Origin of the sequence: Parvibacter caecicola (assembly GCF_003725335.1) — a bacterium.
Lineage (GTDB): Bacteria > Actinomycetota > Coriobacteriia > Coriobacteriales > Eggerthellaceae > Parvibacter > Parvibacter caecicola.
In genome coordinates, this window is record NZ_QIBY01000001.1 from 115,344 (window position 1) to 173,014 (window position 57,671).

At 62.6% G+C, this 57,671-nt stretch carries 50 protein-coding genes, 2 tRNA genes and 1 pseudogene (2 of these 53 cut by a window edge); 8 read left to right on the forward strand and 45 right to left on the reverse strand.

Annotation, left to right across the window (positions count from 1 at the left end; all coding sequences use genetic code 11):
* Positions 1-826, reverse strand: partial view of a YdhW C-terminal domain-containing protein gene (locus DMP11_RS00515; RefSeq protein ID WP_123184816.1) — the 5' portion only. Its footprint begins 854 nt before the window's first position; the window shows 826 of its 1,680 coding nt (coding positions 1-826); the start codon lies at positions 824-826; its stop codon lies beyond the left edge, outside the window.
* A 224-nt stretch (positions 827-1,050) separates the two neighbouring features.
* On the opposite strand from DMP11_RS00515, the gene DMP11_RS00520 reads away from it, so the two are divergent.
* The 5 genes from DMP11_RS00520 (at position 1,051) to DMP11_RS00540 (ending at position 8,460) form a co-directional block, all read left to right on the forward strand.
* Positions 1,051-2,721, forward strand: a complete 1,671-nt coding sequence (locus DMP11_RS00520) for a helix-turn-helix transcriptional regulator (RefSeq protein WP_123184540.1) — start codon at positions 1,051-1,053, stop codon at positions 2,719-2,721.
* A 285-nt stretch (positions 2,722-3,006) separates the two neighbouring features.
* On the forward strand, positions 3,007-5,145 hold the full coding sequence (locus DMP11_RS00525; protein ID WP_123184541.1) for an aldehyde ferredoxin oxidoreductase: 2,139 nt from the start codon (positions 3,007-3,009) through the stop codon (positions 5,143-5,145).
* A 167-nt stretch (positions 5,146-5,312) separates the two neighbouring features.
* Positions 5,313-6,821 (forward strand): Y-family DNA polymerase, encoded by a 1,509-nt coding sequence (locus tag DMP11_RS00530; protein ID WP_371826719.1) that lies wholly within the window; start codon positions 5,313-5,315, stop codon positions 6,819-6,821.
* Positions 6,818-7,009 (forward strand): hypothetical protein, encoded by a 192-nt coding sequence (locus tag DMP11_RS00535; protein ID WP_123184543.1) that lies wholly within the window; start codon positions 6,818-6,820, stop codon positions 7,007-7,009. The genes DMP11_RS00530 and DMP11_RS00535 overlap by 4 nt, the downstream gene beginning before the upstream one ends.
* Before the next feature lie 125 nt (positions 7,010-7,134).
* The gene (locus tag DMP11_RS00540; protein ID WP_123184544.1) at positions 7,135-8,460 is read left to right on the forward strand and encodes a coproporphyrinogen III oxidase family protein; all 1,326 of its coding nucleotides are present in this window, start codon (positions 7,135-7,137) and stop codon (positions 8,458-8,460) included.
* 38 nt (positions 8,461-8,498) lie between these two features.
* On the opposite strand, the pseudogene DMP11_RS10660 reads toward DMP11_RS00540, so the two are convergent.
* The 12 genes and pseudogenes from DMP11_RS10660 to glf form a co-directional block, all read right to left on the reverse strand.
* Positions 8,499-8,600, reverse strand: a pseudogene (locus DMP11_RS10660) (LuxR C-terminal-related transcriptional regulator); the annotation flags it as partial.
* Between the two features lie 57 nt (positions 8,601-8,657).
* The gene (locus DMP11_RS00550; RefSeq protein ID WP_306811808.1) at positions 8,658-9,650 is read right to left on the reverse strand and encodes a cytochrome c3 family protein; all 993 of its coding nucleotides are present in this window, start codon (positions 9,648-9,650) and stop codon (positions 8,658-8,660) included.
* Positions 9,606-9,682, reverse strand: a tRNA-Pro gene (locus tag DMP11_RS00555). Before DMP11_RS00555 ends, DMP11_RS00550 begins: the two co-directional genes overlap by 45 nt.
* Before the next feature lie 90 nt (positions 9,683-9,772).
* Positions 9,773-10,966, reverse strand: a complete 1,194-nt coding sequence (gene coaBC, locus DMP11_RS00560; RefSeq protein WP_123184547.1) for a bifunctional phosphopantothenoylcysteine decarboxylase/phosphopantothenate--cysteine ligase CoaBC — start codon at positions 10,964-10,966, stop codon at positions 9,773-9,775.
* A 13-nt stretch (positions 10,967-10,979) separates the two neighbouring features.
* Positions 10,980-12,056, reverse strand: a complete 1,077-nt coding sequence (gene hemH / locus DMP11_RS00565) for a ferrochelatase (RefSeq protein ID WP_123184548.1) — start codon at positions 12,054-12,056, stop codon at positions 10,980-10,982.
* On the reverse strand, positions 12,040-13,101 hold the full coding sequence (locus DMP11_RS00570; protein ID WP_123184549.1) for an RluA family pseudouridine synthase: 1,062 nt from the start codon (positions 13,099-13,101) through the stop codon (positions 12,040-12,042). Before DMP11_RS00570 ends, hemH begins: the two co-directional genes overlap by 17 nt.
* Positions 13,102-13,189: 88 nt before the next feature.
* Positions 13,190-13,726 (reverse strand): signal peptidase II, encoded by a 537-nt coding sequence (gene lspA, locus DMP11_RS00575; RefSeq protein WP_123184550.1) that lies wholly within the window; start codon positions 13,724-13,726, stop codon positions 13,190-13,192.
* 3 nt (positions 13,727-13,729) lie between these two features.
* Entirely contained in the window at positions 13,730-16,573 is a 2,844-nt protein-coding gene (ileS, locus tag DMP11_RS00580) for an isoleucine--tRNA ligase (protein ID WP_123184551.1), read from the reverse strand.
* 141 nt (positions 16,574-16,714) lie between these two features.
* The gene (gene dinB / locus DMP11_RS00585; RefSeq protein WP_235869344.1) at positions 16,715-17,974 is read right to left on the reverse strand and encodes a DNA polymerase IV; all 1,260 of its coding nucleotides are present in this window, start codon (positions 17,972-17,974) and stop codon (positions 16,715-16,717) included.
* Positions 17,975-17,983: 9 nt separating this feature from the next.
* The gene (locus DMP11_RS00590; protein WP_123184552.1) at positions 17,984-18,856 is read right to left on the reverse strand and encodes a DegV family protein; all 873 of its coding nucleotides are present in this window, start codon (positions 18,854-18,856) and stop codon (positions 17,984-17,986) included.
* Positions 18,857-18,973: 117 nt separating this feature from the next.
* The gene (locus DMP11_RS00595) at positions 18,974-19,993 is read right to left on the reverse strand and encodes a glycosyltransferase (protein ID WP_123184553.1); all 1,020 of its coding nucleotides are present in this window, start codon (positions 19,991-19,993) and stop codon (positions 18,974-18,976) included.
* Positions 19,994-20,011: 18 nt separating this feature from the next.
* On the reverse strand, positions 20,012-21,229 hold the full coding sequence (gene glf / locus DMP11_RS00600; RefSeq protein WP_123184554.1) for a UDP-galactopyranose mutase: 1,218 nt from the start codon (positions 21,227-21,229) through the stop codon (positions 20,012-20,014).
* Between the two features lie 208 nt (positions 21,230-21,437).
* On the opposite strand from glf, the gene pta reads away from it, so the two are divergent.
* Positions 21,438-22,430, forward strand: a complete 993-nt coding sequence (gene pta / locus DMP11_RS00605) for a phosphate acetyltransferase (protein ID WP_123184555.1) — start codon at positions 21,438-21,440, stop codon at positions 22,428-22,430.
* 424 nt (positions 22,431-22,854) lie between these two features.
* Here the strand turns inward: pta and DMP11_RS00610 are convergent, their stop codons facing one another.
* The 5 genes from DMP11_RS00610 to DMP11_RS00630 form a co-directional block, all read right to left on the reverse strand.
* Positions 22,855-24,042, reverse strand: a complete 1,188-nt coding sequence (locus tag DMP11_RS00610) for an acetate/propionate family kinase (RefSeq protein ID WP_235869346.1) — start codon at positions 24,040-24,042, stop codon at positions 22,855-22,857.
* 149 nt (positions 24,043-24,191) lie between these two features.
* Positions 24,192-24,440 (reverse strand): exodeoxyribonuclease VII small subunit, encoded by a 249-nt coding sequence (gene xseB / locus DMP11_RS00615; RefSeq protein WP_123184557.1) that lies wholly within the window; start codon positions 24,438-24,440, stop codon positions 24,192-24,194.
* Positions 24,441-24,473: 33 nt separating this feature from the next.
* Positions 24,474-25,868: an exodeoxyribonuclease VII large subunit gene (xseA, locus tag DMP11_RS00620; RefSeq protein ID WP_123184558.1), complete on the reverse strand. Its 1,395-nt coding sequence runs from the start codon at positions 25,866-25,868 to the stop codon at positions 24,474-24,476.
* A gap of 6 nt (positions 25,869-25,874) precedes the next feature.
* A complete protein-coding gene (locus DMP11_RS00625) occupies positions 25,875-26,531 on the reverse strand; it encodes a zinc metallopeptidase (RefSeq protein ID WP_123184559.1) in 657 nt (218 codons plus the stop codon).
* Between the two features lie 97 nt (positions 26,532-26,628).
* Positions 26,629-27,549, reverse strand: a complete 921-nt coding sequence (locus DMP11_RS00630; protein ID WP_123184560.1) for a diacylglycerol/lipid kinase family protein — start codon at positions 27,547-27,549, stop codon at positions 26,629-26,631.
* Positions 27,550-27,615: 66 nt separating this feature from the next.
* Between DMP11_RS00630 and rnd the strand changes: the two genes are divergently transcribed.
* Positions 27,616-28,758: a ribonuclease D gene (gene rnd, locus DMP11_RS00635; RefSeq protein WP_123184561.1), complete on the forward strand. Its 1,143-nt coding sequence runs from the start codon at positions 27,616-27,618 to the stop codon at positions 28,756-28,758.
* Here the strand turns inward: rnd and DMP11_RS00640 are convergent.
* A complete protein-coding gene (locus DMP11_RS00640; RefSeq protein ID WP_123184562.1) occupies positions 28,742-29,563 on the reverse strand; it encodes a TerC family protein in 822 nt (273 codons plus the stop codon). The genes rnd and DMP11_RS00640 overlap by 17 nt on opposite strands.
* Before the next feature lie 233 nt (positions 29,564-29,796).
* Between DMP11_RS00640 and DMP11_RS00645 the strand changes: the two genes are divergently transcribed.
* On the forward strand, positions 29,797-30,597 hold the full coding sequence (locus DMP11_RS00645; protein ID WP_123184563.1) for a teichoic acid transporter: 801 nt from the start codon (positions 29,797-29,799) through the stop codon (positions 30,595-30,597).
* Between the two features lie 63 nt (positions 30,598-30,660).
* Here DMP11_RS00645 and glyA read toward each other — a convergent pair whose 3' ends face one another.
* From glyA to DMP11_RS00775, 26 genes are all read right to left on the reverse strand, one after another.
* Positions 30,661-31,917 carry a serine hydroxymethyltransferase gene (gene glyA / locus DMP11_RS00650; RefSeq protein WP_123184564.1) on the reverse strand — a complete coding sequence of 419 codons (1,257 nt, stop codon included), beginning with the start codon at positions 31,915-31,917 and terminating at the stop codon, positions 30,661-30,663.
* Positions 31,918-31,959: 42 nt separating this feature from the next.
* Positions 31,960-32,466, reverse strand: a complete 507-nt coding sequence (gene coaD, locus DMP11_RS00655; RefSeq protein WP_123184565.1) for a pantetheine-phosphate adenylyltransferase — start codon at positions 32,464-32,466, stop codon at positions 31,960-31,962.
* 89 nt (positions 32,467-32,555) lie between these two features.
* The gene (locus DMP11_RS00660) at positions 32,556-33,836 is read right to left on the reverse strand and encodes a dicarboxylate/amino acid:cation symporter (RefSeq protein WP_123184566.1); all 1,281 of its coding nucleotides are present in this window, start codon (positions 33,834-33,836) and stop codon (positions 32,556-32,558) included.
* 77 nt (positions 33,837-33,913) lie between these two features.
* Positions 33,914-35,434, reverse strand: coding sequence for a 2-isopropylmalate synthase (locus tag DMP11_RS00665; RefSeq protein WP_123184818.1), 1,521 nt, complete (start codon positions 35,432-35,434; stop codon positions 33,914-33,916).
* 81 nt (positions 35,435-35,515) lie between these two features.
* Positions 35,516-37,093, reverse strand: a complete 1,578-nt coding sequence (gene serA / locus DMP11_RS00670) for a phosphoglycerate dehydrogenase (protein WP_123184567.1) — start codon at positions 37,091-37,093, stop codon at positions 35,516-35,518.
* 29 nt (positions 37,094-37,122) lie between these two features.
* Positions 37,123-38,205, reverse strand: a complete 1,083-nt coding sequence (gene serC, locus DMP11_RS00675) for a 3-phosphoserine/phosphohydroxythreonine transaminase (protein WP_123184568.1) — start codon at positions 38,203-38,205, stop codon at positions 37,123-37,125.
* 120 nt (positions 38,206-38,325) lie between these two features.
* Positions 38,326-39,324 (reverse strand): NAD(P)H-dependent glycerol-3-phosphate dehydrogenase, encoded by a 999-nt coding sequence (locus DMP11_RS00680; protein ID WP_123184569.1) that lies wholly within the window; start codon positions 39,322-39,324, stop codon positions 38,326-38,328.
* Between the two features lie 45 nt (positions 39,325-39,369).
* On the reverse strand, positions 39,370-40,089 hold the full coding sequence (gene plsY / locus DMP11_RS00685) for a glycerol-3-phosphate 1-O-acyltransferase PlsY (protein WP_123184570.1): 720 nt from the start codon (positions 40,087-40,089) through the stop codon (positions 39,370-39,372).
* Positions 40,090-40,092: 3 nt separating this feature from the next.
* Positions 40,093-41,409 carry a ribosome biogenesis GTPase Der gene (gene der / locus DMP11_RS00690; RefSeq protein ID WP_123184571.1) on the reverse strand — a complete coding sequence of 439 codons (1,317 nt, stop codon included), beginning with the start codon at positions 41,407-41,409 and terminating at the stop codon, positions 40,093-40,095.
* Between the two features lie 43 nt (positions 41,410-41,452).
* Complete coding sequence (locus DMP11_RS00695; protein WP_123184572.1) at positions 41,453-42,844, reverse strand: DUF512 domain-containing protein; 1,392 nt, start codon at positions 42,842-42,844, stop codon at positions 41,453-41,455.
* Positions 42,844-43,683: a 4-hydroxy-3-methylbut-2-enyl diphosphate reductase gene (gene ispH / locus DMP11_RS00700; RefSeq protein ID WP_123184573.1), complete on the reverse strand. Its 840-nt coding sequence runs from the start codon at positions 43,681-43,683 to the stop codon at positions 42,844-42,846. The genes DMP11_RS00695 and ispH overlap by 1 nt, the downstream gene beginning before the upstream one ends.
* Positions 43,680-44,525, reverse strand: a complete 846-nt coding sequence (locus DMP11_RS00705) for a lysophospholipid acyltransferase family protein (RefSeq protein ID WP_123184574.1) — start codon at positions 44,523-44,525, stop codon at positions 43,680-43,682. Before DMP11_RS00705 ends, ispH begins: the two co-directional genes overlap by 4 nt.
* Positions 44,522-45,205: a (d)CMP kinase gene (cmk, locus tag DMP11_RS00710; protein ID WP_123184575.1), complete on the reverse strand. Its 684-nt coding sequence runs from the start codon at positions 45,203-45,205 to the stop codon at positions 44,522-44,524. The genes DMP11_RS00705 and cmk overlap by 4 nt, the downstream gene beginning before the upstream one ends.
* Complete coding sequence (gene aroA / locus DMP11_RS00715; protein ID WP_123184576.1) at positions 45,206-46,531, reverse strand: 3-phosphoshikimate 1-carboxyvinyltransferase; 1,326 nt, start codon at positions 46,529-46,531, stop codon at positions 45,206-45,208.
* A complete protein-coding gene (locus tag DMP11_RS00720) occupies positions 46,521-47,693 on the reverse strand; it encodes a prephenate dehydrogenase/arogenate dehydrogenase family protein (RefSeq protein WP_123184577.1) in 1,173 nt (390 codons plus the stop codon). Before DMP11_RS00720 ends, aroA begins: the two co-directional genes overlap by 11 nt.
* Before the next feature lie 58 nt (positions 47,694-47,751).
* Positions 47,752-48,534: a pseudouridine synthase gene (locus DMP11_RS00725; RefSeq protein ID WP_123184578.1), complete on the reverse strand. Its 783-nt coding sequence runs from the start codon at positions 48,532-48,534 to the stop codon at positions 47,752-47,754.
* Entirely contained in the window at positions 48,527-49,309 is a 783-nt protein-coding gene (gene scpB, locus DMP11_RS00730; protein ID WP_123184579.1) for an SMC-Scp complex subunit ScpB, read from the reverse strand. Before scpB ends, DMP11_RS00725 begins: the two co-directional genes overlap by 8 nt.
* Positions 49,310-49,324: 15 nt before the next feature.
* Positions 49,325-50,113, reverse strand: a complete 789-nt coding sequence (locus DMP11_RS00735; protein WP_123184580.1) for a segregation and condensation protein A — start codon at positions 50,111-50,113, stop codon at positions 49,325-49,327.
* Positions 50,114-50,122: 9 nt separating this feature from the next.
* On the reverse strand, positions 50,123-50,803 hold the full coding sequence (locus DMP11_RS00740) for a site-2 protease family protein (protein ID WP_123184581.1): 681 nt from the start codon (positions 50,801-50,803) through the stop codon (positions 50,123-50,125).
* Between the two features lie 95 nt (positions 50,804-50,898).
* Complete coding sequence (locus DMP11_RS00745; protein WP_123184582.1) at positions 50,899-51,369, reverse strand: tRNA (cytidine(34)-2'-O)-methyltransferase; 471 nt, start codon at positions 51,367-51,369, stop codon at positions 50,899-50,901.
* A complete protein-coding gene (locus DMP11_RS00750; protein ID WP_123184583.1) occupies positions 51,366-53,453 on the reverse strand; it encodes an ABC-F family ATP-binding cassette domain-containing protein in 2,088 nt (695 codons plus the stop codon). Before DMP11_RS00750 ends, DMP11_RS00745 begins: the two co-directional genes overlap by 4 nt.
* Positions 53,454-53,610: 157 nt before the next feature.
* Positions 53,611-54,417, reverse strand: a complete 807-nt coding sequence (locus DMP11_RS00755) for an AraC family transcriptional regulator (protein ID WP_123184584.1) — start codon at positions 54,415-54,417, stop codon at positions 53,611-53,613.
* A 220-nt stretch (positions 54,418-54,637) separates the two neighbouring features.
* Positions 54,638-54,714, reverse strand: a tRNA-Asp gene (locus DMP11_RS00760).
* A 154-nt stretch (positions 54,715-54,868) separates the two neighbouring features.
* Complete coding sequence (locus tag DMP11_RS00765; RefSeq protein WP_123184585.1) at positions 54,869-55,255, reverse strand: CsbD family protein; 387 nt, start codon at positions 55,253-55,255, stop codon at positions 54,869-54,871.
* Between the two features lie 121 nt (positions 55,256-55,376).
* Positions 55,377-56,978 (reverse strand): DHHW family protein, encoded by a 1,602-nt coding sequence (locus tag DMP11_RS00770; protein WP_211329056.1) that lies wholly within the window; start codon positions 56,976-56,978, stop codon positions 55,377-55,379.
* 124 nt (positions 56,979-57,102) lie between these two features.
* Positions 57,103-57,671: the 3' end of a DHHW family protein gene (locus DMP11_RS00775; protein ID WP_123184586.1), read on the reverse strand. The gene runs 946 nt beyond the window's last position; 569 of the gene's 1,515 nt are visible here — the last part of the coding sequence; the start codon falls outside the window, past its right edge — the gene reads right to left on this strand; its stop codon occupies positions 57,103-57,105.

Here is a 57,671-nt window from a genome sequence, read left to right on the forward strand (position 1 = left end):
CGGCTGAGGCGCGCCGCACCTCTTGGAGCAGAAGCGCGATGGCATTGTGCTCCAGCACCTCCCTGTTCTTGGCATTGGCTTCACGCGCCTGCTCCGTTTCTGCGTCGGCGGGATTATCGACGCCGCCATCAGCTGATGCGGCCGAAAGCGATAGGTCTATGCCGGCGAGAGTCGAGGTGCGGTCATCGGATGGTGCAGCAACGTTGCTTTCCGCAGGGTTGCGCTTCTGCGCGGCGGCGACCCCTTCAACCAGGAGGTCAGTGCGACTGTTGCGCAAAGAGCAATGCTCGCATATCAGGCAGGCAGGTGAATATGTGTCACATGGCACGAGGGCATTGAGCTGCGTAAGCCCCGCTCCGTTGCGTTGCAGCCAGTCGCCGTACAAAGCGCGCAGCGCTTCGACGGCGAACGTGAGCGTGTAGCTTTTGTCCCAGGGCACCCCGTCGAGTGCTCTCCGGATATCGTCTTCGCTGATGGACAGTGCTTCTGGAAACGTTTTTCCCTCTATCATGCTGCAGATGATGCTGGCAGCGGCGGTCATGGCAAGGCAGCCTCGTGTTTTGAACCCCGCCTTTTGGATTGTGTCGGTTTCAGGGTCGATGACGGCGAATATCCGCAGCGCCACCTCTCCCCGCTTGGATTTGCCCACCATGGACTGGGCGTTGAATCCCTCGGGCCGTCCGCTGTTGCGGAAGTTGGCCACAACAGCTAGCAAGGTGTCGGAATAGCCTTCCACCCCCGATTCGATTTCGGTTTGATATACGTCTGCCGTGCGAATAACCGCGCGATCGGCAGGTTGGAAGAAGACGTCTCTCACATCGGACATAGATAGCCTCCTCTTTTGCTTCATCCCCGTCCCTTAACAGCCAATGAAAACACTTTGTTACGTTTTTTTGATCTTAGGGCGGGCCCTGTGTAAATGGCGATAATAATCCTTAGTCAAACTGATACAGAGAGTAGTATCTTGCAAACCGATCGTATGACTTCCCCTGTTTTGGGGGAACATCGACAAGAGTATGCAAGCGCAGGCTTTCGAGGGGGTTGAGAGCAGTGGCGAAAGAGGCTGAAGGGGCCGCGGGTCCCGCAGACGCGGCGCTTGCAGTTGAGGGGAAGCGCGAAGGGGCGAGCCCTGCGGGGAACGAGAACGAGTCGTTGTTGCGGGAGCTGCCCCGCTATTCGACTCTTCTGCCCGCAGCGCTTGGGTTGGCGTTTTCTCGAGTGGGGATTTTGACCGGCGCCTATGGTAGCTACGAGAGTAGCGACAAGGGCTTGTTCACCGACGGGGCCATGCTCATAGCTCTGGCGGCGTTGCTGCTGGTGCTTTTAGCGCTGTGGCTTTGGAAGGGCCAGTTGGAGCAGCGCACGGTGAACGGGTTGGGCATTGCCTGCGCTGCGGGTGAAGTCGCAAGCGCGTTGACGTTGGTTGTTCTTTGTCATTTAGGCTTGATGGGCGGTATATGGGAACTGCTCGCCTGTGCCGCCTGCACGCTTTTCGGTTCTGGGTGCATGTTCTACTGGTTGCGCTTCCTAAAGGGGTCTGCCAGCGCTACGGCCGCGGTAACGGTGTTCAGCGCGTTGGCGGCAAGCGAGGTGCTAACCTATATTGCGGCCCTGCTTCCCGCTCCCACTGATTTCGGGATGGCTGCGCTAATGTCGCTGGCCCAGATTCCCTGTGCGGTGATAGCCTGCCGCCGCCCGTTTTCCCGAGACATCGACTCGGACTCCTTTCCCGCAGATTACTTCGGCCTATCTGCGTCGGCCATTGAAAGCAGGAGGTTTCTTATCGCCAATGCCGTAGGGATTGGAGCCATGGGTGTTGTGAGTGGCTTTTTGCGCGGTTATCCCGACGGGCTGCCCATTGCTTTCACTCCTCTTACCCGGCTTGCCTATGCGGGAGTTGTCATCGCCGTTTGCGTGGCGGTGATGGCTTGCGTTATGCATCGGCGAGAGCGGGTGTTCACGGTGGGGGCATTCACGCTTATGGAGGTGTGTGCCCTATTTGCCCTGTTTGTCTTTGTGCTTGCGCCCGACCGCCTTGATTACGGCGCGGTGTTTGCAACTGCCATGAACGCCTTTATGGTGGGCTTTGTGTGGTATGTCACCATTGCCTTCATGACCGCCGGTTGGCGCGATCCTTATTATTACGCTTGCGCTGGATGGATTATCTGGCTGGGTTCGCGAGCCGTGGCGCGAGTGGCGTTGGTGGAGTTCAACCAGTTCTCGGTCGACACGCCGCTCATGGTGGCGTTGATCGCCGTTTTGGCGGCGGTTTCTGCCCAGCTGTTGCAGACTCAGTTCATGTCCATCAACCAAGAAATTGTCCTGCGCGAGACGATAGACGGCTTGGCGCAGACTTCCGCCCAAGCGTCCGCGCACAAGGCGGAGGAGCCCTGTGCGCCGGCGCTGAGCGATGACGAGGCGCTAAACTGGAGGTCACACATCGTGCGCATTATGGGCCTGGACATTCCGGATGAGAGCGCTTTTGAGCGCACGCCCGCCATTGAGGAGAAAGTGCACCAGATGGGGAGGCAGTTTTTGCTTTCGCGGCGCGAGGAAGAGGTACTGGTGTTGTACGCCCAGGGCTACACTCAAAAACGCGTGGCCGATGCTCTGTTTATCAGTCCGGAAACCGCCCATGCCCACATAAAGCGCATCTACGCGAAAACCGAGCTTCATTCGCGTCAGGAAATCATCGATTATCTGGAGTCGTTCACTAATTAGGCCTAATTTTTCATCAATTGCTTCATGAAAATAACGGCTCTCTGTGAATTTATGGCCTGATTTCGATAGGGTTTGTAACTTGTCGGTTGTCCTTGTGAACCAGCTGTCGCTTTTTGCATCTACCTGTAACCAAAATCGATAAATAAAAAGAGTACTGTGTAGCCTGTCGAAAAGAACTTCGATCTGCTTGACAAGTCATGACCTCCCAAAAGCTTACATGTCCTTTAGGAACAAGTTCACGCAACGGATTTATTTCAAGGGAACGAACCAAGTAGGAGAAACACCATGGCTGACGAAAAATCATATGGATGGGCGGGCAAGATTCTCCGCGTTAACCTGACCACCGGGGCCATCACCACCGAGCCGACCGAGCCTTACAAAGACTACATCGGCGGCATGGGCATCGCCAACAAAATCATGTACGACGAAGTTCCTGCCGGCACCGACCCCTTCGCCGAAGAGTCGAAGATCGTGTTCGCCGTAGGGCCCCTCACCGCATCCGGTGTGCCCCTGGCAGGCCGCACCACCATCAGCTTCCTGTCCACCTATACCACTGACAATCAGGTAGTTGACGCCCATACCGGCGGCATGCTGGGCGCCAACATCAAGAAGGCCGGATATGACGGCATCATTCTGGAGGGCATGAGCGAAACGCCCGTGTACCTGTGCATCAAGAACGACAACGTTGAAATCAAGCCGGCCGACTTTTTGTGGGGCCAGGGCACCCGTGCCACGGCCGAGGCGCTGAACCGGCTTGAGGGCAACAGCGCCTGCGTGGCCTCCATCGGCCAGGCGGGCGAAAACCTGGTGCCCTACGCGTGCCTGATCAACTCCCGCAACCACTCCGCCGGCGCCGGCCTGGGCGCCATCATGGGCTCCAAGAAGCTTAAGGCGCTGGTGGTGGAGGGCACCGGCCCGGTGAACGTGGCCGACCCCCAGGCGGTGGCCGATCTTTCCGACTATATGCTGCGGGAAATCGTGGGCTCCAACAACAACCACGTGGTGCCCTCCACCCAGCAGGAATGGGCCGAGTACTACGATGCCGGCAGCCGCTGGACCGCTCAGAAGGGCGCCAGCTGGGAGCTGGCCGAGGGCGGCGCCATCGAAAGCGGCGAGCCCAAGCCCGGCGAAATCAACACCGTGGGCTACCGCTGCCTGAAGTCGCTTAAGGACGAAGGCCCCGAGGCGCTGAAGTACACCATCAAGATGGACGGTTGTCACAGCTGTCCCATCCACTGCTACTCCGACATGCGCGTGCCCGCCAGCAAGGCCGCTGGCGGCTACGAGATCACCGGCAACACCTGCGTGCCCAACTTCCCCTTCACCAACTACATGATTAAGATTTTGGGCGACAAGACCACCGTGCAGGCGCTGAGCGATGACGCGCTGGTTTGGGACCAGGTATTCGGTTCCACCATGGACGACCTGGGCCTGTGGTGCAACTACGGCCAAATCTACCGCGACATCGCCCACTGCTACGCCACCGGCGTGTTCGAGCGCGTGCTGCCGGCGGAAGAGTACGCGATGTTCGATTGGGACGCCTTCGCCAACAACGATCCCACCATTGTGCCGGCCCTGCTGCATCACATTGCCGCCAACGACAACGAGATGGCTTACGTGGCCTACGGTCCGTTGGTATGGACCGAGCGCTGGAACGACCCGGAGTGGTGGAACGACCCCGCCTCCACCCTCATCAACGTGCGCGGCTGGCCGGTACACCACGCCCATGAGTGCTTCGCTCAGGTAGGCCTTCTGTACAACATGATGTTCAACCGCGACGACATGATTCACTCCGCCGTCAACTTCCAGGGCTGCGGCCTGCCCTTCGAGCTGAAGCAGCAGATCGCCGAAGAGGTGTGGGGCGGCGCCGACGCCATCGACAAGGACAAGAACTACACCCCCATGAACGAGCACAAGGCCAACTTCGCCTGGTGGTCCATCGTCACCGACGTGCTGCATGACTCTTTGACGCTGTGCAACTGGGTGTGGCCCATGACCATGAGTCCCACCGCCGCTCGCAACTACCGCGGCGACCTGGACCTGGAGGCCAAGTTCTTCAAGGCCGTGACCGGCCAGGACGTCACCACCGACGACCTCTACAAGGCGGGCGCCAAGATCATGACCCTGCAGCGCGCCAACACCGTGCGCTCCATGAAGGGCGCCGACGGCCAGATGGGCAGCATCGAGATGCGCGCCATCCACGATGTTCCCACCGAGTGGCCCTTCACCCAGGACCCCGACAAGCAGCCCTTCACCGAAGGCACCATCAAGCAGGACAAAGAGGACTTCCAAAACGGCCTCACCATGCTGTACCGTTGCTTCGGCTGGGATGAGGAAAAGGGCTGCCCCACGGTGGAGTGCCTGGAGTACTACGACATGCCCGATGTGAAGGAGGAGCTGGCTAGCCTGAGCCTGCTGCCCTAAGCTGAGAAGACAACACGTTCGGGGACGCGCGTTTCGTCAGCCCGAGTGGTTGTTCCCCCCCCACGGAAGTGCCCCGCTGCGGCGGGGCACTTCCTTTTCTGCGTCATAAACCAGAACAAGAACAGATGTGCGCTATAATGCAAGCGGCCCAACCGGAGGGAGGTGCAGTGGAGCGCACGTATTTGGCCATAGACCTGAAATCCTTTTACGCTTCGGCCGAATGCGTGGCCCGGGGGCTGGATCCGCTGCGCACCCATTTGGTGGTGGCCGACCAAGAGCGCAGCGACCGCACCATCTGCCTGGCGGTTTCCCCTTCCCTGAAGGCGGCCGGTGTCTCCTCGCGCCCCCGGCTCTTCGAAGTGGTGCAGAAGGCGGACGAGCTGAACCGCCGGCGACGCCGTTTCGCGCCGGGCGGCGCGTTTTCCGGCAGCTCCCCTTTCCCTGAGCAATTGGCGGCCGACCCCGCCCTTTCGCTCTCCTACATTGTGGCGCCCCCGCGCATGGCCTATTACATCGAGCAAAGCGCCAAGGTGTACCAGGTGTATCTGCGCTACATCGCCCCGGAGGACATCCACGTGTACTCGGTGGATGAGGTATTCATGGACATTACCGGGTATCTGGCCCTGTACCGCATGAACGCGCACGATCTGGCGCGCAAGATGATTCGCGATGTGCTGGCGGAAACCGGCATCACCGCCACTGCCGGCATAGGCTCCAATTTGTACCTGGCGAAAGTGGCCATGGACATCGAGGCAAAGCATTTGCTGGCCGATGCCGACGGCGTGCGCATAGCCGAGCTGGACGAGATGGCCTACCGGCGCCAACTGTGGGGCCACCAGCCCCTTTCGGATTTTTGGCGGGTGGGGCGCGCCACCCAGCGCAAGCTGAACGAGATGGGCCTTTACACCATGGGAGACGTGGCCCGCTGTTCGTTGGGCCCCGCTGGCGCCTACCACAGCGAAGACACCCTGTTCAAGGTGTTCGGGGTGAACGCCGAACTGCTCATCGACCACGCTTGGGGCCATGAGCCGGTTACCTTGGCCCAGATAAAGGCCTACCGCCCCGCCGACAAGAGCCTGGCCCAGGGACAGGTGCTGCCCCGCCCCTATCGGTTTGCCAAAGCGCGGCTGGTGGTGTGGGAGATGGCCCAGCAGCTGGCGGAAGACCTGCTGGAAAAGCAGCTGGTGGCGGGGCAGCTGGTGCTGCAGGTGGGCTACGACCGCGCCAGCTTGGAGGAGGCGGGCGGCCATGCGGGGCCGGTGGACACCGACTACTACGGATGGGCGGTGCCGCCCCACGCCCGCGGTTCGGCCAACCTCTCTCTTCCCACCTCTTCGGCCTATGTCATCGGCCAGGAGGCCCAGCAGCTGTTCGATCGCATTTGCGATGAGCACTTGCTGGTGCGCCGCATGTCCATCGGCGCCGCTCGCGTGCAGCCGGCAGACGAGGCCCCTGCCGCCGCATTGCTGCAGCCGTCGCTGTTCGACGATCAGGAGGCCTTAGAGCAGCAGCTCCGGCACGAAGAGGCGATGGCCGCCCGCGAGCAATCGGTGCAGGAGGCGGCCGTCGCCATAAAGCGCCGGTTTGGCAAAAACGCGGTGCTGCGGGCGGCCAACCTGCAAGAGGGCGCCACGGCCCCTCAGCGGAACCAGCAGATAGGAGGTCATCGCGCATGAGCCGAAAGCCCGCGCCATCGCCCGCGCCGGACAATTACGAGGACATCATCGGGCTTCCCCGCCCCGCCTCCCGCAAGCCGCCGCTCAGCATGAGCAGCCGTGCCGCCCAGTTCGTGCCCTTCGCGGCCCTTTCCGGCCATGAGGAGACCATAAAGCAGGTGGTGCGCGAATGGGAGGAGCGCAGCTGAGGCTTATCGCGCCCCGCCCACCGCTTCCCCTCCCCCTCCTTCCTCGATAAGGTTGCGGCCATAGGGGCCGTGGCCGGGTGAGTGCTACAATTCCCCCTGTTTTCCAAACCTCAAGGAGGAACCCCATGCTCTCTGAGCGCATGCTTACCACGGTAGTGAAATCGATGACCGATAAAACCCTGGCGCTGCATCCGGTGCCCACCGGCACCCTGCCCGACCCGGTGCCCGGCCAGGCCTACACCCTTTACGTGCACGTGCCCTTTTGCGAGAGGCTGTGCCCCTACTGCTCTTTCAACCGCTTCCCCTACCGGGAAGAGCGGGCGCGCACTTATTTCAAAGCGCTACGCAGGGAGATGCAGCTGCTGAAGGACAAGGGCTACGATTTCGAAAGCGCCTACATCGGCGGCGGCACCCCCACGGTGGACATCGACGAGCTGTGCGAGACCATCGACTTGGCCCGCGACATGTTCTCCATCAAAGAGGTGAATTCCGAAACCAACCCCAACCACTTGATTCCCGAGTACCTGGACAAGCTGAAAGGGCGCATCCAGAGGTTGTCCGTGGGGGTGCAATCCTTCGACGACGGGCTGTTGCGCCAGATGGACCGCTACGAGAAGTATGGTTGCGGTGCCGAGATATTCGAGCGCATCGGCGAGGCAGCCCCTTATTTCGAGTCGCTGAACGTGGACATGATTTTCAACTTCCCCTCCCAAACCGAAGACATCCTCATTTCCGATTGCGAGAAGATAGCCCTGTGTGGCTGCCACCAAACCACGTTCTCGCCGTTGTACCAATCGGGCGCCACCACCCGCAAGATGGAGAGCGTGCTGGGAAAGATGGACTACAACAAGGAGCGCCGCTTCTACCATATTTTGGACGGTATCTTGTGCGGTGGCGACGAGCCTTATTTCGAGCGCCGCACGCTTTGGACCTTCAACCGGCTGGACGAGAATCTGGAGCGCCGTCAGCACCTGGAGGTGGACGAGTACGCCGTGGCCTATGAGGAGTGCGTGGGCATTGGATCGGGCTCCATCACCCATTTGGGGGACAACCTGTTCGTCAACACCTTCGATTTGGAAGAGTACGCCGACATCGTGAACGCCGGCCGCCTGCCGTTGATGGGCTGCACCGATTTGACGGTGCGCGATTTGATGCGCTACAAGTTCCTGCTGCAGCTGTACAGCTTGCGCTTCGACAAGCACGAGTTCGAGCGCGATTTCGGCGTGTCGGTAGAGCAGGGCCTGCCGGTGGAGATGGCCTTCATGCGCGCCAACAAGGCCTTTGCCACCGATAACGCCGACGAGCTTACCCTCACCCCTGCCGGCCGCTACCTCACCGTGGTGCTGTACCGCCAGTACCTGGCCGGCTTGAACAACCTGCGGGAACAGGCGCGCAGCCATTTGAAGGGCATCGAACACGATTTGCTGTTTGGCGACGGCACGGAAAAGTAAGCGACGCGCGGCGCCTCGTTCGACGAGGTGCCGTTTTTTTAGGCCAGCCCCAGCAGCGTGTACAGCTCTTTGCGGGTGTTGATGCCCATCTTTTCGTAGATGTGCCGCACATGGGTCTTCACTGTTCCCTGGGCGATGTAAAGGTCGGCCGCGGAGGGGGCCTTCGGCTTCCAGGGGGGTTGCGTTGTTGACGGCCGTTACAGGCTGGCCACGTAGCGGCCGGTCACATAGCCGGCGGTGATGGCGCGGCCCACCGACAGGCCTTCGATGTCCATCGGGTAGTTGCTGTTGCCGAAGAAGGGACCCAAGGCGTTGCCCACGTAGTCGCCGGCGGCGATGATGACGCCCTTCGCGGCCCGCAGCAGGATGTGGGCATCGTCGCTCTTGCGCTTGTCGATGGCGCCCACCACGCGCTCGCCCTCTTTCAATAGCTGTACGCAGGGGGTCTCGAAGTAGACTTCCGCACCTTCTGCCTGTACCGCGTCGCCGATGGCCAGAGCGCCCTTCTGGTGCCCCTCGTCATGGAAGTAGGTGTTGGCGTGGAAGTGAACCTCATGGCCGTTGCAGTTCACGGTGTAGTCATAGGGCTTCGACTCGCTGCCGCCCGCCTTGGCCGCCTCTTCCCACCAAGCCAGCGCCTCTTGGGAGTTGCGGGCCCAGGCTTCCACCTGGCCGGCGTTGATGCGGTAGTCGCTCTTGTAGTTGATGTAGGAAACGGCCGCCTTGATGCCCGCTTCGGAAGTTTTGGTGAGGTCGATGGAGGCGCCCAGTTTCTCGGCGTCCTTCATGGTCAGCCAGCCGGCCGGCAAATCGTCTGCGGTCTCCGAATGGCACTTGGTGCAGTAGTAGATGGAAGCGCGATGGGCCTTGTGGCAGGTGGAGCAGTCGTAGTTGTCGTGCTGCATCGCATGGGGGTTGAACTCGCAATCGGCGGTTTTCTCGGTCAGCTCGTCGCGGGTCATATTGTGGCAACTTTCGTTCAGACAGAACTCGGTGCCAGGCTTGCCGGAGGCTTCGGTAAGCTCGCTTTCGGTGCGCTCGAGCAGCGCACCGCCAAAAGTGTACGTCCCCCCGACACGCCCCCTGACACGCCTTGCGAAAAGAAAGCGGGTCAGAAGTTTTCCTTCTGACCCGCTTCGATAAGCTGGTCGGGTTGACAGGATTTGAACCTGCGACCCCTTGACCCCCAGTCAAGTGCGCTACCAAACTGCGCCACAACCCGTTGGTGTCTGCTTCAAGCAGCTTGCTCAAAACAGCTTGAATAGATTACCCCTAGTGCTTCCTCAATGCAAGGGGAAATTTTGCGACTGGCTTAAATCTGCTCAATCTTGTCGAGGATGGCATCGGCGAGCCGGGTCTTCGCCATGAGGGGCAGCGCTTCGGAGCCGGATTCAGTGATGAGCAGCGCCTGGTTGTCGTCAGTGCCGAACCCCTTGCCCTCCCCCACTTGGTTGGCAACAATCATGTCGGCATGTTTGCTGGCCAGCTTCTGGCGCCCGTAGCGCTCTATGTCGCTGGTTTCGGCAGCAAAGCCCACCACAATCTGCCCGGGCCGTTTGCGGGTCCCCATGGTGGCCAGGATGTCTGGGTTTTCCACGAACCGTACGTGCTCCAGCCCCTCTTGCCCCTCAGTGCCCTTTTTCAGCTTTTCCTTGGCCGTTTCTGCCGGGCGGAAATCTGCCACAGCCGCTGAGGCGATGAAGACATCGGCCGAATCGAAGGCCTCTTCGCAGGCGGCCAACATGTCGCGGGCCGTCTTCACGGGCACCACGGTGGCCCCCATCGGCGCCGGAAGGGAAACGGGGCCGCTTACCAGCGTCACCTCGGCGCCGCGGGACAGCGCCGCTTCAGCGAGGGCGTAACCCATCTTCCCCGAGGAGTAGTTGGAGACGAAGCGCACCGCATCGATGGGCTCCACTGTGGGGCCGGCCGTGATAAGCACCTTGCGTCCAGTCCAGGGCAACGGTGCTGCTTCGCGCTGGAAGTGCTCGTCCACTACATCGGCTATCTGCTCCGGTTCGGGCAGGCGCCCGGGGCCCAGGTCGCCGCAGGCCTGATATCCGCTGGCGGCATCGATGACGGCGATGCCGCGGCGGCGCAGGGTGGCAAGATTGTCTTGGGTGACCGTCTTTTCGTACATGTGCACGTTCATGGCCGGTGCCACCATCACGGGGGCGGTGCAAGCGAGCACGGTGGAGGTGAGCAGATCGTCGGCAATGCCGGCGGCCATTTTCGCCACCACATTGGCGGTGGCGGGGGCAATCAGGAATAAGTCGCACCCCTGGCCCAGCGTGATGTGGGGAATGGGATTGCCGGGGCAGTCGAACTCGTCTGTCAGCGCCTCGTGATGGCTCAAGGCGGCAAACGTGAGCGGGGATACGAACTGTGCGGCATTGGCGGTCATCATCACGCGCACATCGTAGCCGCGTTTCTGGAGCGCCCGCACGATTTCCGCCGCCTTGTAGGCGGCGATGCCGCCCGAAACCCCCAGTAGCACCGTTTTCATGGTGTTCGTCTCCTTACCGGCCCAGCCCCAGATGGGGTTCCAACACGCTTGCCAGCACCTTAACATGGGCCTTCGTGGCGTTCAGGCAGGGCACGTACACTATTTCACCTGTTGCTGCCGGCGCGTAAGCAGGCTGTTCCCCGTCGTGGTCGTGCGCCTCGCCGTACAGCTCCCAATCTCGTTTGCGGGCCGTGTATTCGGGCACGAACTGTTGCTGGATGTCGTAGATGGTTTCCAGGCAGTCGATGGCGAAGTTGGGGCACGCGATGAACACCCGCGCGTCGCCGGCGTTTTCGGCCCAGGCTTTCAAAGTGTCGCGGCTGAAGGGCTTGAGCCACTGGCGTCCCTTGTCGAATTGGCACTGGTAGCCGATGGTCCATTGGCGCCGGTCGAGCCCCAGTTCGTTGGCTATCCCCAAACTGGAAGCCCCTACTTGCAGCTCGTAGTTATCCCCCGCCTCAAGGTCGTTCAGGGGAACCGAGTGAAACGAGAACAGCAGCCGGTCGTCGGAAGCGGGGTTGTAGCCGGCGTTGCGGATGGCGGCGGCCATGGCTTTCAGGTACACCGGATGGTTGTGGTAGTCGCTCACCACTACCGTTTCCCCTTTGAAGTGGCTTTTGCGGAAGGCGCGCTCGGCCTTGTCGGTTACCGATCCGGTGGTGGAAAAGGCAGCCTGCGGGTACAGCGGCAGCACAACGATGCGAGCCGCCCCCGCTTTCTTCAGCTGCTTGATGGCGGCCTCCAGGGAAGGCTGTCCGTAGCTCATGGCGGAGCGCACGGTGACGGGCGTTCCCTGTGCTGCGAAGTGGGCTTCAAGCCCTCGGGCTAGCTTTTCCTGAGTGGCCACCAAAGGCGATCCCTCCGGCGTCCAAATAGAGCGGTACTTCTGGGCCGACGCCTTGCCCCGTTTCGGCAAAATGCACAAGTGCAGAATCAGAGACCAGGGCACAAGCCCCATAGGGCGGATGCGCCGGTCCATGAGGAATTGCGAAAGGTACTTCCGTACCGCCCGGGGCGTGGGCTTGCCGGGGGTGCCGGTATTGGCCAGCACCACTGCCGTGCGGCCTTCAAGTTCAGCGTGCTTCTTCATATACCCAGCTTTCAACGGACGGGTACGGGGCGAAGGCCAGCATGTTGGCCACGTTTTCGCCGTATTGGGTCTTCCCCATGCTGCGCCCCTCCAAATCGTCGAGGGCATAGGAGAGGTCGGTGGGAAGGTTGTCGGCAAATTCCAGCTGCTCCCCTGTTACGGGATGGACGAACCCCAGGCGGTAACTGTGGAGGAACTGGCGGTTGAGCCCCAAATCAGAGCAGCTGTGCTTGGGGGCATGGGCCCGATAGAGCGGGTCGCCCACCAGCGGATGGCCGGCATAGGTCATGTGCACCCGGATCTGATGGGTGCGTCCGGTGAACAGCTTGCACTCCACCAGGGTGTAGCCGTTGTCCTTCGGCGCCGCTTCGAAGCGCTCCAGCACCTTGAAGGTGGTGAGGGCGTCGCGGGCGGAGGGCACGTCGCGCACCGCCATGCGGGTGCGATCGGTGGCGCTGCGGGCGATGGGGGCGTCAATCATGCCGGTGTCGTGGGGCAGGATGCCGTGCACCAGCGCCAGATAGCGCCGATCCACCGCTTTCACCTGGATGGCCTCCATGAGCGCTTGGCCCGCTTCGTCCGTTTTGGCGGCCATCATAAGGCCGGTGGTGTCGCGGTCAAGCCGGTGCACGATGCCCTGGCGGTCGTCCTCCCCTTGCACGTTGCACAGATGCTCGGGGCCGCAGTGATGCAAAAGGGCGTTCACCAGGGTGCCGGAGCGGTAGTCGTCGCAGGGGTGGCACACCAGCATGGCCTGCTTGGATATCACCAGCAGGTGCTCGTCTTCGAAGCGCACGTCCAGCGGGATGGGCTCGGCCGCCGCCGGAAGCACCTCCGGCGCCTCTGCCTGCAGGGCGCAAACCAAATCCCCCGCTTGCACCAAGTGCTTCTTCGCCACAGTTTGACCGTTCACCTGAACTTCGCCGTTTTCGATGGCCTTCGCCGCAGCTGCGCGGCTGCCGAACAGGCCGCAGGAGGCGCAATAGGCATCCAATCTCTGGGACGCCTCGGCGGCAGTGACGGTTCTCTGGGCCAGCTGGCTCAAGGGGCCTCCTTAACGGGAAACGGGCAAAGCAATGGGGCGGGCAATAAGTGTAACCCCCTTTCCCCAGGGCAGGAAAAGAGGGTTTTCGTCAGTTGGCAGGCTCGGGGTTCTCGCTATCGCTTGCAGGCCGTTGCAGCAGCAATGACAGCACCAGCAGCACGAAGCCGCAGGTAACCCCGATGTCGGCCACGTTGAACACTGGAAAGTCGATGAACAGGGGCTGGATGAAGTCCACCACGTAGCCCAGGGCGAAGCGGTCGATGGCGTTGCCGATACCGCCGGCCGCCACCAGCCCCACCGCTACGGCGCTGAGGGGCGAGGCGTCGGGAGCGAGCACGAACAGAAACACCAGCAGCACTGCCACCACCGCCACAGAGAGCACTCCCAATAGCACGGTGGCGCCGTCCATCATGCCCCAGGCGGCGCCGGTGTTGTGCACCGTGCGCAGGCACAAGATGTCCCCGAAGGGCCCCGCCACAACGGAACCCACAGGGAATTGGTTGAAAAACGCCTTGGTGGCCTGATCGGTGCCGAGCAGCAGCACCACGATGACGGCCACTATGGCGCCGTTGCGGGCCCGATGGGCGCGCGGTGCCGTTTGGCTGGCGCCGGTGTCAGCGATCATGGGCTACTCCGCTGCCTCAAGGGCGTCGAGGGCATCGCCGCAGCGCTCGCACACGTCCGGGTGAGAGGGATTGCCCCCCAGCGCGCGAATGTTCCAGCAGCGGGGGCACTTCTCCCCTTCCGCCACCGAAACTGCGGCCGACAGCTGGTCGCCTTCCTCGACGCGCACTGTTGCCACGATAAACAGCTCTTCCAGCATGGGAAGGCCATAGCGCTCAAGCAGCTGCGCCACATCGGCGGGAGCGGTGAGGGCGATGGCGGCCTCTTGGCTTTTGTTTATCACCTTGGCGGTGCGGGCGTCTTCCAGGGCCTTGGTGACCACATCGCGAACCGCCATGATCTGGGCGAAATCGGCCCGCAGCTGCTCTTGAGCCTGGGCATCCGGCAGCGCCGGCACGAAATCGCGCACATGGGGCCAACCGGCCAGCTGGGCGCTGAAAGGACGTCCTTCCCGGTTGCGCTCGGCGGGCGGGTAGCATTCCCACACCTCGTCGGCGGTGAAGGATAGAATGGGAGCCACCAGTCGCACCAGCGCTTCCAGCACGTTCATCAGCACCGTCTGCACCGCGCGACGGCGCGGAGAGTTGGGGGCCTCAGCGTACAGGCGGTCTTTCGCCTCGTCCATGTAAACAGCGGAAAGTTCGTTGGCGAAATCGTAGATGGCGCGGTACACGCCGTTGAAGCGGTAGGTTTCGTAGGCGTTCTCCACCTCTTTCACCAAATCGGCCAGCTGCACCATCACATAGCGGTCGAAGGGCTCAAGGTCATCGAAATTGGTAACGGCATCGCGTTCGAAGTCGAAATCGTCCAAGTTGCCCAGCAGGAAGCGGAAGGTGTTGCGGATACGGCGGTAGGCATCGGACACCTGCTTCAAGATGTTGTCGGAGATGGAAACGTCTTGGGAGTAGTCCACCGACGAAACCCACAGGCGCAGCACGTCGGCGCCGAAGGTGCTCATCACTTCCTCGGGGTCTACCCCGTTGCCCAGCGATTTGGACATCTTGCGGCCCTGCTCGTCCATGGTGAAGCCGCAGTGCATCACCGACTTGTAGGGGGCCACGCCGTAGCAGCCCACCGAGGTGAGCAGCGACGACTGGAACCAGCCGCGGTGCTGGTCGGAGCCCTCCAGGTACAAATCGGCCGGGAAATGCACCCCTTCGGCGGCGCGGTGCTTCAGCACGCTGGTGTGGGACACGCCGGATTCCCACCACACGTCCAGGATGTCCTTCTCGGGCACCAGGTCGTGGCTGCCGCACTTCTCGCAGCACACGGTGCGGGGCAGGTACTCGCTGGGCTTCTTGGTGAACCAGGCATCGGCCCCTTCTTGATCGAACAGCTTGATGACGGCATCGAAGCTCTCTTCGGTGGCCACCACTTCACCGCACTTTTCGCAGCGGAACACCGGGATGGGTACGCCCCAGCTGCGCTGGCGGGATATGCACCAGTCGGGGCGGTCGGCCACCATCGAGCCGATGCGGTTCTTCGCCCAGGCGGGCACCCATTCCACGTCGGTGTTGATGATGCGCAGGGCGTCTTCGCGCAGGGCGTTCTCGTCCATGGAGACGAACCACTGCTCGGTGGCGCGGAAGATCACCGGCTTGTGGCAGCGCCAGCAATGGGGGTAGCTGTGGTTGATTTTCTTTTCCGCCACCAGCGTCCCCTGTTCCCGCAGCCATTCGATGATCTTCGGGTTGGCGTCATCGGTGGAAAGCCCTTCGAAGGGGCCCGCTTCGGCGGTCAGCACGCCGTTGTCGTCCACCGGCATGCGCACAGGGATGTCGAACTCCAGGCCCACCAGGTAGTCGTCCTGGCCATGGCCGGGGGCGGTGTGCACGGCGCCGGTGCCGGTGTCGAGGGTGACGTGGTCGCCGTAAATGAGGCTGCCTTGAAGGTCCTGGCGGATAGGGCAGGTGTAGGTGAGGCCGCACAGCTGCTTGCCAGCGACGGTCACCGGGTTGCCTTCCGCATCGCTCACCAGCGCCCAGTCGGCCCAACCGGCCTCCTGAGCCACTTGCTCCACCAGGTCTTTCGCCATGATCATGTTTTTGCCCTCTGCCTGCACCATCACGTAGGCGGCATCAGGCGCCAGGCTCACGGCGGCGTTGGCCGGCAGCGTCCAGGGGGTGGTGGTCCAAATCAGCACGTAGGCAGCGCCCTCGGCGCCGTTGGCCTCGAAGATGCCGGGCATCACGTCCAGCTTGAAGTTGACAAAGATGGAGGGCGACACCTCGTCGCTATATTCGATTTCCGCCTCCGCCAGCGCCGTGTGGCAATTGGAGCACCAGTGGATGGGCTTGCGGCCGCGGTAGATGGAGCCCTGCAGGTACATGTCCTTGAACACTTCCACGTTGCCCGACTCGTAGTTGGGGGTGAAAGTGAGGTACGGGTGCTCCCAGTCGCCGTTCACGCCCAGGCGCTTGAAGCCTTCCCGCTGGATGTTCACGTAGCGCTCGGCCCACTCGCGGCACAGGCGGCGCAAGGTGGGCTGGTCGATGGCGGCCATCTTTTCGGGCCCCAAAGTTACCTCAACCATGTGTTCGATGGGCTGGCCATGGCAGTCCCAACCGGGGATATAAGGGGTGTAAAAGCCGCGCTGGGCGTGGCTTTTGTTCACGAAGTCCTTCAGAATCTTGTTGAAGGAGTGGCCGATGTGGATGGGGCCGTTGGCGTAGGGCGGGCCGTCGTGGAGGATGAAGGGCTTGCCGTCCTTGTTCTTCTCCAGCACTTTGCCGTAGATGTCTTCCTGGGCCCATTTTTCCAAGCGCTTTGGCTCGTTTTGGGGCAGGTTGGCCCGCATGGAAAAATCGGTCTGGGGAAGATTCATGGTGTCCTTGTAACTATTTGCCACTTTCCCATCTCACCTTTCCTGGTTTTACGGCGCATAGCGCGCCATTTCAAACTGCAAAATTATACGACAAGATGCACCCGCCGCCTTGCGGCAATTGCCCGTGCAACGCAAAAGGCCCTGCCGGTGCCCTTGCCGCCCCAGCTATTTGTAGTCCGAGGGGTTCTTGCTGGAAGAGCCGGTGCCCTTCCCCTCCAAGGACAGGTCGCTGCCGAAGCGTACTGCCTTCTCGCCGAAACGCTCCTTGAGGGCGTCCGCGGCCTCAAGGAGCCGGTGGTTTCTCTGGTCGCGCAGCGCGCTTTCCGCTTCCGGGGTGTCGCCCACTTCGTCGAACAGGGACGCCTCCGCGCCAGCGGGCCCGTCGAACCCGCTGACCGCCACCCCCAAAAGGCGCACTTTCATGCCCGGCGCCCACAGCTCCCCCATCATCGCGGGAAACAGCGCCCTCCAGGCCAGCTCGTCGTCGGAAGGGGGCGCAAGCGGCCTTTGCACGCTGCGGGTGGAGCGGTCGTCGTAGCGCATGCGCACCGCCAGCGTGCGCCCCTTTAGCCCTTTGCGCCGCAGCCGCCGCCCCACCATGGTGGATATGCTGAACAGGCTGGCGAGTATCTCCTCTTCGCCGGTCAGGTCATCGGCGAAGGTTACCTCGTGGGACACGGACTTCACCGCATCGTCTTGCTGAACGTCGGCAGTGTCTGCCCCCAGGGCACGGGCCCGCATCTCGTCGGCACGAATGCCGAAGATGCGCTGCAGTACCGCAGGGCTTGCCTGAGCCAGTTCCCCCAGCGTCTTGATGCCCCGCGCCTTCAGCTGCGCCTCGGCAGCCGGGCCGATGCCGCTTAAGTCGCGCACCGGCAGCGGCGCCATGAAGGTGCGCTCGGTGCCGGGGTACACCACGGTGATGCCGCGGGGCTTGTCCTGATCGGAAGCGATTTTCGCCACCGCCTTCGTGGAGCCCACCCCGATGGAGCAGGTAACCCCCAGCTCAGCCACCCGCCTTTGGATGCGCTGGGCGATGGCCACCGGATGCTCGGTGTTCAAGGCGTTGGGGGTGACGTCCATGAAGGCCTCGTCGATAGAGACCTGTTGCACATGGGGGGTTTCGTCGTGCAAGATGGCCATCACCTGCCGCGACATCTCGCGATAGCGGTCGAAGCGGCCAGGGGTCCAGATGGCGTCGGGGCACAGGCGGGCGGCGGTGGAAGCGGGCATGGCGCTGCGCACTCCGAAGGACCGCGCCTCGTAGGAACAGGTGGAAACAACCCCGTGGCGATGGGCGTCGCCGCCTACGATGACGGGCTTGCCGCGCCAGGCGGGGTGATCCAATTGCTCAACGGAGGCGAAGAAGGCGTCCAGGTCCACCAGCAGGATGGCCCGCCCCTGCCATGGCTCCAGAGGCAGCACGGCGCGGAGCTAGCGCTTGTCGGCCAGGAAGAACAGGGCCATGGTGCCCGGGCCCGAATGGGCGCCGATCACCGGGTCCACCCAGTTGATCACCACGTCCTTCACGCCGAAGCGCTTCTTCACGAGGCCGGCCACGTACTGGGCGTCTTCCAGGCAATCGCCATGGGTGATGAACACCGTTTGATCGGCCACGGGGGCGATGGCGCTCTGCTCCATGTGGTCCACCAGCGCTTTCAGCGACTTCTTGCGGCCGCGCACTTTTTCAAGCGGGATGAGGTGGCCCTCGTCGTCCACGTGCATCACCGGTTTGATGTTGAGCAGGGTGCCAGCCCAGGCGCTGGTCTTGGAAACGCGGCCGCCGCGGAACAGGAACATGAGGTCGTCCACGGTAAACCAGTGGGCCAGCTTCAGCTTGTTGTCCTCCACCCATTGAGCCACTTCCTCAAGTGAGGCTCCTTCCCGGGCCATTTTGGCGGCGTGCCACACCAGCAGCCCCTCCCCGCCGGAAGCGGCCAGGGTGTCCACGGAGACAAGGGTGCGGTCCGGGTATTCCTTCGCCAGCTGGCGGATGAGGATGTCGGTGGCCTCGAAGGTGCCGGAAAGGCCGCTGGAAAAGCCCAGGTACAGCACGTCGTTGCCTTTGTCCAGGATGGAGCGCAGCAGCTTTTCGGAGTATTCCAGGCTGGGAAGCGAGGTGGTGACCACTTTTCCCTCCCGCATCATGCAGTAGAACTGGGACAGGTCGGTTTTCTCCCCCTTCAGGTAGCTAGTGTAGTTATCGCCGTCGATGATGAACCGCAGCGGCAAAATGTGCAGCCCGTACTCGTCGATCATCTCCTCGGTAAGATTGCTGGATGAGTCGGTGACGATTTCAAATGCCACGATTGCCTCCTCGATACGGTAAAACGGCCCCTTCTGGGTTGAATACGGGGAAGATTATAGCCATTTGTCCAACGCTGCCCCCAGATTGTCAACATGCCTGGGGGCAGCGTTGGAAACCTAGTTGAACTTGAAGATCTTCTGGGCGATGTGATAACCCCCCAGACCGATCTTGCCGCCCATGTCGGTGGGCAGATTGGTGGCCACGTTCAGCACGTTGGTGCGGATACGCCGGTACAGCGAGGGGTTCTTTTCCTTCAGGTAGTCCCAGATGCCCTGCAGGTCCTGTTCGTCTTGCTCGCCGCCGCGCATGCGCAAAAACACCGAGCAGATGCACATCATCATGGACAAGTAGTTGCGCAGGTAGTGGCGCAGGTGCCGCTGGCGCACCTCCTGGGGGTTCACGTTGTCAATCATCTGGCGCGTCACTCGCAGCTGCTGGTCCATGCGGCCCATCATCACCTTCTCGTTCACCGACTGGTCTTCGCGGCCGATGAAGTAGCGGTAGGCGTCCTGGTTGAAATAGCGCATGGTGCGTACGTGCACCAGCGGCTCGTAGACGAAGATGTTGTCCACGTAGAAGGTGTGCTCCGGCAGCGTGAGGTGCATCTTCTCCAGCATTTCGGTGCGGTAGTAAACCGAGTGCATCAGCAGGTACTGGCTGGGCAGGAAGTTGCCCACCTCGTCCCAGCCGAACTCGTAGCCCTCCGGCAGAACGTTGGAGTAGCCCATCACCTTCTGCACGCCCTCATCCACTTTTTCGTATACGTAATTGGCCACCACCATGTCGCAGGGCACCGGCGCCTCTACCTGGGTGCGCATGTAAGCCATCAGCGGCTCCATGGCCTCGGGGTTCAGCCAATCGTCGGAGTCAACTACCTTGAAATAGAACCCGGTGGCGTTGGCCAGCCCAGTGTTCACGGCGCCGCCGTGGCCTTTGTTGGGCTGGTGGATGGCGCGGATGATGTCGGGGTGGCGCTCCTGCCACTTGTCGCAGATGGCCGGCGTGTCGTCTTTGGCGGAGCCGTCGTCCACCAGCAGGATTTCGATGTCAGAGCCGCACTGCAGTAGTGTTTCCACGCAATGGTCCATGTAGGCGGCCGAGTTGTAGCAGGGCACGGCAAAGGAAATGGTTTTCACAGGGCACCTCCCAGGTGGTTATTCGGAAAGCAGTTGGTCGGCCAGCTGCAGCGCAAGCACCACGATGGCGTCCATGTTGTAGTAGCGGTACTCCGCCAGGCGCCCCAATGGGTAGAAGTTGGGCAGGTTCTCGGTGAGGGAACGGTAGCGCTGGTAGTGGGCATTGTTCTCGGGGTTGATGATGGCGTAGTAGGGAATCTGCTCGCGCGGGTTCTCGTAGGCGCGTGAGTACTCCTTCATGATGGTGGTATTGGGGGCCACCTGCCCGGTGAGGTGCTTGAACTCGGTGATGCGGGTGTAGTCTTCGGAAACCGTGAAGTTCACAGTGCCCACGGGGAACTTCATTTCCTCGTCGTAGGTTTCGTACACGAAGTCCAGGCTGCGGTAGGGCAAACGGCCGAAGCGGGCCAGGAACAGTTCGTCCAGGGGCCCGGTGTAGATGATGGGCCCTTCGAACACTTCGTCTTTCAGGGTGATGGCGCACAGCCGCGCGTCTTCGGCGCCGCTTTCGAACTCCAGTCCCATCACGCTTTCCGCCTCCGTCTCCAGCGAAACGGTGATCAACGGATGGTCGAGCATGTTCAGGAACAGCTGGGTGTAGCCCTCCCCCGGCATGCCCTGATAGGTATCTTGGAAATAGCGGTTGTCGCGGGAGATGAACACCGGAACGCGGCCGGTGACGGAAGGGTCCACCTCGTCGGGGGTGAGGCCCCATTGTTTCTGAGTGTAGTACAGGAACACGTTCTGGTACACGAATTCAGCAACTTCCTGCAGGTCGGGGTCGTCCTGGGCCCGCAGTTCGGTGATGGTCACCTTGCGCTCATCGCCAAAGGTGTCGATCAACTTGTTCATCAGCTGCAACGCCTTTTCCGGACCGAACACGATTTCCATCGAGTTCTTGTTGAAGGGTACCGGGATGTAGGTGCCGTTCAGGTTGGCCAGCACCTCGTGCTGGTAGGTGCGCCAATTGGTGAAACGAGCCAGGTACTCGTAGGCCCGCTGGTTGTTGGTGTGGAAGATGTGGGGGCCATAGGCGTGCACCAGAATGCCCGCCTCGTCGTAGCAGTCGTACATGTTGCCGCCCACATGGGAGCGCTTCTCGATGATGAGCACCCGCTTGCCGCCGCGCTCGGCCAATTCACGGGCCACAACACTGCCGGCAAAGCCGCTGCCCACCACAACGGCATCGATTTGCGAGAGGTCTACTTCGGCGTAGGGAACAAGATTCACAGCCATCGGTTCCTTTCAGCTCATAAGCGGTTCGCCCGAAGGCTTTCCCGCTGCAAGGGCCATATTTGTCCGCCCGCAATTCTACCCAAGTTTGCGGGCAGGTAACGGACTTCCTCAATTAAACCGAATAAAAACGCCGCGGCTGCCCCTGCTGGGCCTCTGGGCCTTGCAGAACCGTAAGATAGAGGGGCAACCTCACAGAAAGAAGGTCCCCATGAGCGCGTTTCTCGATTCTATGATCAGCCGGGCCCGTTCCCGCAAGCAAACCATCGTGCTTCCCGAGGGAGCCGACCCCCGTACCCTTGAAGCGGCTGAGAAAGTGCTGGCGGCCGACATCGCCAACGTGGTGATTCTGGGCAACCCCGAGCAAATTGCTGCTTCCGGCTTCAATCTGGAAGGCGCCCAGGTGGTAAACCCCGCCACCTCCGAGCTGAAGGAGTCCTTCGCCGAGGAGCTGGCCCGGCTGCGCGCTCATAAGGGCATGACCTACGACATGGCGCTGGGGCTGGTGGAAAACGAACTGTACTTCGGCGTGATGATGGTGAAAACCGGCCGTGCCAATGGCATGGTGGCCGGCGCCTGCCACGCCACCGGCGACGTGCTACGCCCGTGCTTGCAAATCCTGAAGTGCGCCCCGGGCGTGAAGTTGGTCAGCTCGTTCTTCGTAATGGTGGTGCCCAACTGCGAATACGGCGAGAATGGCACCTTCATCTTCAGTGACTGCGGCCTGGAGGTACAGCCCACCGCCGAGAACCTTGCCCACATCGCCGTCAACTCCGCCAAGAGCTGGGAAACCATCATGGGCACCCAGCCCCGCGTGGCCCTGCTTTCCCATTCTTCCCACGGATCGGCCAAGAACGACGACGCCAATAAGGTGATCGAGGCAGTGGCCGAGGCCCATCGCCTCGCCCCCGCCCTCATGCTCGATGGCGAACTGCAGCTGGATGCCGCCATCGTGCCTTCGGTGGGCAAATCGAAGGCACCCGATTCCCCGGTGGCCGGCCAGGCGAACATCCTGGTGTTCCCCGACCTGGATGCCGGCAACATCGGCTACAAGTTGGTGCAGCGGCTTGCCAAGGCGGAAGCCTACGGCCCCATCACCCAGGGTATTGCCGCCCCGGTGAACGACCTCTCCCGCGGCTGCACCGCCGACGACATCGTTGGCGTAGTGGCCATCACCTGCGTGCAAGCGCAAGCGCGGGGGTAATTGCTTGTATAGACGGGCTTGAGACTTCCCCGTAGTGGAAGTTGGGCGGTATCCCAATTCGCTCAGACAGTCCTGCTTTGGAAAAGGCGCCACTGGCGCCTTTTCGTCGTGCGGAACTCGCTCGGTTGGAACACCGCCCAACTTCCTGATCGCCGCATTTATCCAGTTGAGTTACCGGTCGGCCCCTTTCAAGGGGGAGATGCAATAGGAGGGCTTGCCGGTGTTCCAACCGAGCGAGTTCCGCATGAGCCGAAAGCGCCAGTGGCGCTTTCGTGCGAGCCCAGGACTGTCTGAGCGAATTGGGATACCGGCAAGCCCTCCCCGCGGGGAGCTGCGACTCCATCCATTGGGATACCGCCCAACTTCCCTAGCTGAAGAGTTGCAAGTCCGGTTTTTTGCAGCTTCAGGCTGGGCTTAAGGTCGCTTACCCCAGTTGTTCGACGATTTGGTAGGTGTCGCGGGCGATCATGTATTCCTCGTTGGTGGGGATGACGATGACGCGCACGCGGGAGTCGTCGCTGGAGATTTCCCGCTCGTAGCCGCGTTCCTTGTTCTTTTCCGGGTCGAGCTCGATGCCGATGGAATTCAGGCCCGAGAAAATCATACGGCGCATCTTTTCACAGTTCTCCCCCACGCCGGCAGTGAGCACGATGGCGTCTACCCCGCCCAGCACGGCGATGTAGGAGCCGATGAACTTTTTGACGGAATTGGAGTACATCTCGTAGGCCAGCTGCGCCCGCTCGTGGCCCTCTTCGGAGGCGGTGCGGATGGTGCGCAGGTCGTTGGAAAGGCCGGAGATGCCCAGCAGGCCGGACTTCTTGTTCATGAGGTCGTTGACCTCTTGGGCGGTGAGGTTTTCATGGTCGATGAGGTAGGTGACGATGGCAGGGTCGATGGAGCCGCAGCGGGTGCCCATCATCAGGCCGTCGAGCGGGGTGAGGCCCATGGAGGTGTCCACCGCTACGCCGTGATCGATGGCGGAGATGGAGCAGCCGTTGCCCAAGTGGCAGGTGATCAGCTTTAAGTCCTCCAGTGGCTCGTCCAAAAAGGCGGCGGCGCGTTGGGAAATGTAGCGGTGGGAAGTGCCGTGGGCGCCGTATTTGCGGATGGCGTGCTTCTCGTACATTTCGTAGGGGATGGGGTACATGTAGGCCTTGGGGGGTAGTGTTTGGAAGAAGGAGGTGTCGAACACCGCCACCATCGGCTTGTCGGGCATGTGCTGCTGGCAGGCGTGGATGCCCATGAGGGCCGCCTTGTTGTGCAGGGGAGCCAGCTCTGCCAGCTCGTCGATCTTCTGGATGACGTCTTCGTCGATGAGCACCGACTTGTCGAAATAGCTGCCGCCCTGCACCACGCGGTGGCCGATGGCGTCGATTTCCTCCAGCGAGTCGATGGCTTTGGTGGGGCCGGAAGTGAGAGATTCCAGCACCAGCGCCATGGCCTGGTTGTGGTCGGCCATTTCGGCGTCGATCACCACTTCGTTGTCGTCGATGCCGTGCTTGTGGAAGGCGCCGGCGGTGCCCACCCGTTCGCAAATTCCCTTGGCAAGCACATCGTGCTTTTCCACGTTGATGAGTTGGTATTTGAGGGAAGAGGAGCCTGCGTTAATCACTAAAACGTTCAATGTGCCTCCTAAGAAATGGTTTTTACCATTCTAAAGAAAGGGGCTATGCGGGCTTTTCTTCCGGGAGGGTTTTCGGCCAGCGGCCCGTTTGGAGCACGCTGGCAGCCGGAATTGCCAGTGAACGGACGGTGGGCTTCTTAGCTCAAAGTGGTGTCCTGCTCTTCGTCCGAGCCGTGGAAGGCAAGCTCCCCTACCAGCACTTCCACTTGCTGATCGGCGGCGGACAGGCGCTTTTGCAGCGAGGCCAGCAGGGCAACACCGCGCTCGTAGTTTTTCAGGCTGTCTTCCAGCTCCAGCGTGTTGCTTTCCAGAAGCGTCACGATGCCCTCCAGCTCGGTCATGGCTTCGCGGAAGGACATTTCGTCGATGGGCTTTTGTTCGGTCATGGCAGTTGTTCCTTTCAGGGGCGGTTAGCGGGGTTACGCGGAGGTTACCGTGGCGGTAATGGTGCCATCGGACACCGAGATGGCGAGGGATTCGCCGGGGGCGGTTTGGGCCACCGATTTCACCACGCTGCCGTCAGGGGCGCGGGTGACCGAGTAACCGCGGGCCAGAATGGTGAGCGGCGAGAGGTCTTCGAGGCGGGCCGCCGCCAGGGAGGCTTCGGCGTGGAAGCGGTGGGTGAGGTGGCCGGCGATGCCCTGCATCTGGGCCTGAGCCTGATCGACGGAATGGCGCTGGCGGCCAGCGATGGAGCCAGCGCAGCGGGCCAGGCGCCCTGCGAGCCCCTCCAGTTGCTGGCGGTTGTGCTCCAAGGCGCCGGGAAGGGCGCGGGAAAGGCGATCGGAGAGGCTGTCGAGCGTGAGCGCCTCGCTGTCGAAGAGCCGCTTCGGTTCGCTGAACAAGGGCAGGAAGGCGTAGCGCTGCAGCTGGGTGCGGTGCAGGGCGAGGCTTTTACCCATCGCGGCGGAGAGGCGGCCGCCCAAAGCGGTGAGGGACCCTTCCAGCGCCCCTTTGTCCGGCACCACCGCGTCGGCGGCGGCAGTGGGGGTAGAGGCACGCAGATCGGCCACCATGTCGGAGATGGTGGTATCTGGCTCGTGGCCGATGCCGGTCACCACGGGCACGGGGCAGGTGGCTACGGCGCGGGCCACCCGTTCGTCGTTGAAGGGCATGAGGTCTTCGAAGGAACCACCACCGCGGCCGAACACGATCACCTCGGCCCCGTTGTAGGCGGCCATCTGAAGGCCGTACACCAGCCATTCCGGCGCTTGGGGCCCCTCCACCGGCACGCCCGCCAGCAGCACTTTCGCCAGCGGAAACTGGCGGCGCAGGGTGCGCAGCACGTCGTGGACGGCCGAGCCGCGGGGCGAGGTGACCACACCGATGGTGAGAGGGTAGGCGGGCAGGGGCCGTTTGCGCTCGGGGGCCATTAGCCCTTCGGCCTCCAGTTTGCGGGCCAATTGGTCCACCTGCAGCCGCAGATTGCCCTCCCCTGCCAGTGTGTAGCTTTCCACATCGAAGTTCATGCGCCCTTTGGAGGCGTACACCGAAAGGTGCCCTTTCACTTCGATAACCATGCCCACCGAAAGCGGCGCCCCCATGCGCTGGTAGCGCTCGTTCCACATGAGGCAGGACAAGCTGGCGGAGGCGTCCTTCAGGGTGAAGTACACGGCGCGGTAGCCGGCCTTCGCGTTAACCTCGGACACCTCCCCTTTGATGGTGAAGGGAAAGCGTTTGAACGATTTGTTGAAGGAATTGAGGAACTCCGAGACGCTGAGGGGCTCAGGGGCGCCCACGTGCCCCGCCGCCTGCGCCAGCGACTCGTCTGCGGTAGGCGCGGCTGCGGGGGCCGAGAAGTCGGAAACCTTCATGGGGCGTTAGTCGCGATGCTGGCCCAGCAGCCACAGCAGCTGCAGGACAGAGGTGAGGGCGGCCGCAACGTAGGTGAAGGCGCAGGCGCGCAGCACGCTGCCGGCGCCGGAGCGTTCCTGGGCCGGCAGGCCGATTTGCCCCATGTACACCATGGCCCGGTTGGAAGCGTTGAACTCCACCGGAAGCGTTACCAGCTGGAACAGCACCACGGCGGCGTACATGATGATGGCGATCATGATGAGGTTGTTGCTCACCAAAAAGATGCCGATAATCAGCACGAATACCCACAAGTTGGAGGCCAGGTTCACCACCGGCACGATGGCGGTGCGCACCTTCATGGGGCTGTAGTCGCTGGCGTACTGACAGGCGTGCCCCACTTCGTGGCAGGCAGTGGCGGTGGCGGTGATGGAACGGCCGTCGTAGGCGTCGGGGGAAAGGGTGACGGAATTGGTGCGGGGGTCGAAGAAGTCCTGCCCGGGGCCTCCCCGGTGCACGGCCACGTTGGTGATGCCATAGTAGGACAGCATCTGGCGGGCGCACTCGGCGCCGGTCATTCCGTTTGCGATGGGCTCGGCGGAGTACTTCTTCAGCTGATGGTTGACGTAGAACTGCGCCCCCATGCCGATGATCAGGGTGAGCACTACAAGGGTAAGGTAACTCATGGTTTCATACGCTCCTCTGCGGTTCGGTTTTGCCCCAGTTTAGCAAACCTTCGGGCCTCCGGCGCGCAGCGGAGGCGCAAGTCATCAAGCCTTCAAGCTATGGGCGCTCGGCGCCGAACAGATCCAGCGCCTCCTGGGTGAGCATGAACCGGGCCGCTTCTGGAATCACCCGGGCGGTGAAGGGGGTGGTGTAGGTGGACACTTCGCCGTCGTACTGGATGGAAAGGGGCGGATCGGACTGGATGCGCACGCTGCTGGTGCGGAACACCTCGATGCCCTCCCCGCGGTCGGGGAACGATCCGTCGCGGTCCAGCACGCAGGCGATGAAGGCGGGGATGAGGCCCCAGGCGTCGCGGGTGTGCATTACCACCACGTCGAACATGCCATCGCGCGGAAGGTTTTCATGCACCACGGCAATATCGAATTGGATGCGGGAGAAGTTAATGAGCAGCACCCCCACTCCTTCGGTTTCCACCGTTTGGCCGTCCATCTCCAAGGTGAAGTGGGCGAACTGTGGCGTGGGGTTGGTGAGGGCCGCCTTGAAGTAGGCCAGCTCCCCCAGCACCCGTTTCGCGGCCGCCGCCTCCTTCATGATGATGGCATCGTAGCCGGCGCCGGCCATGATGGAGAAGCCGAACTTGCTACCGTCGGCCACCTCTATCTCCCCCAGGTCGAAATCCATGGAAAGCCCGCCTTCGGCCAGCTTCGCCAGCGCATGGGGCTCGTTGGGAAGCAGCAGGTTCATGGCCAGGAGGTTCGCGGTGCCCGCCGGGATGAGCTGGATGGGGATGCCGCTGCCGGCCAGTTCGTAGGCAACGCCGGCCACGGTGCCGTCTCCGCCGGAAGCCACCACGAAATCGAAATCGGAGGCGTCTTCCAAGAGCTCGCGCAGAGGGGTGGTGCCGTCGGTGGCCCGCAGCTCGATGCGGTCGCCGTCCTGCATCATGGAGCGGATGTAATCGTAAACCGCCCCTTCCCCGTAGCCAGACAGCAGATTATTGATCACCAGTACTTTCACAGGTTTCCTTTCCATTGATATCATGAATACTACTACAACCGATTAGCAAGACGAAGGAAGTCCTCTGTGTACATAGACAATCAAGAGAGCCTTGAGGCATTTGTGCGCCGCGCCCGCTCTTCTGGTTTGTTGGCCATCGATACCGAGTTTTTGCGGGAATCCACCTACTATCCGAAACTGTGCCTGCTGCAAATGGCCACCGATTCGGAAGTGGTGCTGATCGACCCGTTCAAAGTGCCCGACCTTGCGCCGCTGCGCCCCCTTTTGGAAGACCAGTCCATCGTGAAGCTGTTCCATGCGGGCGGCCAGGATTTGGAAATCATCTATCGCAAGCTGGGGGTGCTGCCCACTCCCCTCTTCGACACGCAAATCGCCGCGTCGGTGCTGGGCCATCCGCAGCAAATCGGTTACGGCGCCCTGGTGGCGGCCATGTGCGGCAAGGCGCTGAAGAAATCGGACTCGTTTACCGACTGGTCGCTGCGGCCGCTGAAGGAGTCGCAGCTGGAATATGCTGCCGACGACGTGATCTACCTGCCGCAGGTTTATCGCGTCATGATCGAGAAGCTGCAGGCCAAGGGGCGCGAACAGTGGTTGCAAGCGGAATTTGATGAGCTGGGCAACCCCGCCCGCTACCATGAAGATCCACGGGAGCGCTATAAGCGGTTGAAGCGGGGCTCTAGCCTGAACCGCCGCCAACTGGCGGCGGCGCGGGAAGTGGCCGCCTGGCGCGAGCTGAAGGCCCAGCGGGTGGACCGCCCCCGCAAATGGGTGCTCACCGACGAGCAGATAGTGGAGGCCTGCAAGCGGGGCGCCCGCACCATCGACGAGCTGTTCATGGTGCGGGGCGTCCGGGAAAAGCTGAGCACGCGGGACGCGCGGGAAGTGGTGGCGCTCATCGCCAAGGGCATGGATTTGTCCGAAGACCAGCTACCCAAGCCGGAGCGCCCCTCCAAAAGCGAACCCAACGTTGACATTCAGGTGGACCTCATGGAGGCGCTGGCGCGGCTGCGGGCCAAAGAGAGCGACATCGCCCTGCACACCCTCGCCAGCCGCGACGATTTGGCGGCGGTGGCCCGGGGGCATCGCAACGTAGCGGTGCTCAAAGGATGGCGCCGCACCATTTTAGGCAACGAGCTGCTGGATTTGGCCGAAGGCCGTATCGCCTTGGCAGTGAGCGAAAACCAACTGAAGATCATTCCCCTTTCATAGGGGTCTTCCCCTCTTCCGCCAGCTGTTGGTTCCACTTGGCGAGGTTGGAGTTGTAGCGCATTTGGATGAGCTCCAGCACGACGGCGAACACCATGGCGAAGTACACCATCAGCTTCTCCACGTGCATGCCCAGAAGTTCGATATCGGTGTGGAAACCAGAGGAATCCAATACCAGCAGGACGCCGATAGCGGTGATAAACACCAGCGCCAGAATCTTCATCTCCGCATGACGATTGATGAAATTGGAAATGGGGTCGATGAACACCATCATAATGATGATGGCGATGATGACGGCCAGGATCATGATGATGAGGTGCTCGGCCAGGCCCACGGCAGTAATCACCGAATCGATGGAGAACACGAGGTCCATCACCATGATGGTGCCCACCGCTTGGGGCAGCGTGATGGCGTGCAGCGCCTTGTGCTCTTCGGAGGTTTCCGCCTTCACTTCGGTGAGCTTCAGGGTGTCCATTAGCTCGCGAATGCCCTTGTACACCAAGTAGGCACCGCCGGCCAGCATCACCAAGTCGCGCACCGAAAAGCCGTGGGAGTAAGCCCCCAGGCTGATGGTGAACAAGGGGTTTACCATGTGCACCAAAAACGAGGCAAAGCACAAAAACAGGACTCGCATGATAAGGGCGCCAGCCAAGCCCATCTTGCGGCCAATGTGCTGCTTGTCGGCGGGCAGACGGTTGGTAGTGATGGAGATGAATACAATGTTGTCAACGCCCAGGATGATTTCCAGGAAAATGAGGGTGATGAGGCTAATCCACGCCTCCGCCGTCAAGAAGATCGAAAGATCCATTTCTCTCCTTTGCTCCGTTGTTTTGCCGCCCTGAGAAAAAAACATGGCCCACGCATAGTGTGAGCCATGAGTCTTGCTGATTAAGGTTGACCAGATGAAGATTCACCAGGATGTTGACCGAACCGCACGCCAGTGCCAGCTACTCCCTCAAGGGTTGCGCTAAACCATAGAGCACCGGCGCCGAAGGCGCAATGGTATAATCCCCCGCACGGAAAAAGTTCATAGGAGTTTACATGCAACTGCCTGACTTCGCTTCGTTTTTTTCGGGTCGCAAGCCGGTGAAGAAGATCCAAGACGGTAACCTGGTTTACCTTGACGGCGCTCCCCTTCTAGGGGCTCTCAAGCTGCCGCGGGTAGCCGTTATTGGCATGGCCGTTCTGATGGGAGTGGCCGCTGCGCTGGGCGTGTGGGCATTCTCCCAGTACTATGATGCTACCGCCAACGCTCCTAAGAGGGCCCAGGAGGAGCTGCAGGCCAATCTTTCCCGTGAAGTAGATCTGGGGTTGCCGGTTCTGTCCAGCTTCGTGGGGGCTGACAACCAGACCATCATCGCCGCCGTGGAGGAAACCGGCGCCACCATCATGAACACCACCTCGGAAGACGAAGCCGATGCCGGCGATTTGGAACTGGCTAAACTGCCGGAGGGCGTAGGGCTCGATCAAGCGGCGGCCGTGCGGCTGCAAGGGGTTACCAAGGCCTCTCCGGCTCAGGCAGCTTTGCTGCTGAACGGCGCTTGGACCATGAACGTGGTGCGCTCCAACGACGGGGTTTCCTACCGCCTTCATTACTGCGACCTTTCCGCTACCTCTGCCGAGAGCGCCATTGCGGCCGCCATGGCCGCAGAAGGCTTCCCGGCAGAAACCGCCACCGAGGCCGGCGTGGATGATGCGGGCAATAACTTCCAAACCGGAAAGATAGACGTGAGCGGCACCACCTGCACTTGGCGGGTTTCGGTGTGCCCCCTGTCAGCCGTCTACGACATTTCCGGTTTCCCGGAAGGGGCCCAGTACGTGGGCATCCGCCTCACCGTCTAAGCGCGGCCGGCCATAGCGAAAAAAAAGAGCCCCGCGGGGCTCTTTTTTGCAACCGGTTTCGCTTTAGTATTGCAGCCCCGGGTACAGGGGATGGGCCGCCAGTATGTTGTCGATGGTGCTTCGCACCTCGGCCAGCACGGCAGGGTTGTCTTTGCCGAACACCGTCTTCGCGATGCAGGCGCCCACGGTGGCGAAGTCGGCCGCCGTGAGGCCGCGGGTGGTGGCTGCGGCGCTGCCGACGCGGATGCCGCTGGTGACAAAAGGGGAAAGCGGTTCGTTGGGAATGGAGTTCTTGTTCACGGTGATGCCCACCGATTCCAGCAGCTTCTCGGCCTCTTTGCCGGTAACCTGGGCCGGCGTGAGGTCTACCAGGCACAGGTGGTTGTCGGTGCCGCCGGAAACCAGTCGCAGGCCGCCTTGGGCCATCCCCTGCCCCATGGCCTGGCAGTTTTCGATGATGTCGCGGCCGTACTGGCGGTAAGCGGGTTTCAGCGCTTCGCCGAAGGCCACGGCCTTGCCGGCTATGACGTGCATGAGGGGGCCGCCCTGGGCGCCCGGGAAAATGGCCTTGTTGATGCGCTTGGCCAGCTCTTCGCTGTTGGTGAGGATGAAGCCGCCGCGGGGGCCGCGCAGGGTTTTGTGGCTGGTGGAGGTGACCACATCGGCAAAGGGCACGGGGCTGGGATGCAGCCCCGCCGCCACCAGGCCGGCGATGTGGGCCATGTCCACCACGAAGTAGGCGTCCACCGCCTTGGCGATGGCGGCCATGCGCTCGAAGTCGATGACGCGCGGGTAGGCGCTGGCGCCGCCGATGATCATCTTCGGGCGGGTTTCCTTTGCCAGCTTCTCCATGGCGTCGTAGTCGATGAGTTCGGTTTCCGGGTCAAGGCCGTAGGAGACCATCGAGTACATCAGGCCGGAGAAGTTCACCGGAGAGCCGTGGGTGAGGTGGCCGCCGTGGTCGAGGCTCATGCCCATCACCGTGTCGCCCGGCTTCACCAGGGCCAGGTAGGCGCCGAAGTTGGCGGATGCCCCGGAGTGGGGCTGCACATTGGCGTAGTTCGCGCCGTACAGCTCGCAGGCCCTCTCGCAGGCCAGCTGCTCTACCACGTCCACCTTCTCGCAGCCGCCGTAATAGCGCTTGCCCGGATAACCTTCTGCGTACTTGTTGGTGAGCACGCTGCCCACCGCCTCCATCACGGCGCGGGAGGTGAAGTTCTCAGAGGCTATCAGTTCGATGGAATCGCGCTGGCGGGCCAGTTCGGCATTGAGGGCGTCGGCAATCTGCGGGTCTTCCCCGCGCAGGAAATCAAGGGCCATGGGCTCTCCTTTAGGTTGAAGGGAAAGTGCGAGAAAAGGATTCTACCCCTCTTGGGGCGGGGCGAACTGCTGCGGGCCGAATTTGTCCCGAAGTGCCTTCTGAACGCAATCGGGCACGAAATTGCCCAAGGGGCCCTGCATGGAGGCTATCTCGCGAACGATGGAAGAAGACAGGTACATGTAGTGGGGCGGCGACATGATGAAAATGGTTTCCAGCTGCGGGTTCAGCTCGTAGTTCAGCGCCGTCTGCTGGAACTCGTACTCGAAGTCGGTGATGGCTCTCAGCCCCTTAATGACGGCAGTGGCCCCCATCTTGTGAGCGAATTCCACTAGCAATCCCTCCAGAGGAACTACGTGCACGTTGGGCAGGTGGGCAGTGGCCTCGCGGGCCAGCTGCACCCGCTTTTCGAGGGGGAAGAGGGGGTTTTTCTTCGCGGAGGGGGCAACGGCCACGATAATCTCGTCCGCCAGGTGGGTGGAGCGGGTGATGATGTCCAGATGGCCGGAGGTGATGGGGTCGAATGTGCCGGGCACGAGGGCGCGCTTCAATGGGGACTCCTTTCTCGGTGGGAAAAAGGATAAGGCGCCCGCGCCCTATCCTTGCCGTTTCGTTGGCGATTCGCTGGAAAACGAAACGTTTATGCTGCTTTCGGCGCGCCTTCGTCCGTCGGTTGCCGCTTTGACAGCTTCCGCTTCTCCATGGCGTCCACCACTTGGGCCACGGCGCCGTCGCCGGTGACGTTCACCGTGGTGCGCATCATGTCCAGGATGCGGTCGACGCCCGCCACAAGGGCGATGCCCTCCAGCGGCAACCCCACGCTGCCCAGTACCAAAGCCAGCATAATCATGCCGGATCCGGGAACGCCTGCGGTGCCAATGGAGGCCAAAAGCGCCGTGAGCACGATGGTCACTTGGGCCCCGATAGACAGGTCGATGCCGAATACTTGGGCGATGAACACCGCGCAAATGCCCTGGTAAATGGAAGTGCCATCCATGTTGATGGTGGCTCCCAGCGGCAGTACAAAAGAAGTGACCTCCTTGGAAACCCCCATCTTTTCAGCGCATTCCATGTTGATAGGCAACGTGCCCATGGAGGAAGCGGAGGCAAAAGCGAAGCTCATTACCGGTGCTTCGCCCTTTAGAAACTTCAGTGGGCTGCGGCGGGCCAAAAACTTAATGAGGCAGGTGTAGACCATCGCCACCTGCACCACGCAGGCGATGGCCATGACGGCAATCAGCCACATGAGGGGCCCCAAAATGTCGGGGCCGTTGATGGCCACCACCGGCACCAGAAGCCCGAACACTCCCAAGGGGGCCAGATACAGGATGCCCTGCATCACCTTCATGCACACCTCGCTCATGGCAATGCAGAAGTCCTTTACGATGGCCGCCTTCTGGCCCACGAACATGATGCCGAAGCCGAAGAACAGGGCGATGACAATTACCTGCAGCATGGTGGCCTGCACCATGGGGTCGAGGAAGTTGGACGGGAAGATGTTCACGAGGGTGTCCATGAAGGTGGGCGCCTCGGCCGCTTCGTAGGACAGCTCTTCAGCGGAGAGGGTGTAGCCGGCCCCCACGTTCAGCACGTTGGCGAACACCAGTCCGATCACCACCGCGAACACCGTGGTGAGCAGGTAAAGCACGATGGTTTTTCCGCCGATTGAGCCCACCTTGCGGGCATCGTCGAGGGAGATGACGCCGCAGATGATGGAGAACAGCACCAGCGGCACGCAGATGAACTTCAAAAGGTTGAGGAAGATGGTGCCGAAGGGCTTGATGTAGGTGGAGGCCACATCGGGGGCACCTTGCATGAAGAAGCCCACGACAACACCCAGCACCAGCGCGATGAAAATCCACGTGGTGAGGGAGAGCTTCTTGAACCAGGGCGTATGGGGCACGGCGGCGGTTTCCGTCATCTTGATCCTCCTTGCAGTGAAACCATGGCGCGAAAAAGGGGAAGGCAGAGCCCTCCCCTTTTTTTAAGAATTAAGCGTTAGCGGCGGTCGGTGAGCAACCGGTTCAGGGCATTCAGGTAAGCCTTGGCGGAGGACACGATGATATCGCCGTCGGCGCCGCGGCCGGTGAATATCTCGCCGCCCGATGCCTTCACCCGCACCGTCACCTCGCCCAAGGCGTCGATGCCGCGGGTGACCGACTGCACCGAGAACTCGGAGAGGTCGTTGTCCACCTGCACGATGGCGTCGATGGCCTTGTAGATGGCATCGACGGGGCCGGTGCCCCATTCGCATACGGTGCGGGCGATGCCGTCGGGGCCGGTGAGGGTTACCGTGGCAGTGGGCTTCAAGGGGAAGCCGCAGCTCACCTGCACGGAGGTGAGGGCATAGACAGCGGTTTCCTCGCGGTCGCGCTCGTTCACCAGCGACTCCAGGTCCTCGTCGTACACTTCCTTTTTCTTGTCGGCCATGTTCAGGAAGGCCTCGTAGATCTTGTCCAGCTCTTCGCCGGAGAACTCGTAACCCAGCTCTTCCAGGCGGTGGTTCAGGGCCGCGTGTCCGCTGCGGGCGGTGAGCACGATCTGGCTGGCGCCGGCGCCCACGTCGGCGGGGTCGATGATTTCGTAGGTGTCGCGCTTCTTCAGCACGCCGTCTTGGTGGATGCCGGAAGAATGGGCGAAGGCGTTGGCGCCCACGATGGCCTTGTTCGCCTGCACGTTCATGCCGGTGATGGAGGAAACCAGGCGGCTTGCCTTCACGAATTCGCGGGTGTGGATGTCGGAGTGGGCGTTCAGCTCTTCCTCGTGCATGCGGATGGCCATCACCACTTCTTCCATGGCGGTGTTGCCGGCCCGCTCGCCCAGGCCATTGATGGTGCACTCCACCTGGGTGGCGCCGTTCTTAACGCCGGCCATGGCAAGGGCGGTGGCCATGCCTAAGTCGTTGTGGCAGTGAACGGAAACGGTGACGTTCTCGATGCCGCGCACGTTCTCCATCAAATAGGCGATGCGGGCGCCGAACTCCTCCGGCAGCGAGTAACCGGTGGTGTCGGGGATGTTCACCACCGTGGCGCCGGCATCCACCACCGCCTGGATCACCTTCACCAAAAAGTCGTAGTCGGAACGGCCGGCGTCCTCGGCGTAGAACTGCACGTCCTCCACGAAGGTTTTGGCGTAGGACACCGCATGCACCGCCCGCTCGATGCACTGCTCTTCGGTGATGCGCAGCTTATCGCGCAAGTGCGAGGGCGAAACCCCCAGGCCGGTGTGGATGCGGGGGCGCTTGGCGTACTTCAGGGCGTCGGCGCACACCTCGATGTCCTTGTCGATGGCGCGGGTGAGGCCGCACACCACCGCTTTGTCCCCCGCCAGTTCGGCGATGCGGCGCACGCTCTCGAAGTCGCCGGGGCTGGAGATGGGAAAGCCCGCCTCGATGATGTCCACATTCAGCCTCAGCAGCTGGCGGGCGATGACGAGCTTTTCCTCGGTATTCATGGAAGCGCCCGGCGATTGCTCGCCGTCGCGCAGGGTGGTGTCGAAGATGTTGATCTTTCTAGTCATGGGCATAAGGTCCTTTCCCTTGCAATCCCTTTATGCGTGGTTCCGAATGATAGCAGAACTGCCGCAGTTGACGGCGCTTTTCTACAGTGCCAGCCGCCACAAGTCCAGGCCCGGAATGGCCTCCCGCAGCTGCCGCAACAGCTTGTCGGAAACCTCTCCGGTCACGTTGACGAAAACAAGTGCGCTGCCATCGGGGGAAACGCCGATTTGCATGGTGGTGATGTTGACGTCGGCGTTGCCCAGGAGGGTGCCGATTACGCCGATGCGCCCCGGCGCGTCCTCGTAGCGCAGCAAAAGCGAGCTCTTCGAAGGCACCATGTCTATCTTGTAGCCCATGAGGGACACAATGCGCGGCGCCTGGCTGATGCCGAACACGGTGGCCGCCACCTCGGTGCCGTCCGCCATCGCCCGCACCGAAGAGGCGTACTCTTCGGCATCCGGCTGCAGCACCACATCCAGTTTGATGCCGTGGCGCGCCGCCACCGCTTCGGCGTTGGCGGGGGTGATGCTGCCCACGCGGCGGTAGGACAAAAGCCCGTCCATGAGGCCGGCAATGAGCACCCGGATGTCCGACTGGGCCAAAAGGCCGCAGGCTTCGATTTTGAGCACCTTGGGCATCTCGCCGTTGATTTGGGTGAGGATGCGCCCCATCATCTGGCAAGCGGGGGCATAGGGGCCCACCAGGTCAACCACATCGGGGGGAAGCGGGGAGATGTTGATGGCGGTGGGCACGATGGAGCCCTCCAGCCCCTCCCACACGTATTCGGCGATCTGGGCGCCGGCCCGGTGCTGCGCCTCGTAGGTGACGGCGGCGATATGGGGGGTGAGGATGGCGTTGGGGAACTCATGGAGGGGGCTCATGGTGCAGGGCTCCTCTTCGAACACGTCGATGCCGCAGGAGCGCACCTTCCCCGCCGCCAGGAAATCCGCCAGCGCCTTTTGGTCCACGATGCCGGGGCGGGCGGTGTTGACCACGATAACCCCGTCTTTCATCTGGGCGAACTGCTGCGGGCCGAACATGTGGTGGGTGTCTTCGGTGAGGGGCAGGTGCACGGAGATGAAATCGGCGATGGCGCAGATCTCGTCCACGTCTTCCAGCAGCGTCACCCCCAGCGCCTGGGCCCGTTCGGGGCTGCAGTAGGGGTCGTGCCCCACCACGTTCATGCCGAAGGCGCGGGCCCGTTCGGCCACCAGGCCGCCGATGCGGCCTAGCCCGAAGATGGCCAGCGTCTTCTCGTACAGTTCCACGCCGGTGAAAGGCGCGCGCTCCCACTGCCCCGCATGCATGGAGGCGTTGGCCTGGCACACGTTGCGGGCGCAGGCCAAAAGGAGGGCGAAGGTGTGCTCGGCGGCGGTAACGATGTTGGAAACCGGGGCGTTGCACACGATGATGTCCCGTTCGGTGGCCGCTTCGATGTCGATGTTGTCCACCGTCACGCCGGCACGGCCGATGATCTTCAGGTTTTGGGCGGCGTCCAGGATGTCGGCGGTGACGTTGGTGGCCGAACGCACGATGAGAGCATCGTAGTCGGCGATGGCCTCGGCCAGCGCTTGCGGCGAAAGGTCCAGCTTAACGTCCACCTGATAGCCCTTTGCCTCCAAGGTCTCAAGGGCCACGTCAGCGATTTTCTCGGTTACCAGCACCTTCTTCTGGCTCATGGCGCCCTCCTTGCTCATGGCGTTCTGCCCTAGCCGTGGATCTTCTCAAATTCGGCCATGTAGGCCACCAGCGCCTCGACGCCCTCTTTGGGCATGGCGTTGTAGATGGAGGCGCGCATGCCCCCTACCGAGCGATGGCCCTTGATGGACTCGATGTTGTGGTTCTTGGCCTCCGCCACGAACAGGGCGTCCAGTTCGGCGTCGCCGGTGACGAAGGGCATGTTCATGAGGGAGCGGTCCTCTTTGCGGGCCGTGGCCTTGAACAGGCGAGAGGAGTCCAGGTAATCGTAGAGGATGGCCGCCTTTTCCTGGTTGCGCTGCTGCATCGCCGAAAGGCCGCCCATCTCCTTCAGCCACTTGAACACCAGGCCGCAGATGTAGATGCCGTAGGCGGGCGGGGTGTTGGAGAGGCTCTTGGCCGCCACCTGGGTGCTGTAGCGCATGATGGAAGGGGTGAAGGGAAGCACGTCTTCCCGCACCAAATCGTCGCGCACGATCACGATCACCACGCCGGCGGGGCCGATGTTCTTCTGCACGCCGCCGTAGATCAGCCCGTAGTCGGCAACGTTCATGGGTTCGGAGAGGAACATGGAGGACACGTCGCTCACCAGCGGCTTACCCTGGGTATCGGGCAGCTTGGGATAGCGGGTGCCGTAGATGGTCTCGTTCTGGCAGATGTACACGTAATCGGCGTCGGGGGAAATCTCCAGGTTGTCCAAGTTGGGGACGTAGGAGAAATTGCCGTCCTCAGAACTGGCGATGCAACGGGCGTCGCCGTAGAGCTTGGCTTCCTTGAAGGCCTTTTTCGACCAAGATCCGGAAACGATGTAGTCGGCCACCTTGTTCTGCATGAGGTTCATGGGGATAGCGGCGAACTGCTGGGTGGCACCGCCCTGCAAGAACAACACGTTGTAGTTGTCGGGGATGGCCATAAGTTCGCGAAGGTCCGCCTCGGCGGTTTCGATGATGGAGGCGAAGGGCTTCGAGCGATGGCTCATCTCCATCACGGACATGCCCGTTCCCTGGTAATCGAGCATTTCAGCGGCTGCCTGGCGCAGCACCACTTCGGGTAGAACTGCGGGACCGGCGGAAAAATTGTAAACCCTGCTCATGTCAGCCTTCTCCTATGCTGTTGAAACCGCAGGCGCGGTTTGGTGGGCGAAACAGCATGAATTTTACCTGAGCAGGGGCGCGCTGGGCGCAAGGTTCGGCCTGCGGGGGCCCAGGGAGCGTTAGAACTCGCTCTTCAGGGGGCGATCCACCAATTCCCTCACCACGTCCTTCGGGGAAACCCCTTCCCAGGTTATGGCGCGAACGCCGTCGCACAGCGGAAGCTCAAGGCCAAAGAAGCGCTCCAGCACCTCCACGTTCTTGCAGGCCTGGGCCCCTTCCACCACCATGTGGGTGTCGGCGGAGAAATCCTCCAGGCTGCGGCCGCAGGCAAGGTAGTCTTGCCCGAAGCGGCGGTTTCGGGAATGGCGCGACATGCAGGTGACCACGGCGTCCCCGGCCCCGGCCAGCCCCATGCAGGTGAGGGCGTCGCCGCCGGCAACGGTTACCAGGCGGCTCATCTCCGCCAATCCGCGGGTGATGATGGTGGCGGCGGTGTTGTCGCCGAACCCTAAACCGTAGCTCAGCCCCACCGCGATGGCGATGATGTTCTTGTAGGCGGCGCATATCTCCACTCCCACCGGATCGCGCGAGTCGTACACGCGAAACCGCGGGTTGGCCAGCAGGTCTTGGAAGGTGCGGGCGGTGGAGGCCACGCAGCTGGCGGCCACCGTGGCCGACGGCACCCCGTTCACCACTTCTTCGGCGTGATTGGGGCCCGATATCGCCGCCAGTCGCTCCAGCGCCCCCAAGGTTTCCGTGAGCACCTGCAGGGGCAGCGCCCCGGTTCCCTCCTCGATGCCTTTGCTGCACACGGCGATGGGCAGCTGCGGCGGGCAGAAGGGCCGCATCTGGCCGGCCATGGTGCGCAGCAGCTGCGAAGGCGTGACGATGAGGGCTGCATCGGCCCCTTCAAGGCAATCCTTTAGGGAAGCGGTGGCCCGCACGTTCTCCGAGAGGCGGGCGTCGGTGAGGTAGCGGGGGTTTGCGTGGTGGCTGTTGATGTGGTGGGCCACTTCGGGCTTGCGGGCCCAAAGCCGCGCCTCGTGGCCGTTGGCGGCAATGGTCTGGGCCAGGGCGGTGCCCCACGATCCGGCGCCGATGACAGATACTATGGCCATGGAAACCCTCTTTCGAAACGATGCTTCAGATGGCGGAGCGGGGCGCTAAGCCGCCTTCTGCCCCAGCTTGCGCTCGGTGCCGTCGGCCAGTCGCTTGATGTTGCCCCGATGGGCCCAGATGACCACCAGCGCCGTTACCAGGCAGGCGGCTACGGACAGCGGGTGCCCCCAGAACACGAAGAGCGCAATGAATGGGCAGCCGCAGGCGGCTGCCAGCGACCCGGCGGAAACGTAGCGGGTAAGGGCCACCACAACGGCGAAAATGGCGATTTCCACCAGCGCTGCCGCGGGGCCGAAGGTGATGAACAGGGCCCCCACCGCAACGGCGATGCCCTTGCCCCCCTTGAATTTCAGCCAAGGGGTGAAGATGTGCCCCAGGGTGGCGGCCATGAAGGCGGCCACGGTGCAGGTGCGCTGAATGGTGGCGGCGCCGGCAAGGATGGCCTCGTCGCCGCTCAGGTGCATGGAGTATCCCACCGCCAGCGCCCCGGGTACGCCGTCGAACAGGGCCCCTTGCAGCCAGTTTGCCACGGCAAGCCCCAGAGCGCCCGCTAGAAGGCCCTTGCCGAAGTCCAGCAGGAACACGGCGGCCCCTCCCCTTTTCCCCAGCGTGCGCAGGGCGTTGGTGGAGCCGATGTTGCCCGAGCCGCTCTCGCGGATGTCGCGGCGGTAGAACACCCGCGATATGATCACGCCCCAAGGGATGGAACCCAGCAAAAAGCAAGCGACGAAGAGCAGCGCCTCGAAGAGGTGGATGAGCAGCATGGGCTAGTCCTTCTTCTTGAAGCGGAGCCGAACGGGAGTGCCGGTGAGGGGGAAGGCCGCCCGCAACCGGTTTTCCAAGTACCGCTCGTAGTTGTCGTCCACCACGTCGGGGCGGTTGCAGAAGAAGGTGAACCGCGGCGGCTTGGTGGCCGTTTGGGTGACGTACTTCATGCGCAGGATGGCCTTGCCCTTCGACACCGTGTGGCCGCTCTCGCGGATGGTGGTGAGGAAGGCGTTCAGCTTGCCAGTGGGGATGACCTGCGAGTAGTTAGCGAAGGCCTCCTCCACGGCGTCCCAGATGCGCTGCACTTTCTTGCCGGTGAGGGCCGAGATGGCCACCACCGGGGCGTAGCCCACGAACGTCATGCGGTCGGCGATGCGATCGCGGATCTTTTGCTTCTCGTCGGGGCCCTCTACCAGGTCCCACTTGTTCAGCACGATGACCATGGCGCAGCCGCGCTCGGCGGCGTAGCCGGCCACCCGCTGGTCCTCGTTGGTGAGGCCGATGGAGGAATCCACTACCAGAAGGGCCACATCGGCGCGGTCGATGGCGCGCATGGCCCGCACGAAGCCGTAGTACTCCACGTCCTCGTCTATCTGGCTTTTGCGGCGCAGGCCGGCGGTGTCCACGATGCGGTACAGGGTGCCCTCGTGGTCCACCAGGGTGTCGATGGCGTCGCGGGTGGTGCCGGCCACGTCCGACACGATGGAGCGGTCGTTGTCGGTGAGGCGGTTGGTGAGAGAGGACTTGCCCGCGTTGGGCCGTCCGATGATGGCCACGTTGATGGCCTCCACCTCGTCTTCGCCCCCCACTACTTCCAGCTCGCGCAGGTGCTTCACCACTTCGTCCAGCAAGTCGCCGGTGCCGTGGCCGTGCATGGCGGAAACCGGCCAAGGATCGCCCAGCCCCAGCTGGTAGAACTCCCACAGCTGGTCTTCATGCTTGGTGCTGTCCATCTTGTTGGCCGCCAACAGCACCGGCTTCTTCGCCTTGCGCAGGATGCGGGCCACTTCCTCGTCGTCGGCGTTGACGCCCACCTTGCCGTCCACCACGAAGATGATCACGTCCGCTTGGCGGGCGGCTTCCAGCGCCTGGGCGGTGATGGAGCCTTGGAACGAATCGTCGCTGCCCACCTCGATACCGCCGGTGTCGATGAGCTTGAAGTCCACGCCGTTCCAGTCGGCGTTGTGGTAGCTGCGGTCGCGGGTGACGCCGCGCATTTCGTGCACGATGGCCTCGTCAATTTGGGCTATGCGGTTCACCAGCGTGGATTTGCCCACGTTGGGGCGGCCGACGATGGCTACGATGGGCAAGGGCATGGGGCTGATCCCTTCTGTTCGGTTTCGCTGGGTGCAGCGGCTTCTAAGCGTGCGCTGCCAGCGCGATTATCTCGTTCAAATACGCATTTAGATTACAGGATACCACCGTAAGCGGTTTTCCCGCCGCCTTTTCGATGGCGGATACGCTCATGTCATCCAGCGTCACGCCGTTATGGTTGAAAACCACCGAGGGTATGAGGAAGGGGCCCTCATCCGGCGACGCGGCGATGGCGGCCGCGATGTCTTGGCCGGTGAGCAGGCCGGTCACGTTCACGTTGCCGCCGAAGTAGCGGTTGGCCACGGTGAGGGCGCTCAAGTGGCCGCGAAGGGGGCTCTCCTCCAGCATCCGGTCGAGGAAGGGCTGCATCGCCTCGCCGATGATGTAACGGGGGTGCGCATCGGCCGCCTTCAGCGCTTCGGCGCAACGGGCCATGAGGCCGTTTTCCTGCGCCTCGCGAAACTCGTCCACGTAAGAGCGGATGATGCCGATGCCGTCTTCGAACATCTCGTAATCGCCGTAGTCGCTGGCGGGGGGCACCTGCTCGGGGGTGGCGGCGCCGAAGGCGTTGCCGTAGAACTCGTCGGCGGCGTACACCCAAGGGTTGCCCCGTTCGGCCCGGGCCTGTTGCTGGAAGGGTCCTATGGCCTCGATCACCGCCCGTGCGTCCTGCGGCGCGGTGAAGCTCTTCTCGAAACGGGTTTGGTGCTTGGTGAACCCCAACGGCACGATGCCCACCGAAAGGATGTTGGGGCGCTGCCAGGCCCACTCCAGAGTTTCTCTCAGTACGTCGCCATCGTTGATGCCGGGCATCAGCACAATTTGCGCATGCACCTGGATGCCCGCGTCAAGCAGCCGCTCCAGCGCCGCCAGCCCCCAGTCGGCGTGGCGCCCTATGATGCGGCGGCGCACCTCCGGGTTGGCGGCGTGCAGGGAAACCCGCAGCGGGGAAATGAACTGCTCTTTGATGCGCTCTTCGTCTTCGGCCGACAGGTTGGTGAGGGTGACGAAGGTGCCCTGCAGGAAGCTGAGGCGGAAGTCGTCGTCCCGCAGCACCAGCGAACCGCGCACATCGCGGGGCAGTTGCTGCATGAAGCAGAAGATGCAGCCGTTGCGGCAAGTTTTCACGGAATCGAACAGGGCATCGGCGAACTCGAAGCCCCAGCTCTCCCCCGGCTCGCGCTCCAGCTCGACTTCCCCGTTTTCGCCGTCCAGGTCGATGTAGCCCACCTCGATGGCGTCTCCGTCGGAAAGCCAGCGCCAGTCGATGATGTCGCGCAACGGTTGGCCGTCCACGCTGGTCAGGTAGCAGCCGGGCTCGAATCCGGCGTCCCAGGCGGGGCTTCCCTCTTCCACTGCGGCGATGCGGGCCCGCGGGGCGGTTTTCGCGGCCCTGTCGCAGGCGGATTTCTCGATGTCGGCGCTGGGGTAGATCATTAAAGCTCCCGCAGCTTCTGCTCCACCGCGTGAATTTGGGATTCGGGGGTGGAGGCGCCGGCGGTCACCCCTACCGTGGCACAGCCGGAAAACCACGCAGGGTCAAGCTCGGCTGCCGATTCCACATGGTAGGTGTGGGGTGCGGCAGCGGCGCAGATTTCCGCCAGGCGCGTGGTGTTGGAGGAGTTGCGCCCCCCTATCACCACCATGGCGTCCGCCTCTGCCGCCACCTTCGCCGCCGACTCTTGCCGTTCGGCGGTGGCGGCGCAGATGGTGTCCATCACCCGGGGTTCAAGCCCCTGGGCCTTCAGCTGCCCCAGCACTGCATCGAGGTTTTCCCGCCGCTGGGTGGTCTGCACCACAACGCCGATGGGGTCGTAGAGGCCTTCGGGCACGTCGGCGGGGCTGCCCACCACATCGGCTTTTCCGCCGGCTTCGGCGGCGAAGGCGGCTATGCCCTCCACTTCCGGATGGCCCGCCTCCCCCACGATGATGACCCGGCAGCCTTCTCGCGCCAGCCGCGCGGCCGCCTTCTGGGCGCGGGCCACGTAGGGGCAGGTGGCATCCACCACGGCGGCGCCGGCCCCCTTAAGGGCCCGCAGCACGCTGGGGGGCACCCCGTGGCTGCGCACGATAACGGTGGAGCCCTCCGGCAGCTGCTCTAAGGAGCGGGCCACTTCGATGCCCTCCCGTTCCAGTTCTTCCACCACCTGAGGGTTATGGATGAGCGCCCCCCAGGTGAACACCTGGTCGTGCTGCTCGTTGGCCTCAAACGCGGCGTCCAATGCCCGCTGCACGCCGTAACAGGCCCCGGCGCACTGGGCCCTCAGCACCTTCACTGCTTCTCCTGTTTCGCCTTGGCCAGCGCGGCAGCCACCTCGGCTGAGCTGTGGCGCTCAACCGGGTGCTCGGCGAAGGCGGCGCTGTAGTCTTTGGCGGAAGGGAACAGGGCGGCCATGTCCACCTCCTCGGCGGGAATGCGCTGGGAAAGCGCGAAGCATTCCCGCATGGCGTACCAGGTGCAGGCGTCCAGCCGCTCCTCTTTGGGAAAAAAGTCGAAGTCGCCCACCAGCAGCGGTTGGCCGAATTCGACGGTGATCTTGGGGAAGCGGAGCCATTTGCCCTTCTGCTTCACCAGCTCGGCGTTGCGCACCGTCATGGGCAGGATGGGCGCTTTGCCCATGCGGGCGATGAAGGCGGCGCCGGAATGCAGCTTCATTTCGGCGGTGCCGCGGCCGCGGCGGGTGCCTTCCGGCAAGATGCCCACCAGCTCGCCGCTCTTCAGCATGGAAGTGGCCCGTTTGATGGCGCCCCGGTCGGCGGAATCCCGCTTCACCGGAAACGCCCCAACCCGCGAGAGGGCCTGGCCCAGAAGGCCGCCGGCGTTGTCGAACAGCGAATCGCGCCCCATCAGGCGAATCCACTGGGAGGGGCGGGCAGAGAGGTACATGAACACCACGTCCAAAAACGAGGTGTGGTTGCACACCACCAAAACGCCGCTCACGTCTTTGAAAGCGCGCAGGTTCTCGCGGCCGTCCACCCGGTAGCGCCACAGCAGCTTGCACAGGAACCCGACTACCGCGAAAGCAAGGTTCCCGAACCAATGGGGAATGTGCCGCTGCCCCCGCTCGCCGGGGAGCGGCAGGTCCCACATCTCGCTTTGGGGCATGAACAGGCTCACCGGGCCTCATCCCCTTGGGCGCCCTTCTTGCGGGCCAGCCCGCAAATCTGGTCGATCACGTCCTCGATGTAGGTGCCGGTGGAATCCATGTGCACGGCGTCCGCGGCCGGTTTCAGCGGCGAGGCGGCGCGATTGGAATCGATGTCATCGCGGCGGATGATGTCCGCCAACACGATTTCGTAGTCGATGGAGCCCACGCCGCGGTCTACGTTCTGGCGCACGCGGCGATGAGCGCGCTCTTCGGGGCTGGCGGTGAGGAACACCTTCACTTCGGCGTCGGGGAACACCACCGTGCCGATGTCGCGGCCCTCCACCACGTAATTGCCCGCGCGGCCGATGCGCCGCTGCTGGTCCACCAGGGCAACCCGTACCGCAGGGCAGGCGGAAACCGGGCTGACGGCGCGGTCGATGGCGGCGGTGCGAATGGCGCTGGTCACGTCAACGCCATCGATGGCCACCGTCTGGGCGCCTCCGTCGCGGCCGAAGGAGATGGGGCAGTTTCGGGCGATGTCCTCAAGGCCGGCGGCGTCGTCCAGTTCAACGCCGCGGTGCTGGGCCATCCAGGCCACCGCCCGGTACATGGCGCCGGTGTCCAGGCAGTCGAAGTCCAGTTTCTTGGCCACTGCCTTCGCGACCGTGGACTTTCCGGCCCCGGAAGGGCCGTCGATGGCGATGATCATCTAGCGCTCCAATCTTTTGATATCTTCGAGGAAGCGGGGGTAGCTCACTGCCACGGCGCCGAAATCGCGCACCCCCACGGGCCGGTTGCCGCACAGCCCCGCAAGGGCCCAGGTCATGGCCAGGCGATGGTCGCCATGGGAATCGAACACCAGCCCTTCGGGCACCTCCAGTTGCGGGTTGCCCTCTATCAGAAGGTTGTTCCCCTCTTCCCAGGCATCCACCCCCAAAAGTTCCAGCCCTTCGATGATGGCGGCCAAACGGTCGGTTTCCTTAACCCGCAGCTCCCCCACCTCTTTGAAGACGGTGACGCCGTGGGCATGGGCCGCCACCAGCGCGAGCACGGGAATCTCGTCGATCAGCGACGCGATGTGCTGGGCGGGAATTTCGCAACCCCGCAGCTGCGGGGTGTAGGTTACGGTGATGGAGCCGTTGGGCTCTTTGCCCTCCTGCCCCTCGTGGCGTTCTTCCACGTTGGCCCCCATGCGCTCCAGCGTGCGCAGGAAACCGATGCGGGCGGGGTTCAGTGACACGTTCTTGATGCAGATGGAGCTGCCCGGCTTCAGCAGCGCCGCCGCCGCCAGGAAGGCGGCCGACGAGGGATCGCCGGGCACGTGCACCGTGCTGGCGCTCAAGGTGCTGGGGCCGGTCACCGAAGCGGTGCGGGTGGCGGCCGTGGTGGCCACGCCGAACTCCGGCAGCATCAGCTCGGTGTGGTTGCGGGAGGGCGCCGGCTCGTTCACCGTGGTGGTGCCGTCGGCGAAAACCCCCGCCAGCAGCACGGCCGTTTTCAGCTGGGCCGATGCCATGGGCGCATCGTAGGTGATGGCGCGCAGGGCCGGGGTGCCGGTTTCCGTTATGGGCAGCAGCTCTTGGCCCGCCGGCGCGAACTTTGCCCCCATCTTCATGAGGGGGGCGGTGATGCGGCGCATGGGGCGACGGCGCAGCGAACTGTCGCCGTCCAGCGTCACTGTGATGGGCCATGGGGCCAAAATGCCCATCAGCAACCGCACGGTGGTGCCGGAATTGCCGCAGTCGATGGGCCCTTGGGGCTGCGCGGGGCCGGCGGCGCCCCAGCCCTCCACAGTGCCGGCCAGGCTGCCGTCTTCCTGTACCGAAAGGTCCACCTTCGCCCCCAGCTGGGCCACGGCGCTCATGGAGGAGCGCACGTCCTGGGAGTCCAGCACGCCGGAGAGCTGGGACGTACCTTCCGCCATGGCGGAGAACAGCACGGCGCGGTGGGAGATGGACTTGTCGCCCGGCACCGTGGCGGTGCCGGAAAGCGGGCCGCTCAGCGGCTCTATCACTTGCACGTCATCACTCGACATGGGCATGCTCCTTAACCATGAGGGGGCTAAACGATACGGAGTAACCGGCATTGATGAGGTCGATGGACAGTTTGCCCACATTCCCCTCGTCGGTCAATACCAGCGAAAGCACGGCGTTGCCCTCGCTGATGTGGTCGATCTCGATTGATTGTATGTTGCAGCCGGCGGCGCTGGCGATGGTGGTCACTTCCGCTACCACGCCGTTACGGTTGATCATGGGGATGCGCACCTCCAGCAGCTTGTCGGTGGAGGGCACCCAAGCGGCCGGCAGGCTGCGGCGGGCGTCGCTGGCCTGTTGCAGCAGTGCGGTGAAGCGGCCCCGGTCGCCCGCTTCAAGCGCCTCGGAGAACTGGCGGATGATGGAGCCCATCTCATCCAGACCTTCGGAAAGCGCCTGGGCGTTGTCGAAAGCGATGCCGCACCACAGCTTCGGGGAGCCGGCGGCGATGCGGGTGGTGTCCTTGAAGCCGCCGGCCGCCAGCCGCATGAGCGACTGGGAATCGTCGGCGTGGTTGCTGGCCAGCTGCATCAGGCAGGCCGCCACCATATGGGGCACATGGCTGACGATGGCTACCGCCTCGTCGTGCTCTTCGCGGGGCAGCGACACCACGCGCGCCTCGATGCCGGTTATCAGCTCGTGCAGATGCTGGAAATTCTCCGGCACCGTGGCGCTGTCGGGGCACAGGATCCAGTTGATGCCCTTGAACAGGTCGGCCCGGGCGCCGGCGATGCCGCTCTGTTCCGAGCCGGCCATGGGGTGCCCGGGGATGAAATCGCAGCTGGCGGGAAGCAGCAGTTCGGCGGCTTCCAAGATGTGGGCCTTGGTGGAGATGGTGTCGGTCACCACGCCGGAGAAGCCGCAGTCGGCCAACAGGCGGAAGTAGTCGTCCACCGCCGCCACCGGAGTGGCGATCACCGCCAGCTGGCAGCTGTTCGCCAAGTGATCGGCCAGCGCTTCGTCGGTGGGCAGCAGGGCCCGGTCGGCCCAGCCCTTTTCTTCGGCGATTGCCAAAGTGGGCGCGTCGGTGTCCACGCCCACCACGTGAACAGCGGGGTTCGCCTCCTTCACCGCGCCGGCAAACGAGGCCCCGATGAGCCCCAGGCCGATGACGCAGATGGATTCAAATCCCAGGTTAGTGCAATGCGATTGTTCCGCTTTCACTGTTCGTCCCGTTTCCCTTTCCGTAAAAATAACCGGATGACTCGGCAAATTTCAAACCTTAGCAGTCGCCCGCGCAGGCGGCCAGCTCGGCCACTTCCCCATCGGCGAGCAGCCGCCATTGGCCCGGCGCCAAATCCCCCAACGTGAGGCTCGCCAAGCTGCAACGGTGCAGCTGCAGCACCGGGTGCCCCACCGCCGCCAACATCCGTCTCACCTGCCGGTTGCGGCCTTCGGTGATGGTCAGCTCCACGATGCGGCGGCCGCCCTTCAGGCTCCATCCCAGCTGGGCGGCAACGGTGCGGGCCTGGGACAGCGGCAGAACGCGCCCGCGGGCCGGCAGCGTGGGACCGTCTTCCAGCAGAACGCCGTTTCGCAGCGCCTCCATCTGCGGTTCCGTGGGCTGCCCTTCCACCAGGGCAAGGTAGGTTTTCTCCACATGGCGCCGCGGATGGATGAGGCTGTTGCCCAGTTGCCCGTCATTGGTGAACAGCAGAAGGCCGGTGGTGTCGGCGTCCAGGCGCCCCACGGGGAAAAGCCCCGGATATTGCTCGGCGGGCACCAGCGATGCCACGGTGGCGCGCCCTTGGGGGTCGTCCATGGTGGTGAGCACCCGCGGGGGCTTGTGCAGCATCAGCGCTACGGAGCTTTCCGGCGGCCTCACCACCGCCCCGTCCAGCGCAACCTCGTCGGCGCCCGGCACCACGGTGGTGCCCGGTTGCGAAACCACGGCGCCGTTCACCGTCACGCGCCCTTGGGCTATCAGCTGCTCGCAGGCGCGCCGCGATGCCACGCCGCTGCGGGCCAGGTACTTCTGAAGCCGCTGGGCCTCTGGGCTACTCATCGTCGGTCTCGAACACCAGGGTGTCGAAGTCGATCTTTTCCACCGCGCCGCTAAGTGCCGTGAAGGCGGCGGTCACCGCGGCGCGGGCAGCGTCTTCCAAAGGCGCGCCGGCGCCGTCTTCCGTGCCTTGGGGGGCAGGCGCTTGCAGCCCCTCGGCATCTGGGGCGTCCTCTCCGTCCGGCACCGCTTCCACCTGCACGCGCACGGCCGACAGCCGCTCCGCCACCAAGCGCCGGGTGGCCTCGTCGGGCACGAACTGCGCCAAGTCGGGAAGATCTGCCACCGAGCGCAGCCCGAACTTCTCCAAAAACGTGCGAGTGGTGCCGTAGAGCACCGGGTTGCCAGGGGCGTCGGCCACCCCCATTTCCCGCAGCAGCCCCTTTTCCACCAGGGAGTTCATGGGACTGTCGGAGTTCACACCGCGCACCGAGGCCACCTGGCCGCGGGTGACCGGCTGGGAATAGGCCACAATGGCCAGCGTTTCCATGGCGGCCGCCGAAAGCTTGCGGGTGTCCCAGGAAACCACGTACTTCTCGATCAGCTCATGGTAGGCGGGGTGGGTGAACAGCCGCCAGCCGCCGGCCACCTCCCGCAGCTGGATGCCGCGGTTTCCGCTGGTCAGCTGCTCCTGCAGCGCCAGAAGGGCGCTTTCCGCCAGGCTCACGTCGCACTCCAGCATTTCGGCCAGGGTAACGGCGCTCACCGGTTGGTCGGTCACGAACAAGAGGGCTTCCAGCGCCCCGGGCAGGTCCGCTTCGGTTATTCCCTGAAACAAGGCTCTCGTCCTTCCCTATTCCTCGATAGATGTCAGGCCGTGCTGTTCGTCAAGCACCAGTTCGCCCGATCCTTCGATGTAGTCCACCATGATGTCGCCAAAGGGGTTGGGCTGGTTCAGGTGCACCATGGCCCGCTTGAACAGCTCCAACAGCGCCAGAAACGTCACCACCAGCACTTCGGTTGGCGTGTCCTCGGTTACCAGCTCGCTGAACTTCAGATGCTTTTTGTTGCGGATGCGCTGATGGATGGCGCGCACGTGCACCTCCACTGGCAGCGGTTTCGCGGCGATGTGCTCGCTTTCCAGTAGAAACACCTCGCGCCGCGCGTAAGAGCCGGCAGCCATCAGTCCCAGGGCGTCGGTGGTGACGCCCTTCAGGAAGTCGGGCATCACCTGCAAAAACACGGCATCGGGCCCGAAGGGGCGGCTGTGCATACGCCCTTCCGCTTCGAAGCGCTCGTACAGGGCGCCGGCGGCGTTCTTGTACTTCTTGTAGTTCATCAGCCGTTCCACAAGGATGTCCCGCGCCTCGTTGGGGGAAAGCTCCGCCACGTCCTCGTCCAGCTCGATTTGCGGTTTGGGCAGAAGGCTTTGGGCTTTGATTTCCAGAAGCGTGGCCGCCACCAGCAAGAAGTCGCTGGCCACATTCAAATCCAGCGCCTTCAAGCGCTGGATTTCCGCCAGGTACTGGTCGGCGATTTCGGTGATGGAGATGGAGCCGATATCCACCTTATCTTTGCTCACCAGCGAAAGCAGCAGCTCGAATGGGCCGTCGAAGTTCTCGATTTTCACGCGATACGACATCTGCGGCCCTTAGGCGATGGGGAACGGGTACACGAGGTTGGCCAGGTTGTAGGCGGTGACGTCGAAATACCACCCGAAGGGGTTCACGTGGAACAGGTAGGGCAGCAAAATGACCGCCATCATGAACACCGGGAAGGCGTAACGCTGGATCTCGTAGTATTTGGGCAGGTACTTCGCCGGAATGAGGATGGCGAAGATGGACGAGCCGTCCAACGGCGGGATGGGCAGCAGGTTGAAGAACATGAGGAAGAGGTTGATGAGGGTGAAGGTGGGCAGGTACATGAGGTAGAACCACTCGAACACCGGGTTTGACAAGGCGCCGGTGAGCGCGGTGCCCAAGAGCGCCCAGGCCAGCCCCGCCCCAGCCAGCGCCAGCACCAAGTTGGCGGCCGGCCCGGCAAGACCGGTGATGAGGTCGCCCTTGCGCGGGTCTTTAAAGTAACCGGGGTTGTAGGGCACCGGCTTCGCGTAGCCGAACACCGGCATGTGCATCAGCATCAACATGGCCGGCAGAATCACCGTGCCGAAGGGGTCGATGTGGCGCAGCGGGTTAAGCGAGAGCCGCCCGGCCCGCTTTGCGGTGGGGTCTCCCAGTTTGTAAGCGGCGAATCCGTGGGCCGCCTCGTGGCACACCAGTGCCGGCACAAAGCTCAGCACCATGGCAAGTATGTATTGAATCTCGTTAGACATAGCCCGTTAGTTTACCTCATTTGCCCCGCTGCCGCCCCGTCTTCGCCAATTGTGCGCAGGGAATGCGGCTTACTTGCAGGCCCCTCTTCCCTTTTTTAGCAAAGCCCGGCGAAGCCCTGCTGCCGCAGTGCCTCGTATGCGCCGATGGCCACCGCGTTCGACAGGTTCAGCGACCGCTGCCCTTCCCGCATGGGGATGCGCACGCAGCGGGCGGCGAACTGCTCAAGCCAACGCTCCTCTAGCCCGCGGCTTTCGCGCCCGAACACCAGAAAAGTGTCCGCGCCGTAAGAGGCATCCGTGTAGGCGGTGCTGCAGTTGCCGGTGAACAGGTGCAGCTCGTCCTCGCCGTGGGCGGCGAAGAACTGCTCAGCGCAAGGCCACCGCACGATTTCCACGTCATTCCAGTAGTCGCAGCCGGCGCGCTTCAGGTTGCGCTCGGTGGGGCGAAACCCCATCGGCTCCACCAGGTGCAACGTGGCCCCGGTAACGACGCAGGTGCGGGCGATGTTGCCAGTGTTCTGGGGGATTTCCGGCTCGATCAGCACGATGTTCACGAGCGCCCTCACGCCCCTTCCTGCTGGCGGGTCATTTCCTCTTCGATTTCCTCGGTGAGGGCGAACCACTCCTCTTCCGCCTCGGCGATGCGCTTTTTCAGCGTTGCGTGTTCGGCGATGGCGTCGGTGGAGGCGGATTCGTTGATGTAGAAGTCCGGATCGGCCATCAAGGCCAGCAGCTCGTCCATGCGGGCGTTGTCCTTGTCCAGCTGTGCTTCCAGCACCGCCAGCCGTTTGCGCTGGTTCTTCAGCACCGCGTAGGCGCGATTGCGCGCTTCCGCTTCGCGCCGCTTCTGTTCCTTGGTTTTGGGAGCGCTCTCTTTGGGGGCGGTGAGGGGCTGGGGCGCTTTCGGTTCCGGCGCCTTCTTGCCGTGCTTGTTCACCGCCACCACTTTGCCTGGGCCGGCGCCCTTCGGCTTGGCGGCGGTTTTGCCCTTTGGCTCCTCCCCTTCGAACAAATCGTCCACCAGCGAACGCTCCGCCGGGCTCAAGGTGTCCAGCTGCCCCGACTTGAACAGGTAGTAGTCGTAGTCGCCGTCGTAGTTGGTAACCTTCCCCGGCGCTATTTCGATGATGCGGTTGGCCACGTTGCGGATGAGATGGCGGTCGTGGGTGATGAACACGATGGTGCCGTCGAAGTGGACGAGCGCCTGCTCCAGGATGTCGGCGCTGGAGATGTCCAGGTGGTTGGTGGGCTCGTCCAGGCACAGCAGCGGCTTAGGCGCCACCAGCATCTTCGCCAGCGCCAAGCGGCTTTTCTCGCCGCCGGACAGCACGCCCACCTTCTTGTCCACCGCATCGCCGGTGAACAGAAACGCGCCCAGAAGCGTGCGCACCTGCGAGATGGTCCAGCCGGGGGCCACCCGGTCCAGCTCCTCGAACACGGTGTTGCCGGCGTGAAGTTCTTCCAGCTGGTGCTGCGCGTAGTAGGTCAGCTCCACGTGCACCCCGTAGTCGATGGTGCCGCTGTCGGGGGCCAGCACGCCGGCGATCATCTTCAGCAGCGTGGACTTGCCGGCGCCGTTGGGGCCCACCAGCGCCACCTTGTCGCCGCGGTACAGGGTGAAGTCCAGGCCGTCGTACACGGTTTTGTCGCCGAAGCGCTTCACGATGTCGGTGCCGCGCACCACCATGTCGCCGGTGCGCGGGGGCTGTTGGAAGTTGAAGTGCACCGTCTTCTTCTCTTCCGGGATGACGATGCGGTTCTCCATTATCTTGTCGATGCGCTTCTGGCGGTCTTGCGCTTGCTTTGCCTTGGTGGCCTTGTAGCGGAACTTCTCCACGAAGGCCTCCAGGTGCGACAGCTCTTCGTCCTGCTTGGCCTTTTGGGCCCGCAGCAGCTCCAGCCGCTCTTTGCGCTGCTTCAGGTAAGCGCTGTAGTTGCCCTTGTACAGCAGCACTTCCCCATTATCGATCTCCGCCACGCGGTCCACCGTGTTGTCCATGAAGGCGCGGTCGTGGCTCACCACGATCACGGTGCCCTCGTAGCCGCGCAAAAAGCCCTCCAGCCATTTCACCGACTCCAGGTCCAGGTGGTTGGTGGGCTCGTCCAGCAGCAGGATTTCCGGATTGCGAATCAGCAGCTTCGAGAGGGCTATGCGCATCTGCCAGCCGCCGGAGAAGTTGTTGGTGGAGCGGGCCAGGTCGGCTTCTTTGAATCCCAGGCCGAACAGCACGCCGCGCACCTTCGCCTCAAGGGAGTAGCCCCCCATGCGCTCGTAAGCGTCGCGGGCGCGCCCGGCGGCGGCCAGCTGCGCCTCGGTGGGGTTGGCCCCCAGTTCCGCCTCCAACTTGTGAAGGCGCCGTTCGGCCTCCAGCACTTCCACCTGCGAGGACAGCACCTCTTCGAAGATGGGGCGGTCGGGCATCTCGATGGCCTCCTGCTCCAGGTAGCCCACACGGGCCCCCTTCGCAGTGAGGATGCGCCCCTCGTCCGGGTCGTTTTTGCCGGCGATGATGTTCAGCAGCGTGGTTTTGCCGGCGCCGTTAGGGCCCACCAGCGCCAGACGGTCGAATTCTTCCAGCTTGAAGGTAACGTCGTGGAACAGCTGTCGTCCGCCGTAGGATTTAGAAATATGTTCGGTTTGCAGAATCATGTTTTACTTGGGGCTTTCACTTCGCGAAATATAAACCTGAAGCATTATAGCGAAGCCCACGCGCCCCACCCTAACACCCCGGCAGAAAGCCCGAGGAAACCAAACCGCAGCTATTGGCACCGAAAAACGGTGAAGAATGCCATGAGGTGGCGTCTCGTTAGCGTGAGCTTTTTGAGGTCATCTTGCGGTATGCGGCTGGGGTTGTTCCGAGGCGTTGCTTGAACGTGCGGGTTAAATGGGCTTGGTCAGCGAAGCCCGTCTGTGCTGCGACATCGGAGGGCGCTGCTCCTTGCGCTAGGAGTTCGCGGGCGCACTCGATGCGAAGAGACATGAGGTGCTGAAGCGGAGTGATGGAGAAGCGGCGGCGGTACGCGCGGATAAGGGTATATTCCGAGATGCCCTCATCCGCGGCCAGATCTTTTATGGAAACCGGTTCTGCCAGGTGGCCAAGGAGGTGCGCATACGCGCGAAGAGCGGCATTGTCGTGCGCCGCGACAGGACGATGCTCGGCCTTATCGGACTCCAAGAGGTTTGCCAGGTATAGAGCCCGCTCCATCACTTCCTCATCGGCGTTGCCATCAAGCGCCTCCATGAGGGCCTCAAACGCTTCCCCGGCGACCATCGCATCGCTGTCCGGATAAACAAGAACTGCGTTATCGAGCCTGTCAGAAGCGATGGTGACGCTGTCGTAGGCGAAGAGCTCGTCGCCGTCGTGGCTGCAACCGTGAACGTCCCCCGGATTGAACACTATTAGATCGCCTGGGCCGATACGCAGAGCGCGCCCGTTAAGCTCAAGAATACGCGACCCCTGGCGCACACGGCCAATCACGTAGTATCTGTGAGAATGCGCGGCGAATGGCTGGGCGAATCCGCTGTAGGACCTTCTCTCCCCGCCAAGCACGGGAACGGGAACGACGGTGCAGCAAGGCTCTTCTGATGGTTTGTTGCCCGATGCTACTGGCATGCGTATCGCTCCCCCCCCCCTCTCTCTCTCGCTCTGGATCGTCGCGTAAAGGATGGACTTCCAACAAGTTTATATGCTGACTTATGCCATGTCCTGTTGTCAGCGAGAAAACCCTAGGGCATGAACGCGGTGAAAGCTTGAACGATATTGCGGATGAGGGATTCTTAACCTGGAGGAATAAAAAAACAGGAGCCTAAATGGCTCCTGTTTTGGTGTTGAATGGCGGGATGTACGAGACTTGAACTCGCGACCTCCGACGTGACAGGCCGGCGCTCTAACCAACTGAGCTAACACCCCGTGCTGCGACAGCTCGATAATTATACGCACAAGAAAATGGGAACACAAGCCCTAATTTTGAAAAGTTCTGTTTTCGCGCCGGCGAACGGTAAATGCCCTGCTCAACGCAAAAGCGCCCCGCCGTTAAACGGGGCGCTGGAGGGTACGGCTTCAATTACTGAGCGCTGCCGGTTTTATCCTGAATGGCTTGCTTGGCGTCAGCGGCTTTGTCGGCGATGGCCTGCTGCACATCCCCTGCCTTGTCGGCAACGGCGTCTTTGGCGTCGGAGGCCTTATCGCCGATCTCTTTGGCCTTGGCGGCTGCGGCATCCTTCAGATTCCCCGCCTTGTCGGCCACGGCGTCTTTGATGTCGCCGGCCTTGTCAGCGATAGCATCGCCGGCATCGCCCGCCTTGTCAACGATGGCGTCCTTGGCGTCCCCTGCCTTTTCCGCCACGTCATGGGCGAAGTTCTCGGCCTTGTCGGCAAAATCATGGGCTGCGTCTTCGATGGCATCTCCGGCCTTGTCGGCCATTTCCTTTACCTTGTCCAGCACGCTCATGGCGCACCTCCTTAAGTCATGATTGTTAGGGCACCCAAAGGATACGGCGCCTTGCCGTGCGGCGACTGACGGGCGGGGCAAGGGATATGGCCGCGTTGGAAAACCGTTTCGCGCTAGATGACTACCCGACCATGGAGTCTATCTTGGCCGCAACGGTGAGGGTGCCTGCTAGGGAGATATTGTTCATGAACACCACGTCCTTGATCTGGTGCTCTTTCACGTACTCCACGATGTTGGTATCGGTGTAGCGGTAGTCGATCACATGCACCGTTTGGTAGTTGTTCACGAGGAAGGGCACAAAGGCGTTCCCGAAGGAATCCTTCACCACCAGCACGGATGAGCCGTCGGTGATCGCTGGGTTCTCGATGATGGAAATGGGCTGATCGCCGGCGATGAAGGTGTTGTAGAGGGAGTTCTTGTTCCAACCGGTCACGTCGGTGATCACCTTCGCCTCCACCTCGTCGCCGTCTTTGTTCCAGTAGGTCATGGCGTTGGTGCCTTCGGGCACGTAGGCGGTCACGGTATCGGGGTTATCGGCCATCGCGGCGTTTTTGAGCTCGGTGTAGAACGTGCCCAAAAAGCCGTCGAAGGTCATGGTTTTCAGCGCGTCCAAATCCACCGGCTGCAGCCCCTTCGCCTTGCAGAACTCCTCATAGGCAATGTAGGCGCCCAGGGCCGTCCAGTGGTGGTCGGTGCGGAAATAGGTGTACTCGGTGCGGTGCTGCCGCAGCGCGTCTAAGATGGGCACGGTGCGCACGTTCGGCGAATACAGGCTGTTGAAATAGCGAATCGCCTGGTCCTGATTGGTGCCTCCCAGCGAATCCAGCACGCTCTCGTCCAGGATGGCGGCGGAATTGTTGGGCACGATGATGGAATAAACATCGGCTGTGCCCTCCAGCGCATCAGCCGCCTTGCTGATGGCGGTGGTGTAGTTGGTCACCGCCTCTTGGCTGAAGTAGTAAATGCTATAAGCGGCCCCGTCTTTCACGTACAAGCCGCTCATGATGTTCTTTTGCACGTCGGCCGCCATGGCGTCCTCGGTGGGCACCTCTACGGGCCCCTCGTCCTCGGGTTTGGGCTCGTCGGGGGCCGGCTCATCCGGTGGCGCCTGGGGTTCGAGCGGGGGCAGCTCGTCCGCTTGCACCTTGCCCCCAACCAGCGAGGTGTCCGGTTGCACGCCGTAGAGCCCCTTGAGGTCTTGCCCGAGGTTCACCAGCGTATCGCGGAAGGGAAAGGTGTCCGAATACCACAGGGCCACCTGCTCCAAATAGGAACCGTCCAGAAAGCCGTCTACAGTGAATTCGGGAAACGCGGTAAGCTGGCGCCCCTCCAGCTGGGAGGTGGCAGGGTGGGCGAAAATGAGGAGTCCCGTCACGCAACCCACCGCCATGGCGGCGCCGAAAGCGCGCACGCCCCAGGCATGGGCGGACTTCAGATAACGCACCTCGCGGCGGTTGAAGGCCCTCTTTCTGGGCGGGGCACCATCGCGGGCGTCGGCTTCGCCCGGTTGTTCGGCCAGCTGCGCTGGCGCAAGAGCAGCTGGCCCTTGCGTGGCCGCATAGCCTTCCCCTTCCTTGGAAGGAGATTCTGCGGTGGCGCTGGGCTGCGCGGCCGCGGCGTGCTTCGGGGCCTTGGGCTTTCTGGCCGGCCCAGTGGGCCTCGTGGGAGACAGCGGGATTTGCGTGACCAGGTTCATGTTGTTGTTGTAGCTGTGCTCCCGCATCTCGCCGCCTTCGCTCCCTTCGCTTTTTTTTGCAGTATTTGTGCTGACAGATAATTATACGACTCCCCCGCTGCGATACCAGCACCGAATGCGCTTTCAAGAGAAGGCGCACAAACCTTGAGCGTTACTCCATCGAATAGCCGTTGGGGTACACGATGGAGGCCAGCAGGTCAGAGCAGTCGTAGGTGCCGGCGAACATGAGCACGTTTTCGAAGATCACGTCTTGGATGTTGTGCTCTTCCACCAAATCCATCATCTTCTGATGGGTGAAGCGGAAGTCAACGCACCAGATGTACTGGTAGCTGTCTACCATGGTGGAAACCAGCGGATTGCCGAAGGAGTCCTTGATCACCAGGCACGATGAACCGTCGGTGACAGTGGGGTTCTCGATGTAGGTGAGCGCCCGGTTGCCGCCGATGAAACAGCCGTAGAAGTTGCTGTTGGGGGGCGCGTTTGTCAGGTCTTCCACTACGGAGGCTTTGGACGGCTCTCCCAGCGTCATGTCGTCGTCCCAGTACTGGACGGTTTTCGCCCCTGCGGGCACCCGCACGCGCACCTCGTCGGCCAGAAGCTGCGAAGAGTTGGACACCAGTTGATCGTATTCACCGCGGTACGGCCCGAAGCTGAGCTGCTTCCATTGGAAGTAAGGCGCCGGCTCGATGCCCTTCTGCTGACAGAAGCTCTCGTACACGT

Excerpts from the sequence above, each read along its gene's own strand:
- DMP11_RS00770 (WP_211329056.1), bottom strand. The coding sequence starts at position 56,978 with ATGCGGGAGCACAGCTACAACAACAACATGAACCTGGTCACGCAAATC.
- DMP11_RS00645 (WP_123184563.1), top strand. The coding sequence starts at position 29,797 with ATGCAACTGCCTGACTTCGCTTCGTTTTTTTCGGGTCGCAAGCCGGTG.
- cmk (WP_123184575.1), bottom strand. The coding sequence starts at position 45,205 with ATGATCATCGCCATCGACGGCCCTTCCGGGGCCGGAAAGTCCACGGTC.
- DMP11_RS00625 (WP_123184559.1), bottom strand. The coding sequence starts at position 26,531 with ATGAGTTACCTTACCCTTGTAGTGCTCACCCTGATCATCGGCATGGGG.
- DMP11_RS00660 (WP_123184566.1), bottom strand. The coding sequence starts at position 33,836 with ATGACGGAAACCGCCGCCGTGCCCCATACGCCCTGGTTCAAGAAGCTC.
- hemH (WP_123184548.1), bottom strand. The coding sequence starts at position 12,056 with ATGAAGAAGCACGCTGAACTTGAAGGCCGCACGGCAGTGGTGCTGGCC.
- glf (WP_123184554.1), bottom strand. The coding sequence starts at position 21,229 with ATGGCTGTGAATCTTGTTCCCTACGCCGAAGTAGACCTCTCGCAAATC.
- DMP11_RS00535 (WP_123184543.1), top strand. The coding sequence starts at position 6,818 with ATGAGCCGAAAGCCCGCGCCATCGCCCGCGCCGGACAATTACGAGGAC.
- serC (WP_123184568.1), bottom strand. The coding sequence starts at position 38,205 with ATGAGCAGGGTTTACAATTTTTCCGCCGGTCCCGCAGTTCTACCCGAA.
- DMP11_RS00695 (WP_123184572.1), bottom strand. The coding sequence starts at position 42,844 with ATGATCTACCCCAGCGCCGACATCGAGAAATCCGCCTGCGACAGGGCC.
- glyA (WP_123184564.1), bottom strand. The coding sequence starts at position 31,917 with ATGGCCCTTGATTTCCTGCGCGGGGAAGACCCGCAGATTGCCGACGCC.
- plsY (WP_123184570.1), bottom strand. The coding sequence starts at position 40,089 with ATGCTGCTCATCCACCTCTTCGAGGCGCTGCTCTTCGTCGCTTGCTTT.
- DMP11_RS00680 (WP_123184569.1), bottom strand. The coding sequence starts at position 39,324 with ATGGCCATAGTATCTGTCATCGGCGCCGGATCGTGGGGCACCGCCCTG.
- coaBC (WP_123184547.1), bottom strand. The coding sequence starts at position 10,966 with ATGAAAACGGTGCTACTGGGGGTTTCGGGCGGCATCGCCGCCTACAAG.
- der (WP_123184571.1), bottom strand. The coding sequence starts at position 41,409 with ATGCCCTTGCCCATCGTAGCCATCGTCGGCCGCCCCAACGTGGGCAAA.
- DMP11_RS00725 (WP_123184578.1), bottom strand. The coding sequence starts at position 48,534 with ATGAGTAGCCCAGAGGCCCAGCGGCTTCAGAAGTACCTGGCCCGCAGC.
- pta (WP_123184555.1), top strand. The coding sequence starts at position 21,438 with ATGAGCGCGTTTCTCGATTCTATGATCAGCCGGGCCCGTTCCCGCAAG.
- DMP11_RS00640 (WP_123184562.1), bottom strand. The coding sequence starts at position 29,563 with ATGGATCTTTCGATCTTCTTGACGGCGGAGGCGTGGATTAGCCTCATC.
- DMP11_RS00540 (WP_123184544.1), top strand. The coding sequence starts at position 7,135 with ATGCTCTCTGAGCGCATGCTTACCACGGTAGTGAAATCGATGACCGAT.
- DMP11_RS00735 (WP_123184580.1), bottom strand. The coding sequence starts at position 50,113 with ATGTCGTATCGCGTGAAAATCGAGAACTTCGACGGCCCATTCGAGCTG.
- DMP11_RS00740 (WP_123184581.1), bottom strand. The coding sequence starts at position 50,803 with ATGTCTAACGAGATTCAATACATACTTGCCATGGTGCTGAGCTTTGTG.
- DMP11_RS00765 (WP_123184585.1), bottom strand. The coding sequence starts at position 55,255 with ATGAGCGTGCTGGACAAGGTAAAGGAAATGGCCGACAAGGCCGGAGAT.
- lspA (WP_123184550.1), bottom strand. The coding sequence starts at position 13,726 with ATGATCGCTGACACCGGCGCCAGCCAAACGGCACCGCGCGCCCATCGG.
- DMP11_RS00755 (WP_123184584.1), bottom strand. The coding sequence starts at position 54,417 with ATGCCAGTAGCATCGGGCAACAAACCATCAGAAGAGCCTTGCTGCACC.
- DMP11_RS00525 (WP_123184541.1), top strand. The coding sequence starts at position 3,007 with ATGGCTGACGAAAAATCATATGGATGGGCGGGCAAGATTCTCCGCGTT.
- serA (WP_123184567.1), bottom strand. The coding sequence starts at position 37,093 with ATGAGCCAGAAGAAGGTGCTGGTAACCGAGAAAATCGCTGACGTGGCC.
- xseA (WP_123184558.1), bottom strand. The coding sequence starts at position 25,868 with ATGAAGGTTTCCGACTTCTCGGCCCCCGCAGCCGCGCCTACCGCAGAC.
- aroA (WP_123184576.1), bottom strand. The coding sequence starts at position 46,531 with ATGTCGAGTGATGACGTGCAAGTGATAGAGCCGCTGAGCGGCCCGCTT.
- DMP11_RS00750 (WP_123184583.1), bottom strand. The coding sequence starts at position 53,453 with ATGATTCTGCAAACCGAACATATTTCTAAATCCTACGGCGGACGACAG.
- xseB (WP_123184557.1), bottom strand. The coding sequence starts at position 24,440 with ATGACCGAACAAAAGCCCATCGACGAAATGTCCTTCCGCGAAGCCATG.
- DMP11_RS00665 (WP_123184818.1), bottom strand. The coding sequence starts at position 35,434 with ATGACTAGAAAGATCAACATCTTCGACACCACCCTGCGCGACGGCGAG.